This is a genomic window from Pseudanabaena cinerea FACHB-1277 (genome assembly GCF_014696345.1).
GTDB classification, from domain to species: domain Bacteria; phylum Cyanobacteriota; class Cyanobacteriia; order Pseudanabaenales; family Pseudanabaenaceae; genus Pseudanabaena; species Pseudanabaena cinerea.
The window spans coordinates 1-41,342 of record NZ_JACJPY010000035.1 but is presented as its reverse complement, the minus strand read 5'-3'; the positions used below and the strand labels follow the sequence as shown (position 1 = coordinate 41,342).

Here is a 41,342-nt window from a genome sequence, read left to right as displayed (position 1 = left end):
CAGGATTGACAGAAATTTCTGTTGTGCCTTGGTTGCTACTTTCGGTAATATGTCATTAATGCTATTCATTTGGTGCTTTGATTCATTACTTGCACCTTATCCGATGAATAGCTTTTTTGTTCCCCTTTTTTTATGTCCGAAGTATTGAAATAAAGAAATGGCTATGCCATTTCTTTATTTATGATAAAAGTATCAATTTACCTGTAATTTTTCAAGGATAAATATACAGAGTCCAGTTACAAGGATCTTGGAGGTTGGCAAACTTACCTGTGAGCCAATACCAAATCGATAGCCTTGTGGGAAAAAAACTAACCATCAAAAAATGCCCTTCAGGAGCTACCAATCTCATTCCCTTTGCATCAGCAATAGTCGCCTCCCAACCTTTTTTAGTGCCTTCCACCTGCATCAGCGAACGATAGTAAGTCTCGTAGTAAGTCAAAGGCACTGCAAAAACGGCATAAACATTATGCTCACCCCGCCAAGGCTCAACCACTAACCTTATGGGTTTAAATGCTAACCTTTGCCGATCTTGAGATTGATTTAGTGATTGATTGGGGAATTGATTGGAAGATAACTCTGGCATTGGCATTGAACATAGAGGTAAGTTTGCATGATCATGACCAGACCATAGGGCTTGCCATCGATTGACTGTGGCATTAGAGATGAAATAGGTAGCAATGCCACTTAGCAGCAATCCAATCAAAAACTGCATCCAATATCGGTTTACAAGGTTTTTTGTAATCTTCTTGAGCTTACGCTGTTGATCGGTTTGAGGCATCAGGGCTGTGCTTAGTTGCAAGAATTTAGTTGCAAGAATGGAGTCGAGTTAATAGCGTAGCGATCGCATCGATATCTTGCTGAATTTTACGATTAGGCAAGTGAGCATTATTGACCATGATACTAAAAATAACTTCGCCGTACTTTGGTGATTGAGCGTATCCCGATAGGGCGATCGCCCCTGTAAGAGTTCCTGTTTTTGCTTGCAATAGACCTTTAGCATCACTATTGCTAAATCTGCGGGTCAATGTGCCATCAACCCCAGCGATGGGCAATGACTGGCGAAAATATTTACCCACCATTTTGTCATTAGCAATAACGTGCAGCAGCTTAGCGATCGCCCTAGGCGTAGCGAGATTATGCCGCGACAGACCAGAACCATCGGCAAGGGCTATATCATCAGGGTCAATATTTTGGGATTGCAAATATTGCTGCATGGCGATCATGCCATTACTATCGCTATCCTCTTCATGGTGTTTATCTTTACTAATGGTGATGTAATTATTGTTAGCAGTATTTAATGTTTGGCGATAGCGATCGCCCACCGCCCGCAGCAGCAATTCGGCATATAAATTGTTACTGCTTTTGTTAGTGGCAATCACCAGTTCTAAAAGGGGAGCCGATTGATGAACAGCTAGGTCTTGATTGGCAGGAGTTGACGCTAAAACAGAGTTGTTCTTCGATCTTGACAATTCAGCAGGGATGGCAATGCCTTGGGCAATTAGCTCTTGGCGCAGTAATTCTAAAAACCGAACTTCAGGATTAGGAATTGCAACCGCACCTAGTTCGGGGGGAGCATCTTCAGGAATCTGCCCCGTGATCGTAATTTTCTTTTTGCCGTAAGGACGAATTACTTGCAGATCAAATGCCGCATCAGCTTGAACAGTAATTGATTGATTCTCAACCTGCCATTCTTTTGCTAATTCAGGATCTTGCCAAGTAAAGATTGCAGGTTTGCCCACCTGCTGATTTGGCGAAATTTGCCAATCTAGGGAGTTTTCATTAATCGTAAAAGGGGATGCGATCGCCGCATAATATTCCTGTAAATCCTGCCATTCCCAACTACCTGCGATTTCGCCGCCGCGCCGCGAGGTCGTTGCCCAGATTCCAGATTGAATCCGCTTTACACCTTGATCTTTAAGCTGTTTGACCAAATTTTGTAAGTCCGATTGCTTGAAGCTAGGATCACCCTTTGCCTCAATCCATAAACCATCGACGAGTTCACCCTGCGCGTTAGGGCGACTAGCTGAACGCAATTTGGTCGTAAATCGATAATTTGCGCCGAGGGTATGTAGGGCGATCGCAGTGGTAAAAAGTTTAGTATTTGAGGCAATCATAAATAGGCGATCACCGTCAAAGTCAGCTAACACCCTGGGCTGAGGCTGATTGGTCTGCACGAATACGCCAATGCGAGAGCGTTGATAGGCAGGAGTTTTCACAATTTGAGCAATTGCTTTGGGTAACTGCTCCGTGCAAATGGCTTGATTAGCGACTTGATTAATATTGTCCTTTTGGGTTAGGGACGCATTGTTTGCATAAGCATCCTTAGGATTTGCTGCACAAATTGTCAGCAAAGAAATTGCAGTGAATATCAGTTTTTTCAAGGCAAAACCCGACATGAACAAGATAAACCATAGATTATCACAGGCAAAATAAAAATTTGCGATCGCCCTTGTGCAATCGCGAATTTTTACTTAGCTAAACCTATTTGTTGCAAAACCGCCGTCTGTGCTTCGGGCTGTTGGCTATAGGCAAAACCCCAAGGGATATCCGACGGCAAAATCGCCAAAAAGTGATCGAGACAGTAGGGGCTGCCATAAACAACTACGGCTTCAAGTTTTTGTAAGGCGATCGCCTGTTCAATTATTTGTCCAAGCTGTTCATGAAAATCAGTATTACCGCGAAAAGGATTACCACGGCTGAAGATCTGGATCAAAACTTGGGTAAAGCGATCGCCCTGCCAGCAATCTAGATTTGCCATAGTTAGCCCATCGGTGACAATGCGATGATAGCCTTGGGCTTTGGGCAGAACCACCGCAGGCGATCTCGCCGTCAAAAACTCGCTACAGGTCAAGGTGTCATCGACAATCAATAAATTAAGCTTACGCAAATCGACATTCTCGGCAGTATGACAAATTTGTGAATGTACGGTAATTGCGCGGCTGGCAATCTCTTGGGCAACTTGCAAATTTTCAGGATTGCCCAGCCTATGCAAATTTGGCACTAAATCTGGCATTACTCCACAAACCTTTTGTTTGGCTTGCCAAATTCTTTGGACAGACTCACGAATGCGATCGCGGCTAATTTGTCCCGACTCCACCGCCGCCGCTAATGCCTCAATTGTGGCGATCGCATCTGTTGGCATCAATAAAATATCCGCCCCCGCTAAGACTGCCTTGATCGCAATTTCCCCCGCATTCCCCAGATTTGCCACCCCCGCCATCATCAGCGCATCGGTGGTAATCAACCCCTCAAAACCCATCTCACCGCGCAAAATATCCGTCAAGATCGGGGGTGAGAGGGTGGCGATATTTTGCGGATCTAGCTGCGGCGCAAAAATATGGGCGCTCATTACCGCATCTACCCCTGCGGCGATCGCATTGCGAAAAGGGGGGAATTCAATATTTTCAAAGCGATCGTGATCGTGGGGCAGCATTGGCGTTTGTAAATGGGAATCCACCGCCGTATCACCATGTCCTGGGAAATGCTTCGCTGTTGTCAAAATCGGAAATTGCTGAGCGCCTGCAATAAACGCCCTAGTTGCCCCCATCACCTCCCCCACCGTAATCCCAAAGGCACGCACATTAATTACAGGATTTTCAGGGTTATTATTCACATCCACAATCGGCGCAAGCATCCAATTAATGCCGATCGCCAGAGACTCCGCCGCCGTAATCCGCCCCATCGCCTCCGCATATTTGACCGACACATCCTGCAAAGCCATCGGTGGTGGAAACCATGTCGCGCCGCTAAAGCGCTGTCCTACACCTTCCTCCACATCCGCCGCCACCAACAGGGGAATCTTTGCCCAAGACTGCATCTCTTGCACCTTGAGCGCCACTTCCGCCGCACTGCCCCCCATCACAATCACGCCGCCCACGCCAAATTCCCCAATCAACCTTTGCAAGTCGGGGCGGGTTAATTCCCATCGCGGATATTGGATTTGATGGTCATAGAGCATTCCGCAGGTACGCACTACCAGCATCTGCGAAATTTGTTCAACCAAACTCAGTCGGTCAAGATCAGGCAGTTTGATCGAATTCAGGATCGGCAGCATGATTTTTTTAAAGTGGTGTTTTGAGCAGATGACTTTAAAACTCTAGCGCAAAATCTTTGCGTGTCATTGGCTGTGGTACTTCCAAACCCTCACCGCCAATATATTTTAAAGATTTTCCTTCAACCGATAAATACACCTTGGCATCGGGTTGAAGGCTAGTCGCACTATATAAAACTTGAATAATTCTTCCCTGCATTGAAGCAGAGCCACCACCTTGAGTAAATTCACGGGATAAATCAATGCGGATGTCTTGATTCTCAACACTTACATTCAAAACTTTGGTTTTAGCAGGGATCGCGCTATGAAGTTCTGATTCGGGTGGCTTTTCGGTAATCAGGCTATTCACCACCTGACTAATTGCTTCATCATTGTTTTTGGCTTTGATGGCGATCGGTACAGCCACAAGTTTGTTGCGTTTTGACTCAATCCAATATGCAGACAATTCTCCATCTACGGCTCTAGCCGCAGGAGGCGACTGCGTAACTTGATTGATGGAGGTAGGATTGGCGATCGGTGAGTTGGTTTGACCATTGGGGCTATTATTTAGCAGGATTGCAGTTGCTGACCCTCCGATGACTGCCGCAGCTAGCAGGCTAACCCAAGTGGCTTTATTAAAGGTTTTATTGACAGCAGGGCGTTTCATAGTACTTACTCAAAATATTTCAATGAATGATAGCTATGGATATAAAGGCTCTACATATCCACAGCCTCTACACAGATTAAGACGTAAAAGCACATAAATTAGATCCTGAAATTAGATCCTGAAATTAATTCTTCACTTTGCCCTGTAGCACCTGCATGAGCATTTGATCGGCTTTTTTGGCAAGGGGATGCTCACCTAGATTAATTTGTTCCAAAATGCTGACAACTAATTCTAGCGATCGCAGGGACTTACCTTGATACTGATAATAAAAATGTGAGCCGCTACTCAACTGATACAAACAGGCGAGGTCATATAGGGTTTTGGCATAGTCCAAAAGCATTCCCATTTGCTCAAAACTAAAAGCTGCATCAAGCAATGAATCCGCCGCCGTTTCGATCGCATCTTCATCAACGACATCTAGCCCTTCTAGCATTCGGCGGGTATAGATACGTCCACGCAACTGGCGGGCGATTGCCATACCCCTTTGATCATTAAATTCACGAAAGCGCGGCAATACATGAATCCGTATACAGATCAGGCTTTCCTCAACCTTGTCCAGCCCCAATAGTGCCTTCGATAGGTCGCAGTACCAATAGCCTAAGTCAATGGCATCAATTGGTTCTTGAAATTGGGGAATCACATCCTCAATAATCGCGATCGCATCGCCATAACGGGACTCAGCGATCGCCACCTTTACTAAGCCCCTCAAAGCTTGCAGACGCAAATTGTAATCCTCCACTGCTAGAGCCAGATCCAACGCATTTTGAAATAGTTGCCCCGCCTGACCAACTTCCGCAACGTTTAGATACCATTCACCCAAATTGACATAACTTTTACCAATTGCTGCACTTTGGTTGATCTGCTTTCTCTCTTTAAGCGATCTTTCAAAATTAAAAAGCGCTCCATCGAAATTATTAATACTTAAATAATAATGACCGAAAGTATCATATACCGCACTAACATCCAAGCCACAGCTTAGATAACCTTGCAAAGCTAATTCTAATCGTGGTAATACATCCTGATTTTTGCCAGTCTCTAGGGCCAGTACTGCCTGAACATAATGCCAATGGGCGGTTAACTGCTCAAATACAGATGTATTGGCATCCCCCATATTTGCTTGCAAGGTGATCGCCACAGTCTGGATCAGTTCGTTAGCCCGATTTGAGAGCCGAGGCTGTCGTGTTGCGATTAGCACCAAGGCAAGACTGAGATTCAGATTGACATATTCAAAAAACTGCTCAATTGAACTATGAACTGATGCTGTTTCTGTTGCTCTCTTGAGAGAAGCTTCAAGGTTAGCGATCGCTTTAGTTCGATCCTGTTGCAGCCTTGGCTGATACTGCTCTTGAATCAAGGCTTCAGTTAAATTCATTGACATCCTCCAATCTAGTTTGTCCAGTCTGCAATTTATTGACAATTTTCATACTGGTTAGGACTTACACAAGAGACATTTAAACCCTGATTCTAGCGTAGGGGCAAATTCATGAGTCGCCCCTAATTTTGGTCGTTTTGCGTAAGTCCTAACTGGTGATCTAACAGCACAAAGGGCTTAATCCCCTTGTCAAATCTCTTGCTGCGAAAAATTTACCACTAGCAAGCCCCTTAATTAAACTTATAGCGCTCTGCGCTCCAACCCAAACCAAGAAATTTTTTACTCATTAATGCTTTTGCACCAACAAGTAAAGAATTTCCCATGGTTTGTATGCTCGGTATCCTGTGTATATTATCAACATGGAGCGTACATAGCGATCGCCTATTTAGGCGAACTATTGCAAACAGTCCAAACTTATAAATAATTAGTGAGTCATAACTAAATTCTGTCTTAATAAAAGTGAATTCCAAAAGGAACGAATCTGATTGCTGACCATCTGTGATTGTGAATGGTGAAAAAAGTGCTTACCCTGACTGCTCATCCATAGGCGATCGCTGTCCTTAAGATATGCTTCCCACTTGTGATAGGCATTTTCGCCACCATTAATTACATAGTCATCGATCGCACCACAGACCAAAATAGGCGTATCAATGCTGGTGAGAGGAATATGCATTGGGGCATAAAGGGAATGGGGAATAAGGGAATTGTCTAAGTCTTCTCTGAGTAAATTGGCTAGCCAATGCAGCATTTCGGTGTCACGATAGCCAAACAAATAAAAGGCGGTTCGCAATAGCATTGTTTCGCGACTACAACCTAATAATTGGCGCTGCTCGTAATAATGACTATGCCAACTAGTCGTCAGATTTACGCCCACCGATAGCAGGGTTAGCGATCGCAGTTTTTCAGGATATTGCTTAGCATAGAGCCACCCCACTAAGCCCGAAATGCCATGCCCGACCAAATGCACGGGCTGCTCACAGGTTTGCAGATAGTTGTGCAATCCCGCAACTGCTAAGTTTAGATCAACGGGTTCATCGGCAGCTTGGCAATATTCCCACCGCGCAATCGTATATTGCCGCGACAGCGATCGCAGTAGTTGCAGATCAAAACGTTGCAGAGATTGGCTAGTGGAAATGCCGACAACTTGAGGTGAGGCGGATTGTCTAAAGGTCATGGCAAGATTTATGGGAGCTAATATTATTGAGATTGATTACTATTTATATAAATAAGATAAAAAGAACTAGATGCGAAAAAGTCCTGCAAAATATTCCGCAACACTTACAGGGTTTAGGATCGACATCTAGTCCTATCAACGCATTTGAACTATGAATAATGAAACGATATTGATTCAAGCTAGAGTCAAGCCGTATCAAAACTTGACTAACACCTTAACCTTATTGATTATAATTGTCAATAGTTGTCATAAAAAAGTCCCTAGCCGCTATACCAAAACAAGAAATAGCTTAGCCATTTCTTGTTTTGAGAACCCTTGCTGGGTTTGGGTTTAACTCACAACTAGCTAAATTAGCAATGAACCTGCGGCATAAATCCCTGAGGCGATCGCCCGATTAACCGATGAATTTGCGCCAACCAAGGTTTGGGCAGCCACATGAGCCTTACTGCCAATAGCCACATTTTCGCCAAGATAGCAGGGAGCCTCTAATACCGCCCCCTCGGCAATGGTGACATTACGGCCTACCCAAACCCCCGATCGCAATTCCGTGAGGCGATCGCCATAATCAAAAGGAACCTTGCCCTCTAAAACATCAATCTGCGCCTGAAAATATTTCTCAGGCGTACCCATATCCATCCAATAGCCATCCCACACAAAACCCATCATCTTTAGCCCGCGCTCTAAAACGTCAGGAAATACGCGCCGCTCAAAACTCAGAGGTTCGCCACTGCCATAGATATCAAAAATCTTCGGCTCCAGCACATAGGTTCCCGCATTAATCGTATTAATACCCTGAGCTAAAAATTCTACCGCTTGGGCAGCATTGGGCTTTTCGCGAAAAGCTTGCACTTGATTAGAGCCATCAACTTCCACCAAGCCAAAAGGCGTAATGTCTGGAACTCTGGTGAGGGTAAGGGTTGCATCTGCTTGATGCTCTTGATGGAACTTTATCAACGCCCTTAAGTCTAAATTGGTCAGAACATCAGCATTAAAAACAATCAAAGACTCGCCCGTAAAGTATGGCTCCGCCAGCTTGAGCGCCCCTGCCGTATCCAATGGCGTAGTTTCCTCCACATAGCGGATTTTGACCCCAAAGCGATCGCCGTTACCAAAATAGTCAATAACTTGTCGTGCTTGATACTGCACGTTTAGCAGAATGTCGCACACACTAGCATTACGACAGCGATTAATCATCCATTCTAAAAATGGGCGATCGACTAGGGGCAACATGGGCTTTGGACAGCCATAGGTTAGAGGTCTGAGTCTAGTTCCCTTACCACCAGCGATAATTACAGCTTGCATAGAGTTGTTGACTTGCGGTATATGTTGTTTGTGAGCATTATAGAAGTATGGAGTGGTGTGTGACCAATAGACCGATTACTGCATCCAAGATTCGCTCTGCCGATAGCTCCTATCGGCGTAGTTTAACCAATATTTCTCCTGAACCAATGCAAATCGATCGGTCGCAGCCGCCCATTACGCCGCCCATTACTGAAAGTCGTACCCCGATACCCTATGCCAAAATTGGCGCAAGAATTGCCTTTACCCTATCACTGCTGGTTTCTGTGGGGGCTGGGGCTTTTTTAGGTCGGGTAATTCCGATCAATGCGATCGACTGGGCGGGCTTGGTGACAGGGCGCAAACCTACTGAAGTTTTGATGGAGGGGCTAGGTGGTAAATTAGAGCAGCCCTATCAAATTTTGGTAATGGGTGTGGATCGGGTTGCCGATGCGCCTGTTGGTTCTGCGGATTCCTTCAATGGGCGCAGTGACAGTATGTTTTTAGTACGTCTCGATCCTAGCGATCGCGCCATCAAGATTCTCTCAATTCCCCGTGATACCCAAGTGCCGATTCCTAACTATGGTGTCACCAAAATTAATGCTGCCAATGTCTATGGCGGTGCGAAGCTTGCCCAAGAAGTTGTTTCAGGAACCCTGAACGGGGTTGAGATCGATCGCTATGTGCGCGTGGATACCTCTGGACTCATTTCCCTTGTCGATGCCGTTGGTGGTATTGAGGTCGATGTGCCTAAGCGCATGAAATATACCGATCATACCCAAAAACTCTATATCGATCTTTACCCAGGCATACAGACCCTCAATGGTCTTCAGGCTGAAGGCTTTTCACGGTTTCGCTATGATGAAGATGGCGATATTGGCAGGATTAAGCGCCAGCAAATTGTCCTCAAAGCAATTAAGGATAAATTGGCGAATCCTTCAGTGGTCTTGCACCTGCCCTCTCTGCTCAATACTTTGCAAAGGCATATTGATTCTAGTTTAAGCTTTGACGAAATGATGGCGATCGCCACCTTTGCCATGTCGATCAAATCGGAAAATATCCAAGTATCAAAGCTCAGTGGGCGACCTAGCTACCCCAACGAGTTTCGCTATAGCTACTGGATCACTAGCCCCGAAGACATTGATGAGGCGATCGCTGGTAAGTTTCAGACTAAATAATCATACCAAATTGCCATTGCTCAGTCTGAAAGCGTGAGGATTGTTGGATTCGCTATATATCAGCAAAAAGGCATCACCAAGGTGATGCCTTTTTGTGTTATTTTGGACGGGCCAGGAGGGATTCGAACCCCCGACACCGTGGTCCGTAGCCACGTGCTCTAGTCCACTGAGCTACAAGCCCTTAACTCGCGAACCTTATCATAACATAATGTGCAGTTTTGACAAGCAAAAAAATAAAAATGTTGCTGCAAGGTTGCTGCAAAGTGAAAGCATCGATGATCATAGTCGGTTTCAAAGAGCGCACATTCCACAAAAAGCCGCCTGTTGGCGGCTTTTTGTTATTAACCTTCTTTTAGTTGACTAGAGGGCGAATCTAGGTCAAAGAGAACTTGCAACATATGCATAGCACGGCGGCGCGTCTCGATGTCCTGTTGGGCGCGAAGCTGCACCATCGGATCGTGGAGGATCTTGTTGATGATGCCGCGAGTCATGCTCTCGATCACATCCTGATGTTTGTCCGCAAAGTCATTGCCGAGACGGGATAGGGCTTTTTCCATTTCTTGCTCACGGATGATTTCCATCTTCTGCCGCAGTTTGCTAATCGTGGGGACAGTCTCTAGCGATCGCCACCAAAGATCAAAACCACCCACACAGCCTTCTAATAAAGTCTCTGCCTGCATTGCCATTTGACGGCGACTTTCTTGGTTCTCGGCGACCACAGCTTGCAAGTCGTCAACGTTATAGGCTCGCGTATTGGGCAACTCATTGACATCGGAGCCAATATTGCGGGGGACAGAAATATCAATAAGGGTCAAGCCCGTATGCTTTGAGGAAATCTCTAGTAAATGTTGTTTACTAATAATCACCTCAGTCGAAGCCGTACTAGTAAATACCAAGTCAGAAATTGCCACGCAATCAAACATGTGATCTAGGGGGCGAATATCAAATTCTGCATTACTAGTTTCAAATTCTTTGATCAAGTCTTCGGCACGTTTGCGCGATCGGTTGACGATCGCAATTTTCTGTGCACCCTTAGAAATTAAATGCTTCACCAATAGGCGCGACATTTTGCCAGCGCCAATAATTGTGGTGTGTTTATCCGATAGATCTTGCAGCTTAATCTGGGCAAGCTCAACTGCCGCCGAACTGATCGAGACTGCGCCCGTACCAATTTCGGTCTCGGTGCGTACCCGCTTACCTGCGGATAGGGCATCTTTAAATAGCTGATTGAGGATACGCCCCGCGCCATTGTGTTGCTGTGCTAGGCGGTGGGTATGCTTGACTTGGGCGAGGATCTGACCTTCACCCAAAACAAGGCTGTCTAAGCCTGAAGCCACGCGCATCAAGTGCATAACCGCATCTTGGCGCAACAAAATAAATAGATAGCGACGGAGAAACTGTAGAGGTAGTTGGCTAAATTCCGATAAGAACTGCATAATTTCGCGAATACCACTTTCGGCTTCGCTAGTAACCACATACAATTCAAGGCGGTTACAGGTACTCAAAATCGCAGCTTCTTCAATACTCGGATAGCTCATTAGTTGAGCGATCGCCGCTTCCATGCGATCTTCAGGAATGCTCAACTTTTCGCGTACTTCCACAGTCGCCGTTTTGTGACTCAAGCCAACAACTGCAATATTCATATCGTAAATGCGTTTCTTATAAGAATTGGACTGGAAATGATTATGTTATTGGTAGAGCTTATCAGGATATCGCGATCGCTGTTGTAGGTACTTATTACTCCTTAACGTTCTGTAACAGAACAGCGCTTTGACTGCTAAACATCGTTACCTAGCCAAAAACGCATCCCCCACATCAGAATAATTGCAACTAGTAAACCCAAATCGAGGGGCAGCATTTTTAAAGGATGCCAACGCACAAGGTGGGTATTGGGGCTGGTGAAACCGCGTACTTGCATGGCGCTGGCGGTCTGTTCTGCGCGAATGAACAGATTGTCGATTAACCTTTCGGCAAGGATCAACCAAATTTGGGTACTGCGTTTAAACCCTAGCCGCTTCCAACTGATGGAACGGGTGCGGATAGCGCGACCGAGGTTCTGCACTTCTTCGAGGACTAATGGCACAAACCGCAGGGCGAGGGTGAGGGTGAGGACGATCTCGACAGTGGGGATTTTGAAAAACTGTAAGGGTGAAAATAAGGCGGCGATCGCTGCCGTAATTTCTTCGGGGGCAGTTACTAATAAAAATAGGGTCGGTGCATAGAGATAGGTGAAGATTAAGGTGCAGACGCGCAGACCCAAATCTAGGGATTTGCGGGTAACGGTGATACTGCCCGCCTTTAGCAAAACATATTTGTAAGGGGTGGGCTGGGGCAGATTTAGGGTTAGGCTAGGGGAATTAGGAGCCGTGGCGGTTTGAATTTCAGGAATGGGACGGCGCGGCTGAATGCTGACGTTAAATCCATCGGGGGAAATCGTGGCGATCGCAAAGGTCATAAACGCCAGCAATAGCAAAATCCCCATTTGTTGCTTCCAAGCGCGGGCGGGAATTTTGGCGGTAATAGTCAAGACGACTAATATTAGGGCGATCGCCACGCGCCAAAGATCGTTAGCTTGAATTGGCGACAGTAAAAACGTCAGCAATGCCAACAGCTTAATGCGTGGATCTAATCGATGCAGCCATGTGGCAGGTTGCTCAAGATATAGTCCAATGGGGAGCGATCGCAGAATGTCCACTTATAATATTTACTGATTACTTATTTTGTTAATTATAGGCAACTGTGCAAAGCGCAACTTTCTATAGGGCAACCGCGATCAAAACCGCGATCGCTGCGCCAATGGTGGTATTGATGCCATTGACCAATTCATTAGTTAGCCAATCATAGCGCCCCTGCAAGGTCGCGCCGATCAAGCTCTCGATATTTGTTGCCACAAAAGCGGCGATCGCACAAAAGAGCAAGTCCCAAGCATTAGTCAATAGTCCCACAGTTAAACCTATGCTGGCGATCGCCAATGCGCCAAATATGCCAGCGATCGTCCCTTCTAGGCTCACCGCGCCTTCAGTTCCCGCAGGCACAGGGCGCAAGGTAGTAATCAAAAATGTACTTTTGCCATATGCCTTACCGATTTCACTAGCAGCCGTGTCCGCCAACTTCGTACTAAGACTAGCGACATAGGCTAATGTCCAAAGTGGATGGGGGGCGAGCGCCTCACCAATGGCACAGATCGCCCCCGTTGCGGCAGAACCCCAGAGATTTTCAGGACCTCTCGCCCCATCCCGTTTTTCGGCAATGCCCTTAGCCTCTTTAATGTCTTTGCCAATGCGGGTCACACCCGAACCAATGACTAAATAACTAACAATTACAACATAGCCTTGCCATCCCAAACAGCCCCAAACCAAAATCCCTAAGATCCATGCGTGCCAAATACCTGCGGTCGTCAAGACCTTACGTGGCAATAGCAGGGCGATCGCCCCTAAAACCGTATTTAAGGCGATCGCGATTAACCAGATTGAGGGAATGGGATTGTTCTCAAACATTGCGGCAAACATAAGCTTACATATCAAGTTTAGTAAATTCTCACAGAAGCTGATTATTGCTAAGGAGTGATTGTATTAGTAACATTTCTTAAAGTAAACTTTCCTAATATAGTTTAAAAAACTTTTATCAAAAACTTTCATTAGAAACTTTTACGAAAAGTTCTAATCAAAAATTCCTATCAAAAATTAAATTAGCAGCAGCAGGTAAAACAATGAGTGCAACTAAAGCAGTGGGATTTGCAGGTGGGTCGGGTCAAAAGAAAAAGCCCAAAGCCCCCAACAAACATCAGGTGGCGGCAAACAAATACGATGAAATGAAGTCTAAGGGACTGCCTGAATTCAATATTTACATTCGCATCAAGGGCAAGGAATGGGTTCCCGCAGGTTCAATGGCTGTGGAACGCAGCAATCAAATTAGCCGTGCCATTTTCCAACAGGAAGCTGAACTTCTCAAAGGGGCGGTGCGCCTGTATCCCATTCTTCGCCAGTACAAGGAAAATCTGGAATATGGCTATCGTCTAAAGGAATTTCCCGATGAAGAAATTACCGTAGCCGTAATGCCAGAGCCAACCCTTGGGGACAAGTTTCAATATGCTTTTTCCAAAGCTAAGGAATATTTTAAAGCAACCGTCCAAAGGGGTAACAAAAATTAAAGATCGGAAAATTGTATATAAACTACTGGCTAGTAAAATTCGCACCCTGTCACAGAGCTAGCGCCTATACCAAAGATGTACCGATCGCTAAGCGCATTCCATTTACAAAATCCCAACCTGATTGTAGCTTTTTGCCTGCGGGTTGCAATTCTTTCAAGAGCAGCAAGCCATTGCCAGTTTGTAATGCGAATCCCTTGCCCCTATAGATTTCAACAATCTTGCCAATGCTATCTAGATTTTTGTTTTCAGGTATGACTTCTGTTTGCGTAATCTTTAAACGCTGACCGTGGAAATCGGTATAGCAATTAGGGTGAAAGGCGCGAATACGATTATGCAAAGCGATCGCCTCTTGTGTCCAATCTAAGACATAATCCTCTGCTGCAATCATTGGTGCATAAGAAGATTGGCGATCGTCTTGCGCTTCGGGGCGAATGTCAGATAGGTGGCGCAATGTCTCAATCAATAAATCTGCTCCCAAATTCGCTAATTTGGTACTGAGGCTATGGATATTATCTTCAGGCAAAATAGGCAACTCTCGCTTGAGTAGCATTGCGCCCGTGTCAATGCCTATGTCCATTTGCATTGTGGTAATACCTGTGGTGCTTTCTCCATTGGCGATCGCCCATTGGATGGGTGCAGCACCGCGATATCGGGGCAGTAGTGACCCATGTACATTGATACAGCCATATTTAGGCATTTTCAGGATCTTGCGAGAAAGAATTTGTCCATAGGCAACCACCACAAATACATCGGCAGCTAGGTCGTTTAGTTCCGTGAGTATTTGTTGATCTTTTTTGAGGCGTTCGCTTTGCCAGATTTTGAGATCTAGATTAGCGGCGATCGCTGCTGCCTTGACTGGAGGCGGGCTGACTTGACTGCCGCGCCCACGCCTTGTGTCGGGTTGGGAAATCACTCCCACCACTTCAAAATCTGGCTCATTTAATAATCTATTTAAAGAGGGAACCGCAAAGTCTGGAGTTCCAAAAAAGACAACACGCATAAAATCTTGCTGCTACATAGGATCTATCTATAGCCTACCTCATGCGATCGCCGCCAAACTGATTACCGTTTGACGGTACAAGCAGCGACCATATCGAAAGCGTTGCTTGGCAATTACCTTCGACTTTTGGGTTAGTTTGACTGGCTGTGCCTATAAAGCCTATGGCGGCTTGACAACGCTTTGCGCTCAAACCTCAAGCCAGATAAATTTTGAGAACATTGCTTAGCAACACTTTCAAGAGTTTTGCTTGTAGCTGGGTTGAGCGCAAAGCACTGTACTTAGTTAAAGTACTTAGTTAAAACTTGCGGAAATCTTTACCACAGCTTGACAACTGCTGTGGGGTTCTAAAACTGTGAGATTTTCCTTGGTATTCATGGCATTGCGGTTGGCACTCCAAGGCTCTAGACAGTAAAAGTCCTTGCCCTTGACTGTCCAGAAAACAAGGCAAGTATAAAAATCATCATAGTCAATGACGATATCTAGATTGCGACTGCGATCGCTTACGCCAGTGGTATGACTGGAGAGATTCCCAAATACTGCATCAATTTCTTCTTGATCAAAATCAAATTTACCGTCAAAATCGAAGTTCTGTTTGGTGCGATTGTCATTGAAGCTAGTGGATGGAATTTGCACTTCTAATTGCGCTTTGTCGCCACAGAGAAAGTAAGGATGGAAGCCAGAGTAAAAAGGCATGGGTGATGCCGATAGATTTTGATAATCCTGTTGAATTTCGAGGGTGTTGCCACGCAAAACATAGGTATAGACTACGCGGAAATCAAAGGGATAAACCGCTTTAGTTGCTTCATTGCTAGTCAACTCAACACTCAGGCTTGCCCCTTCGCGATCGCTCTCAGCCGTAACCGTCCAAGGCAATTCCCTTGCAAATCCATGTTGCTTAATTTTATATTCTTGACCATCGACATTGTAGGTATCGTTGGGCAGATTGCCGCAGAGTGGAAATAGAATCGGATTACCGCCTCTAACACTTAAATCGGGATGGGTAAAACGTTCGGCATCCAGATAAAAAACTTCCTGACCATCAATTTGCCAACTAACAACAATACCGCCACGTTCAGGCACAACTTCCACTTGCGATTTGGTCGATGGGTCAGCGAGAGTATAGGTGAGATATTGCTTTTGTTCGGAGGATACTTTGTACACAAATTTTGTCCAGTGACATCTCAGAGATTATAGCGGTCAGTTGTCAGATCTCGCAGTATTGCCAAGACTAAGAGGCATTTCTAAGGAATGTGCTAGCAGAAATTCTCGATCGCCCATGATCTCTATGGTTTTGCCGTCATAAACGATCGCCCCATCACTGAGTACTACTGTGCGATCGCATAGCTCTAAAACTAGATCGAGATCATGGGTGGCGATTAACTGAGTTTCGGGCAGGGTTTGCAACAGTTGGATTAATTGTCGCCGCGATCGCGGGTCGAGTTGGGCTGAGGGCTCATCGAATACTAAAATCTGGGGCTGCATTGCCAAAACCCCAGCGATCGCCACCCGTTTTTTCTCACCACCCGATAAATTTTGGGAATGACGCTGACGATATTTCGCCAAATCTAAACCCACTGCCACCATCGCTTCCGCAATCCGCACTTCCAAATCCTTGCCCTGCAAACCCTGATTCATGGGACCAAAGGCAACATCTTCCCAAACTGTGGGCATAAATAGCTGATCGTCAGGATTTTGAAATACTAAGCCCACAAAGTTACGAATTGCCATCAGGTTTCGGGGTAGCATCGGGCTTTCACCAATTACGATTTCACCTTGCTGAGGCATGATGATCCCATTGAGATGCAGTAGCAAGGTTGATTTACCTGAACCATTTGCACCCACGATCGCCACTCGCTCTGTCGCCGCAATTTCCAAACTAATATGATCTAAAGCTTGAATGCCATCGGGATAGGTGTAACTGAGATTATGGATAGAAATGGGGTTATGGTGCATTGCTCGCTAAACTGTTGCGTGTTTGGCAAAGTGATTGGTTTTAGATAGTACATGATCAACCAATGGCGGCTACTCTCCTGTCATCAAGTCTTTGTTAGTTTGGATTTTTCGTCAATATTTTTGAGATGTTGCAGTTTTGCCTTGCTTTGAAGAATTTTGTGAGATTCAAGTTAGCGCCAATTAGCGCAAAGTTATGTAAATAATCTGCTCTAAAGTTTGCCCTAATAGAATGATAAATATAACGCCGCCCAAAGTGAGGCGATCGCGCCAGCCCATTGCCACTGATTTCACAGTCATCGGTATCCCCTGATAGCCCCTTGCGATCATGGCTTGATGGATGCGATCGCCGCGATTGTAAGTGCGGATAAATAGCATTCCTAGCATATTGCCCAAAACTTGACGCTGCCAAGGGCGATCGCGGCGGTGCAGTGCATAGAGATTTTGGGGTGCGAAGTTGCGCGATTGGGCAGCAAGGCGCATAGATTGAAACTCTTGGGTGAGAACCCCAATATAGCGATACATTGCCGCCATAATGCTCACTAGTAATGGCGGCATTTTGAGGATGACTAGGGCTTGCAATAGTAAAGGGATAGAAGTGCTGAGGGTGAGGATATTCAGAAGTAATAGCGATAGAAAGGCTTTGATGCTGACACTCCCTAAGACAATCAAGCCATTAGTGCTAATCTGCAACCAATGCCATTGCCACAGCAATTCCCCCCCCTGCCGAAATAATGTTCCTAAGAGGGCAACACTGGCAAAGCCTAACTCGATCGCCATTCTTTGCGCGAGTAATTTAAGATTAACTTGACTCCAATAGAGAATTGGCATTGCGGCTATTCCATAGATCAGCCAAGTCAACCAGCGTCCATTGGGGGTGAGGGCGATCGCAAAGACTAATAGAAAAATACATAGTAGCCTTGTATGGACAGCCAGTTGATGCCAAATATTTAAGCGATCGCGATTGCTAAGTTCGGGGCGATGGAGGGGATGGATATGTAGCAGCACAAATATCGGAGATGGCAAGGGGAGCAGAACCATCGGTTTTACTCATTTTGGCATAACCCCAAGTAATTACTGCACTTTGGAGTTGGCGATAAGCCCTAATTTCAGCCCTAATTATTTTTATCTCTGAAGCGCTTTTGACAAAACCCATCTGCCCAAGGCTTTATTGTGGGCAAGCTATTAAATTACTATTAAGTTACAGTTTGTTTATTTGCTATGCGTTTGGAACAGTTACAGGCATTTTTGGCGATCGTGGAGGCGGGGAATTTTCAGCAAGCAGCCCAAAAGTGCGGGGTAAGCCAATCAACCATCAGTCGTCAAGTCCAGTCCTTGGAAACAGCTTTGGGAACGTCGCTATTTCATCGTCATGGCAATGCCAAACTTACCTTGGGTGGCGATCGCTTTTTACCCCATGCCAAAAAAATCTGCCAAGTTTGGGCGATCGCTGAGCAGGAATTACAGGAATTGCAGACAGGTAAACAAACAGAGCTTTGTGTCGCAGGGATTCCCTCCGCCTGTGCCTACCAGCTACCACCAATCTTACAAGCGTTTTCTAAAGACTATCCCCATGTGCAGTTGCGGGTAACGACCCTCGGCAGCGATCGCGCCCTCAAGGTTTTAAAGGACGGCTTGATTGACATTGCTATTGTCATGAATAGCCCCTATTTGGCGACCAGTGCCGAAATGGTGGTGGAACCCTTATACGAAGAGATAATTCAATTGCTATTACCCGCTAAACATCCCCTTACCAAAAAAGAACGGCTAACATGGAAAGACCTGCACCATTGCCCACAGGTAGTTTTTAAAGATGGCTATGGTTTACAGAGGCTAGTGCAAGAGCAGTTTAACCGCCAAGGTTTGCATCTCAACTCCGCTTTAGAGCTCAACTCCCTTGATGCTTTTCGGGGAGTGGTCAAGCAGGGCAGTTTAGTGGCATTGCTGCCCGAAACTTTTTTGGCAGAGTTAAGCCACGATCGCGACCTTGTGGTGCGCTCCTTGCACGATCCTTGTCTCACCCGTGAAATTGTGCTAGTCACCACCAGCGATCGCATCCAAATTCCGCCAATCCAACATTTTTGTAAACTAGCAACAGCGATAATCAAAAATTATCGCGCTAATTATCACGATTCATCCGCCCCCAAAAACTAGCCCTAAGATCATGAGTAAAGAATTTCGAGAATTTTTGCGTAAGGTGGGCAGTGGAACCCATACCAGTAAAAGCCTCACGCGCCAAGAGGCAGAAATGGCGACAATCATGATGCTCAAGGGAGAGGCAACCCCTGCTCAAATTGGCGCTTTTATGATCGCCCATCGCATCAAACGCCCCACTAGTGAAGAATTGGCAGGAATGTTAGATGCTTACAAATTGTTAGGTGCAAGCATAGCGCCGATCGCCCATGAGCGACAGGTACTAGTATTCGGCTCCCCCTACGATGGCAGATCCAAAACTGCACCCGTTAGTCTTGCCACATCGCTCGTATTGGCGGCGGCAGGAATTCCTGTACTGCTGCATGGCGGCGATCGGATGCCCACCAAAGAAGGAATGCCACTAATTGACATTTGGCAAGCCTTGGGGATCAATTGGCGGGATCGGGCGATCACTGATTTACATAAAGCCTTAGAACAGCAGCATCTTAGTTTTGTCTATTTACCGCAGCATTTCCCACTAGCACAGTCCCTCGTTCCCTATCGCGAACAAATTGGCAAGCGCCCCCCTTTCGCCACCCTTGAGCTAATGTGGTCGCCTTACCAAGGCAACCAATGCATCATTTCGGGCTTTGTGCATCCCCCCACGGAGGTGCATATCCGAGAGGCTTTTGCCATGCACGGCATCAGCGAATTTGTTACCGTCAAGGGTTGGGAGGGCAGCGTTGATCTAGCGCGATCGCGCACTAATATCATTGGCATCAATCACGGGGATCATTTTGAGCGCGTAATTCTCGCGGCATCAAAATATGGCTTTAGTAATCAAGATCCTGCGATCGCCGATGCTGATACCATCGCCAATTACATCACCACAGCCCTCAAGGGTGAGCCATCGGAATACCTCAACTCTATACTTTGGAATTGCGGTTTTTATTTCTGGATTGCGGGATTAGCAACAGATATCAGTCAGGCGATTATTTATGCTCAAGAAATCATTGACAATGGCTTAGCCATGCAGAAATTGCAGGATCTTCAGCGATCGTAAGCGAGTAACCAAATCAAGGTAACAGAAAGATTCTTAAGTAAGTGTCAAGCGCTGTAATTACAGCGTTAAAACTGATAGCGCAGGTTTTTCTAGATTTAATAGATGATCATTGGTGCTAGGCAAATCACAGCGATCTTTGTAAACGCTCAGATCAAACCAGAAGGTACTGCCGATTCCTATTTCACTCTTGATATGGATCGTACTTTGATGCTTTTCGATAATGTTGCGGACGATCGATAAGCCTAAGCCCGTCCCTTCAAGGGTATGCACCTTATCTTCGACCCGATAAAACCGATCAAAAATGCGATCACAGTCTTCCACAGGAATGCCACAACCTGTATCTTCGACTTCAACCCTTACATAGTTGACGATGCGTTGAGGGTGGGTCATGGTTTGATCTTGCCAAGGATAAATGCGGATTGTGACCTTGCCACCTGGTTCCGTAAATTTCAAAGCATTGCCCACCAGATTGGATAGTACCTGCAAGATCAAATCATAGTTGCCCCAGATTCTCTCTAAATCAGGGGTGATCTCATAGCTAAGCTCAATATTTTTAGAAGAAGCATTGAGCTTATAGGTACGCACAGTTTGCTCCACGGTTTCCGATAGATCGATCGCCGTGAAATGATATTGTCGCCCCGACTCTAGACGCGATAGATCTAACACATCATTTACTAAGCGGGTGAGGCGATCGGTTTCATTATTGGCAGTACCCAAAAATTCTTTCTTTTGTTCATCACTGAGATCATCGCCATATTCATGCAAAGTCTCAATAAATGACTTGATATTGAAGAGTGGCGTGCGTAATTCATGGCTGACATTGCTAATAAATCGACTTTGAGCCGCATTTAGCTCCACTTCGCGGGTGATGTCTTGAACTGTGATCGCGATTCCCTTAACGGCATTGCTAGAACTCAAAACGCTAGTAATCCAAATCCGAAAAGCATGGGCAAGCATGGTATCGCCTTTTTCTCCTGTTGCCATGACCCGAAATTCGCCCCCCTCCCGATCGCCCGTGGCAATTTGGGTCAGCGATCGCCCTAGCTCATCGGTGAGGCGATCGGGCAGAATATTGAGAATACTTTTGCCTTTCCAATCATTCTTGACTGGCTCTTGATCCCAGCCCATAATCTTGATCGCCGCAGGATTTGCCAATACAATCCGCAGATCCGAATCGAGCAAGAGCGCCCCATCAGCGATCGTGGAAACCAATGTTTCTAGCTTTGCCTTTTGCGCGGTCAGTTCCTCAATATTCTGCTCATCATAGGTTTTCAGTCGCTCTGCCATCTCATTAAAACTACGAATCAATTCCCCCAATTCTCCGCCAAAGGGCAGATCAATCCTTTGCTTGAAATTACCACTAGCAATATTTTGTACCCCAGCAACTAGTTCGCGCAAAGGTCGTGTAATTGTTACCGAGTTCGACGCGGCTCCTAAAATCACCATTGCCCAGATCGACACAAATACAGCCGTTGTCACATCTAAGGTCAGACTAGAAGAGGCAACAGCCGTGGGGTTAGGATTAATGCCGATCGCAATGATCCCCAACGCCTGTCCGTTGTTTTGTAAATTCACAAAGATATCGGTAACTTCACCCTGCGGCGTGAGGTGCTGACGCACGAGGGGGCGATCAGGGCGCGACATCGGATCTTCAGGTAACTGGATTCGCCGCCTGATGCTGAGGGAATTTTGCACCTCATTGGCAGTAAAAGGAATCCCGTAAAAAATCTCACCGTCAGTATCAGCGTAGAGAATGTAGCGAATACTGGAACTACTATCGTAAAATTCTTTAGATAGACGTGTTAATTCATTGAGATCGTTTTTTGCCACTAATGGGGCAACATTAGCCGCAAGTAGCAAACCCAAATCTTTGCCGAAGCGCGTATCATTGAGGCGAGCATCGGTTTGAATATCGTTGACTGCCCAAAAGGTGACAGCACTCATCAGCAAAGAAACTAACAGCGTGATTAATGCCATTAACTTAGTTTGTACCGAAAACTCCATCCACCATCGTCTAGGTGCTGAGTAAATTTGCAACCAAAAGTTCATCTTTTTTTTACTTTTTTAGTCGTTAGCTATAGTCTTTTTTGAGGCTTTTTCTTAGTTTATTTATAGGCATTGGTGAGACTTTTCGTTTAATATGTGCGATCAAAACGCAAGGATGGGAATCTGAAAATGGATGAGTCAAGCATTGTCAGTGTCTTGCAAGAAGACCTGCAAAACTATAAGGTAAAAACCCAACTTCGCCGCAAGGAATCTCAGCTTCATGTGCTGATTACGCGAGCCGAGGGGGATGACCTCGACTACGGCGCTATCTATGATATTGTCAAGCGCCGCTTTGACACCTTGACAATTGAGGGGGTCGACAGCCTTATTGTATATGGCAGATTAGCAGGTGCAAGGAATCCTGAATGGCAAAAAACAGGAGAAATAAAGCCACCATTACCATTAATTGAGCTAGATCTAGACGATCTAGAGGACATAGGCGATATAGGTAATATTACATTCCCGATCGCTGCTAGTGACTTAGAAATCTCTGCGAGCAAAAATCTTAACCTTGAGCCAGTCAGTCACCAGATTGGCGATCGGGTCGAGGAGCAAGTTAGTGACTTTGGTAATATCGATATTAGCGATCGCGATGATGAATACCATAACTTTAAAAATACAATCACCAAGGATTTAGAAATCGCCGCCAATCTTGATATTTCTGATCTAGATGCCCCATATCCTTCGCCGATCACTACAATTAACCCCAGCTTGCCTAATCCCGATGAGGTTAAGAATAAAACTGCCAATGGTAATTTTGACTTAGCGGCTTTGCAAATTGGAGAGATGGAGCTTAGCAATGCCAACGCCCCATTAGCACTAGATCTCGACTCATCAAAAATTGATTTACCTGAAATTGATAATGACATCACCCTTGGTCAAGATCCTACCAATATAGAGTTAAATGCTGACTTTAATTTTGAAGCCACTACAGTGGCAATGCCTCGTCCACTGCCACCGCCACCCACCAAACACAAAAAAGCTGAGGAGTATGACAAGCACCAAAAAATAGAGTCTGAGCGTCTTACCAAACCACTAGCGAATTTGCCGCTCGTATCGATCGCTTTTGCGACTGGGGCGATCGCTATTTTAGGGATTTGCGGATGGCTGATTTGGGATCGTTCGGTACAGCAGAGTTATCTAGAGGCTGCCCGAAGTCTGGAAAATCAAAATCTCAACCCTGACACAATCAATCAAGTTGATCAACTAATTGCATCGCGCAACCAAATTCAAACAGCGATCGCCCAATTACAGACAATCCCTGATCGCCCTGTCTCGCTCTATGCCACTGCTCAATCAGAAATCGCCAATCTCCAGCCCAGATTGCAAGCCTTTGATCGCAGAGTAGACCTAGAGCAAACCGCCAATAAAAATCTAGAACTTGGCAAAAGTACCACCCTAGAGGCTGCAAAACTAGTATTAAATCCGCCCCACCATTCCAAGGTGTGGAAAGCAGCACAAGTAAAACGCCAAGAAGCGTTAAAAATATTGGCGCAGATCCCGCCAGATTCCCTAATTTATGCCGATGTGCAAGCAAGAATCAAAACCTATCGCAACGAACTCAACCAAATCAGCAAATGGGCTAACATTCAACAACGTGCCGAGTCCCTAGCAGCTAATGTATCCCCCGAAGTGGTCAATCAACTGACACAAATCAAAACCAAAGCCGCCGATAAGTCCCAATTTTTAAATCAATGTCGCCCCTTGTTACAGCGCCAAGTTACGGCATCCGATGCTCAACGCTTGGGAATGTCTTTAGATAATCTCAATGGCTATCTATGTGCGTATTTTTGGGACTAAACTCGAAAGTGAGAATCTGTACGAAGCGGCACTTCTCCTTTTTGATAAAAATCGATAGAAATAATTTTGTGGTGATTAACTTTGATGGCAGATTGGTTGCAACGCACTGAATTATTGATTGGCACAGAGGGTTTGCAGCAACTCCAACAGGGCAATGTGCTGGTGGTGGGCTTGGGGGGAGTGGGTAGCTTTGCTGCTGAGTTTCTTTGCCGCGCTGGTATTGGTAGCATGACGATCGTTGATGGTGATCGAGTTGATCCATCTAATAAAAATCGCCAACTTGTTGCCCTTGATAGTACGGTCGATTTGCCCAAAGCTGACATCATGGCGGCGCGGATGCGGGATATTAATCCCGCATTGAACCTGACAGTAATTAAGGAGTTTTTGACCCCCGATCTAATGATGGACTTGGCAACACCAAGATTTGACTGGGTACTAGACTGCATTGATAGCCTGCAACCAAAGCTTTACTTTTTGGGAGCCGCAGTGACCAATGGCGTGAAGGTGGCAAGTAGTATGGGGGCAGGGGGCAGGGTTGATCCCCAAAAAATTAAGATCGCGCCCATTTTTGAGACGGACTGCTGCCGATTTGCCTATAAAGTCCGTAAGGGTCTGCGTCGGAAGGGGTTCGGCGATGCAAATATTATGGCGGTATATTCTGAGGAGCTTGTCAATCGTGACTCATTACAGTTGACCGATGGTAGTAATTTTAAGCGATCATATTACGGCACAATTTCCTATTTACCCGCATTGTTTGGTATCAACCTCGCCAGTATTGTGATCCGTGACCTAATAAAATAACCAAGTAGGTAAAGCCAACTTGGTTATTTTTAGTTTATTAAGCGAATGGCGGGAATCGAACCCGCAACATCTGCTTGGAAGGCAGGGGTTTTACCACTAAACTACATTCGCATTTGCAGTTACTAATTGTAGCAGCAATTTGCGTAATGTCAAAAAAATATTTTGGCGATCGCAGACTTACTGATTTGTTTAATGATTCCCCTTTGTATTGGCATATACAGAAACTTGCATTTCTCTGAACTTAAATGAACTCGTAACTATGTATTCTGTATACACTCCGAATATGTAGCGATCGCTATGTAGGTAACGATTACTACAAAGTTCCATAGATTTTAGGCAAACTTAAGACTTCAAAGGGCAACAATGCGTCATATTTTTCAAAAAACTTTCCAAAAGCAAGTGGGTAAAATCCTTTTAGCGTTAGCTTCAGCAACAATTGTTGCTGCTTGTAATTCTGCTCCACCGACGAGCGAAACCCCAGCCACTGGAGACAAACCTGCAACTACAGCAACTTCAACTCAGCCAGCCAGTACTGACAAGAAAGAGAAGAAGGATATTCGCGTTCAGTTGCCCTTCTTGAAACAGAGTCTTGACGCTCCGCTAATTTGGGCGATCGAGAAGGGTTACTTTGCCGAAGAGGGCTTGAACGTCAGCTACGAACGTGGCTTTGGTAATGCTGACACCATCAGCAAGTTGGGAACAGGCAAATATGATATAGCTTTTAGCGATATCTACAATGCCATGGAATTTAACGATAAAAATCCCAATGACAAGATTATTGGCGTGGCGATGTACCAAAACAAGGCCCCATTCTCGATTGTCACCTTCAAGGCCAATGGCATCAAGACTCCTGCCGAGCTAGTTGGCAAAAAATTAGGCGCTCCCGCAGGGGATGGTCCGCGTAAACTCTTCCCTCTGTTTGCTAAAGAAGTCAAAATTGCGCCAGACTCTGTGACATGGGAAACAATGGAGCCGAAACTACGCGAAACTTTCCTTTTGCAAGGCAAAGTGGATGCAGTGAGTGGGTTTTATACTTCTATTATTCCTTCTTTGATTAAAGGCGGTAAAACTATGGATGACATCCAAATCTTCTTCTATGATGAATTTGGTATGGATTTCTATGGTAATGGTATTTTGGTTAAAGCAGATTTTGCCGATAAGAATCCTGAAGTAATCAAGGCATTCCTTAAGGCTTATTTCCGTGGTATGCAGGAAGTGGTCAAAGATCCCAATGCTGGACTGGATCTAGTTATTTCTACCGACCAAAGCAAGCTGATGGATCGCGAAGCGGAGAAGTTGCGCCTCAAGTTGGCGATCGAGAGAATGTATGTGACTCCTGAAGTGGAAGCGTCGGGATTTGGTGGCGTAGATATGGCACGCCTAGAGAAGAGCATCACTCAAACAGTTGAGGGTTTCGGTCTGAAGCCCATCAAGGCTGCTGATATCTTCACTGATAAGTTCTTACCTGAAAAGGATAAGCGTTTGGTTCCCCCTGCGGCTGATCGCAAGCCTCTGATGTAAAACTAGCAACTTGATCCCATGTATTGTGGGCGGCGCTCTACGCCGCCCACAATGGCTTTTAGAATACTTTAACATTTCCCCTAAGAATACAAATGGTACAACCTGTAGCTACTGCTTCTGCGGAAGGGACACAACCTTCAAGACCATTGTTAGAATTTGATCGCATCGGTTTAGAATATCCTTTCGGCGATACGATGCGGACGATTATTCAGGAAGTAAGCCTTGATATCCAAGCAGGGGAATTTGTATCCTTTGTTGGTCCTAGCGGCTGCGGCAAAACTTCGATTCTTCGCATGGTTTCGGGACTAAGCCCCACCAAGATTGGTGAATTGCGTTGTCATGGTCAGCCAGTGGTTAAGCCCCTCAAAAATGTGGGTATCGCTTTCCAAAATCCTGTTTTGCTACCTTGGCGGCGCACTATCGATAATGTGCTGTTACCATTGGAAGTCGTGCATCCTTATAAACGCGATTTTAAGGTAAATCACCAGCATTACGTGGAGATGGCACAAAAGCTATTGAGTGCCGTTGGACTAAAGGATTTTCAGCAACAATTTCCCTGGCAACTTTCGGGAGGAATGCGTCAGAGAGCATCCCTATGTCGTTCTTTGATCCATAAGCCCGAAATTCTATTGCTAGATGAGCCTTTTGGCGCTTTGGATGCGTTCACCCGTGAAGAGATGTGGGTGATGTTACAAAACTTGTGGATGGAGGCTCAGTGTATTGGCATTTTAATCACCCATGATTTGCGTGAGTCGGTGTTTCTCTCTGATACGGTATATGTGATGAGTCCGCGTCCTAGTGAAATTGCCTTTAAGTTGCATATTGACTTGCCACGCCCACGCACTTTGGAGATGTGCTTGAGTGATGATTTTGCCCATTTGGCGGCTGAGTTGCGTCGTCATATTCATAAGAATTAATTTGAGTAGTCCAGAAATTTTTTAAAAGCGTTGCAAAGCAGCGCCTTTAAAAAATTTCTGGGTTTTAAGTCAGAGCTTTGCGCTTTATGTAATATCCAAAAATTAATTGAGAGAAAAATTATGCAGGGTGCTGTTGATGGTGTAAGGCGATCGCCTAAGAAATTCGACTTTAATGAATTTCTCAATACAAAGGCGGCAACGATTATTCTCCCCGCGATCGCGACGGTGTTGATGTTTGTAATTTGGGAAGTGGCGGTTTGGGCTTTTAAGATTCAAACTTTCAACTTACCTGCCCCTTCTAAAATTTGGGAAGCAGCTAGGGAATTTGCCCCACAGTTAGCAGAGAATTCGCTGAGAACTGTATGGACTACTTTTGCAGGATTTGCGATCGCTAGTGTAGTGGGTATAGTTCTCGGATTTTTAATTGGCTATTCCCGCTTTATCTATCTCGCTTTTTATCCTTTGCTAGTTGCCTTTAATACGATTCCCAAATCGGCACTCGTGCCACTTTTGGCGGTGTGGTTTGGGGCAAATGCAATTCCTGCGATCGTCACTGCCTTTTTACTAGCATTTTTCCCAATCGCGGTGAATGTTGCCCTTGGCTTAGAAACGATCGAGCCTGAGATGAAGGATGTGATGTATGCTTTAGGAGCTTCCAATTTTGAAATCTTCCTTAAGGTTGGCTGGCCTCACACCCTCCCCTATGTATTCGCCTCTCTCAAAATTGCCGTATCCTTTTCCTTTATCGGTGCGGTAATTGCGGAGTCGATCGCTTCTAATGCGGGGTTAGGTTACTTGATCGTACAGGCGGCTTCTGACTTTAGGGTTGCCCTTGCCTTTGCCGCGCTGATTGCCTTGGCAATTTTGGGGGTGATTCTTTACTCGTTGTTTGTAGTGATCGAGAAAAAGGTGATCTACTGGGCTAGATAAGTATTTAAAGCTAAAAGAAAGGGGAGTCGCGCTATGTGCGACTCCCCTTTCTTTTAAGAACAATATATACCTAATAAAGAAATTAGGGCTTATGCAAATCAGGCAGAACTCGTGGCAATTCATGAATTGTCACAACGTTGTAATAACGGTTTCAAGCTACAGCGTAAGTTAAACAGCTATAAATTCCTGCTGCCATTGTTGAGCAACTTTATCCCAGCCAAACGAATCTTTAAGGGCAAAGGCTTCCTGTGTTAAAGATTCTTGTTTATCAGAACTTATCAACAAGTCTATCAAACCTTCAATAAAAGCATTATTTGTTTGTTCATTGCCAGCAGGTCCTTTGATTCTGACACCTGATTTCACAGTTTCGTCTAAACCCGCATATGTTGTTACTACAGGAATACAACCAGCAGCTTGTGCTTTCCACGCACTAATGCAGAAAATCTCGGCATCTGTATGACAAGGGTAAACCCAGATGCCAGATCTGAATAATTCTTCAACTAGCTGTTTATGACCAACTCTGCCATGTTCATAGACATTTTTTTGATCAAAAAGTTGTAAAAGCCTTTTCTTCTTGTCTGGCAATTGGGGAAACTGATTGATATATGGGGAATTAATTAAAGCATCAATTCCTTGCCAACCATAAAAAATATGCAATTCAACATTTGGGACTTTTTTGAGAACCTGATGCCATTGAGTAAGTAAATTTTCAATACCCCTTGTATAGTCGCTAATTGAAATTAGTCTCGTAGGGTTTCTAACAATTCCTTCTAGATTAAAGTCTCCTAGATTGATACCATTCGTTGTTAACAGTATTTTGTTTTCAGGAATCCAATCTGGGAGAAGTGATTTATGAAATTTAGACAACATAAAAAGCTTGTCAAAGCTTGATAAAAATTCTAAACGCTGAGATTCTTCTATGGGAGGAAATAACTTAGGGTTATCATGCATCCAAACAGCAGTTTTTTTGGCTTTGATCTTCATTTGCATAGGCTGTCGCCAAGCGCGATGACAGATGAATATATTAAAGTTGTCTTGGGGATTAAATTTGTCAACAGATCGGTAAACTACACCGCCATACTCCCCCTCCATGTCACCACATCTATTAAAAACAGTAATCTGGTATCCTAGCTTAACTAGTTCTTGACTTAAGTAAATTACTGCCTCTTCACTGCCCCCAATACCTTTATCTAAAGACAAAGGCGACCAATCTTCCACATAGAAAGGGAAGTTGGAATAAATTACGATTGAATTATTGTCCCAGTTCATTAATCTGCCTTTGAATCACAATTACCTTAAGTTTGATCAAATATATTGCCAGAGGGAAAGATCACACTTCTTCTAGCAGTCTATTGTTTAGCGGTCTAACGGTTTAGTCGAGCCGCACCATCTTAGAAATTAAGCCTATTTTCTCTGATTAGGAACCTAGTGAAAAGCTATTGGGCAACTATTTAACTATTTTATTATATGATGCCGATTTTTACTATAGCTTTCATTGTGCAATCAGCCATGTGCCGCGCCCCTAATTCTTGGGTGAAAAGGGAGTAGCTATCAGTGCGGACTCAAAGGATTAAGATGGTTGGGGGATAATCAGTTAGAGGGTATGGGGCGATCGCTTTGCTATAATCAACAACAGTCAGCCAAAAGTAATCTGTCAAAAGCAATGGTGACAATACCTGTTGAATATCGTCAGTTATTTTTGCACCTTAACGGGGGTAATCAATCCTATGTTCTTATAAAGTGAGTATTGGATAAAAAACAATCGGTCTACAAGCTTGACACGAAAAAAAAAACGATGTAGCTTATCTACTAGTAAGCCTAATTTTTTACATAAATGCAACTATCGAGGAAGAATATCATTATTGCTGTATGTGTGATTGTTCCCGTAATCATGTTAGCCAGCAATCCTTCACGACGACGTTACATGGATTCCAAATTGGACAACGATACATTTGTTCAAGAGATTGCTAAAAGTGTCTGTAGAACCAATTCAATCAGAAGTTCCTCTAGTTATTCAAGGGATTCTATTGAGTCATGTGCATTGGAAGTAGCCAGAGATAGATCAACAATTGAAAGATTCGCAAATCAAAACTATAAGAGAGCCGATGCCCTAGGTGGTTTATTTAGCATTCATGAATTGAGCTTGCGTCAAACTGAAGCCATCACCACAGAGATAACAGATATTGGTGTTTTAGGATTATTCATAAACTTGGGGTTTATTTATCTTCTAGGCATATTTATGGTATTCGCTTTTATTGCAGTTTTAATTGTCATATCGTTTCGTCCTAAAGCGTGGCACAGTACCGAAGAAGATAACATTAAATAAACCTAGTAGATTTACCCATAGAACACATTTGGTATCTTAGGAAGCTTTAGCAATGCACTTAAGCATAAGCTTGATAGGGGTTTAAGCCCCTTGCTTTCCTTACAAATGATTTAGAATTGCTATAGTTGTGATTCGATCGCCGCCAATAACTGCTCCTGAGTCCAATCTTGATATAAATGGGAAGCGATCGCTGCGCCACCTGCACCCACCCCTTCCTTCACAAAGCCCTGTTCGTAGGCACGTAATTGGGGGAATTGGGAATGCTCAAAACTGAGGGCAGTTGCTAACAGGGGAACGTCACCAATGGTTAAAGCAAGATCTACTGTGCTGCCTGTGGGATCTTCCGCCACCCATCGGGTTGTACCGATCGCGATCGCTTCAGGTCGCCAGTCTAAATTTTGCGATAAACTTGGCGGCAAATGCTGCCCAAGGGCGATCGCCCTAGCCAGTGCATAGACCGCTAACATCTGCGTTCCCCCTGCCAATAGCACACCAGCCTCACGACTCGCGGCGATCGCCATGCCTGCGATCACAATTTGCATCGGATCGCCCACTGCCGCCACAACTTCTAAAGGATGAGCATCAGGGCGCAAATTCTGTAACCCTTGCTGCACGATTTCCCGCTTTTGAGCATGGTTGCAGGTGGGATGGGAGCTATTGACCTTCCCTGCGGCATCAATTCCCAATGCGGTGAGAACTGCTAGGGCGGTAGTTGTTCCTCCAACCACGCATTCACTAAGAATCACATACGCCCCCAACCTTGCCAATTTAGTTCCCCATGCCAAGCCATTTTTGAATAATTTTTCTACTATGGGCAGGGGTAAGGCGGCTCCTGTGCTGACACATTGGGCGAGGCTGCCATCTAGGTCGATCGCCTCAATCGTGGGTGCGATCGGTAAACCTGCATTAAAAATCCATAGGGGAATATTTTGGGCGGCAATGACAGCACGGGAAATTAAAACAGGTGAAGCCCCTGCCATTAGGGGCGGTAAGGGAAAGTTAATATTCCGCCCCGTAGCCAGATATTCCGCATCGGCGATCGCCGTAAATTTGCGATCTTCAGGAGTTGCCCCTGCGGCGGAAATATGGGGAATCAAGCCCGTCTCTGTAAAACCTAAAACACAGGCAAAAACTGGCGCTTGATGGCGATAGGTTGCCAACCATTCCTCAGCTTGGCTTAGTTGCGTATAAATCTTGATCATGAAGTTGAGTTTATCGCGCTTGGTATTACGGCTTAGCCTTGCGACAGCGATCGCTACAATACTTCACTTCATCCCAGCACTTTTCCCATTTTTTGCGCCATGTAAAGGGTTTACCGCAAACGATGCAATCTTTACTCGGTAAAAATGATTTATTGCCTTTATGGTTGTTTGGCTGTTTCATAATTAATATTGTAATGCTTTTGAGAAGTCAACAAAAAATAGGCATAAAAGCGTTGCCCTTCAACACTTTTATGCCCTTTCTTGGTTTTAAACTTAAGGTTTAATTGAGATTTTGGAAAGCGGCGAAGGGCAGCACGGCAGCGATCGCCTTGGGAACGGCTCCTGAAACTGCTCCCGTCAAGGCATTAACAGCCATATTCCACAATTTAGCTGGTTCCATATCCACACTGAGCATATTCCAAATTCGCATCACCTCCTCCGTGTGCAGACGATTATCTTCCGTCAGCGCCAAGAGAATGCGGCGGCGAATATACTCACCATCCTTAGAAGTCAAAAACTTGATCCCCATACTCGCGGTGGGAATAAGATCGAATTCACCATCGGACTTAGCGATCGCCAGCAAATTCTCTAGGCGTGACCATTGGAACTTATCATCTTTAAAAAGAACTTCCAAAAGTCTTTGGCGCAGGCTCTCCGACTCATCGGTTAAGAGGCGACGCGCCACATAAGGATAAGCTACCTGCACAATCCTAAATTCAGGATTGAGGCTCAGGGCAACCCCTTCTTGGGTAATTACCGAACGAATGATCAAGGCAAACTTGGCAGGCAAGCAGAAAGGATAATCGTACATTACCTTTGAGAAGCGATCGGTCACAACCTTGAAGTTAAAGTCTTTCACCTTCTCAGACATGATATCCCCTAGTACCGATTCCAAGGCATTGACAATTGGCTTCATTTCGATATTGGGCTGCAAAAAGCCCAGCCTTACATAGTCCTGCCCCAATTCGTCATAGTCCTTATTTAGCAAATGCACCACCGAATCCACCAACTGTTCCTTAGTTTGCAGATCCAATTGATCCATCATGCCAAAGTCAATGTAAGCCATCTTGCCATCGTAGGTGGCAAATAGATTTCCAGGATGCGGATCGGCATGGAAAAAGCCAAATTCTAGTAATTGACGCAAACCAGACATCACACCAATTCGCACCAAGCTATCGGTATCTAGTCCTGCCTCACGAATTTTATCCAACTCATTGAGCTTGATGCCATCGATCCATTCCAAAGTCAGTACCCGATGGCTGCTAAATTGCCGATAAATGCAGGGAACCTTGACATAGGGATCGTCTCGGAAATAACCAGCAAAGCGCTCGGCATTGGTCGCTTCATGGGCATAGTTGATCTCTTCAAATAGCTTTAGCCCAAATTCATCAACGATCGCCTCTAAGCTATTACCCAGATTAAGCGGCAAAATTGGTCCTAGCCAAGCGGCAATCCCGCGCAAGATATACAAATCAAGGGTCAACGTTGGGATTAAGTGGGGGCGTTGCACCTTTACCGCCACATCTTCACCACTGTAAAGGGTGGCACGATAGACCTGCCCTAAGCTTGCGGCTGCTACAGGGTCATCAGAAATATATTTGTAAACTGCACTTACAGGCTTGCCTAACTCTGCTTCAATAATTGCAAAAGCCTGCTCATTGTCAAAGGGCGGCAATTGATCCTGTAATTTGGTTAACTCTTCCAAAAAATCAACCCTTACCAAGTCAGGTCGCGTTGATAGCGCCTGGCCAACCTTGATATAAGTAGGCCCCAAAGCCGTGATCGTGCGCCGCAACTGTTCAGCTAGACGAGGTTGACTGGTGGTGTTGCCCAGTAGGGTATCCCATGCAAAAGCAAGGAAAAAACTAATAGCAAAATAAATTATTTTAAAAATGCGTCCGATCGCCAACCAAGGACGACGACCATAATAGGCGGCGTTGGCTTGTGCATCGTAGCGATTTAATTGCTCAAGAGGATGCTGACTCACGCTGTTAATTACCGTTTTTTAGATCCGATTAACCTATCAGTATACAAAACTACACACACATAATTGTGATTAGGACTCAAATTTATGCCTTGCTACTCTCTGCAAGTAAGTAGCGCTGTCAAAAAGATGTAATAATTTGTAACAGAAATAACCAACGATCGCCCACAACCTCGATCTAACGCTCAAATCTATGGAACCCGAATTAACTAATGCGGAACCCGTCAGTACCGTTGATAGCTCCCAACCTAATCTTGAAAGCAATCTTGAAACTGGCACAGCAACAGAGATCTCAGTAGAGTTACATCGCTATGAATGTGGCGTATGTGGCTATGTCTATGAGCCATCTATTGGTGATATCAAACGTAATATCCCTGCGGGTACGTCCTTTGAAGCGATCGCCCCTGATTGGCGCTGCCCCGTTTGCAACACCAAGAAAAAAGCCTTTGCTGATATTGGTGTTCCTGCTAAACCATCAGGATTTAGTGAAAATCTTGGCTATGGTTTTGGTGTTAACGTGCTGACTCCAGGGCAGAAGAACTTACTTATATTTGGCTCCCTAGCTTTAGCCGTCATCTTCTTTATTAGCCTATACGCATTAGATTAATGCCTTGGCTAGTGCGTATAGGATGTCAATCATTTAACTGCCTTCGCAAAAACCCCACCGAAGTCATTACCAAAATCATTGAAAATTTTTTTGCCCAATTAAACCAATTAATTCTGACCCATCAATTTAGCTAATTCATAAATGTATATGCCAAAAAACATAAAATACCTGCTTAATACTCAACATAATCCCATATTTCCTCAAAAATCCCACCAGTCTTTGGGCAAACTACTAACTAGTTTCTTCTTGAGCCTCTTAGTACTTTGCAGTGCTTGGTTTGGCAATATTCCCCAAGCCCTAGCAAGCGGAGGCAGTTGGCGCAAGATTGAATTGCCTGTGGCAATTACCCCCCTTGATTTGTGGTTTGACAAGGTAAATACCAATCATGGTTGGCTCGTTGGTACTGAAGCCACCCTCCTCGAATCCAATGATGGCGGTAATAGTTGGGAAGAGCGCAAACTTGATCTTGGTGATGGCATCTATCGCTTTTCATCCGTCAGTTTTTATGGTCAGGAAGGTTGGATTACGGGGCAGCCCGCCCTACTGCTCCATACTACCGATGATGGCAAGTCATGGTCACGCATTGGGCTTAGCTCAAAGTTACCTGGCGATCCCTTTGCGATCGTGGCAACAGGTCACAACTCGGCGGAGATGGTTACGGATCTAGGGGCAATCTATAGCACTCAAGACGAAGGGCAGAACTGGCGAGCGCTAGTCACCCAAGCCGTTGGTAATGCGCGTAACCTCAACCGCAGCGATGATGGCCGCTATGTTGCTATTTCTGCCAATGGTAATTTCTATTCAACTTGGAATCCTGGCGATGAGACATGGATTCAACATAATCGAAATAGCTCTAGAAGGGTACAGAATATGGGCTATACCCCCGACAATCGTCTATGGATGCTCAATCGTGGGGGGCAAGTCCAATTTAGTGAGGTTGGTGATTTTGAAACTTGGGGTAAAAAGCTGACTCCTAAGGCAAGCGGCGGTTTTGGTCTGCTAGATTTGAAGTATCAGGATGACAATAACGTATGGATTTCGGGTGGCGGTTCACGGTTGATCCATAGTGAGGATGGTGGTAAGACTTGGACGCGGGATCAGTCAGCAGCCAATGTGGGGGCAAATCTCTATCGGATTTATTTCTTTGCCCGCGATCGCGGTTTTGTTTTGGGACAAAATGGCACTTTGTTAGCCTATACTCCTGAGTAATTTCAGACTGAAAATTCAGACTAAAAAATAAAAAAGCAGTGCATCGCACTGCTTTTTTTCGGATATAGCGGTTTTCATTTTGCCTACGACAAAACGAAAACTCAAAATTCTTACTGGGATTGGCTTTTTGTTTTCACAAGAGTACACACTCATGTGAAAACCGCTATCTAGTGCAGAGGAAATTTGAATTAAGCGCAAGGCTTTGTCATGTTTGTATCATTTTGACTTTCCACTTTCAGACACTAAGGATAGATTAGAAGCAATGACGTTCTAGTTGGTGATATCTATGGCAATTCCGCAGCATTTAACCAAAATCGTTGCCACCATTGGACCCGCCAGCCGATCGCCTGAAGTATTTCGCAAAATGGTGGAGGCAGGTGTCACTGTCGCCCGACTGAATTTTTCCCACGGCAGCTATGCAGATCACGCGAAAACGATCGCCATGATTCGTGCTGTATCCGATGAATTAGATATTCCCATTACGATTTTGCAGGATCTGCAAGGTCCCAAAATTCGGGTGGGCGAACTGTCCGATCAAGGCATTCAACTAGTGGAAGGGCAAACAATTACGCTGCTGCCCATTGATCGCGCTCAAGCAACCGCAACTATTGCCAATGGGATTACCATTGACTATCCATATATTGCCGAAGAAGCCACGATTGGTACACCAATTCTTTTAGCTGATGGCATTTTTGAATTGCGGGTGACGGCGCTCCATGGAAATGCGGTAGATTGCGAAGTGATCAAGGGCGGCTGTCTCACCAGTCATAAAGGAGTAAACTTTCCCACGTTAAATTTGCGTCTTCCTTCGATGACAGATAAGGATCGTCAAGACTTGGCATTTGGATTAGAACATAATGTGGATTGGGTTTCTTTGAGCTTTGTGAGAGAGGCGGCGGATGTGCAAATGCTCAAGTCGCTAATTAATGATTATGGTAAGTCGGTCTCGATCATTGCCAAAATTGAGAAGCCCCAAGCGATCGCTAATTTTGAAGAAATTCTGGCAATTGTTGATGGTGTGATGGTGGCGCGGGGTGATTTGGGTGTGGAGATGCCCCCTGAGAAAGTGCCGATCATTCAAAAACATATCATTCGGCGTTGTAATGAGAACGGCATCCCTGTAATCACCGCTACGCAAATGCTAGAAAGCATGATTCAAAATCCACGCCCCACCAGAGCCGAGGCTAGTGATGTCGCCAATGCGATTTTAGATGGTACTGATGCGGTGATGCTATCAGGGGAGTCGGCGGTGGGTGCATATCCTGTACAAGCGGTGACGATGATGACCAGAATTGCGGCGGAGGTGGAAAAGGATGCCAAGTTTATGAACTATCCAGCCTCTCGCACCGATGAAGTCCATGCCATTAGTGAGGCACTCCATGTGATTGCCGATGTGATTGATTTTCGTTGCATTGTTGCCTTTACTGCCAGTGGTTACACCGCAATTCTTGCCTCTAAGGAACGCTTAAAAACGCCAATTATCGCCCTCTCACCCAATATCCATGTTTACCATCGCCTCAATTTGGTATGGGGGGTCAAGCCGCTATTGTTAGATCAAGAGGTTAGCTCCTTTGAAATGGTAATCGAGCAGGTGGAGGCTTGTCTGTTGGGGCGCAACTTGGCAAGTAGGGGCGATCGCATCCTGATTGTTGGCGGTATTCCCATGAGCATTCAGGGCGGCACAAATTTCATTAAAATTCATGTTCTCTAAAACCCAAAGACTGGTAGCGGCGCTCTGCGCCGCCGCCAGTCTTTGGGGCTAAAAAGCCGACAGCTATAGTAATCAACGCCCAAGGGCATGGAGAGCATTGATCGCATCGGCGCATTTTTGGCTATAAGCCTCAAGGGTGGCGCGATCGCTGCTAGGTGGCGGTGCAATTAAATCACCGATTCTCACGGTCACAGGCTGAAATAATTTAGGAAACCTTGCCCCCTTGGGCAAAATTTTCTCAGTTCCCCAAATACTCACAGGCAAAAATGGCGCTTGGGTTTTGGCAGCAATCATTGCTGCACCTAATTTTGGCTCAGTCACACGCCCATCAAGGGTGCGCGTACCTTGCAAAAATATCCCCGTTGCCCAGCCTTGGTTAATCGAGGCGATCGCCGATCTGATGGCAGCGCGATCGCCTGCCCCCCGTTTGACGGGATAAGCACCAAAAGCAGTAATAGCCTGACTCAACACAGGGATTTTAAACAGTTCTTCCTTTGCCATAAATGCCACAGGGCGACCCATACAACTGCCCACAATCAAAGGATCAAAGTCACTTGCATGATTACTCACCACGATCAAATTGTCTGTCAGTGAGACATTTTCTGCACCATAGATGCGCTCTTGATAAAACAAGTACAAAATTGGTCTGACAACTAACCACTTAAACATCCAATACAAAATCGGGTTGCCATGCTGATCATTGCCCTGTTGCAGCTTGCTAAGAGCATTGGGCTTGTCCGCTTGGTTGTCTAGGTTAGTGTCGAGGCTGTTGTCTTTGTCCATAGGTCTGGCGTATAGGTTTTGATGGAGAGGGCATGGATCGTGGTTTGCATTTGATCGCTGAGGGCGTTGTAAACCATGCGATGTTGCTGCATTATCGTTGTGTCAGCAAAACATTCTGACACAATAATTAGGTCATAATGACCACTGCCCTCAGGCGCATTTTTTCGCCCTTGATGATGCTTATGTTGATCACTGCGATCGGTGATCTCCACAATGGTTGCGCCCAATTTATCTTGCAAGATGGCTTTGATATTGTTGATGGCATCCATATTTTGATTGGTATTGCGACAGTTCTAATTAATTATGCTAAAGACGTAATAAATATAACAATATGAGGAAATCTGTGAATTTGTCGACAAACTTGATTGAGGATAATGTCAAAACTAAGACGATGGTGACATTGGGCGTATTGGCTTCGGGCAGTGGCAGTAACTTAGAGGCGATCGCTGTGGCGATCACCAATGGTGATTTACTAGCACAAATTGCTGTGGTGATTTATAACGAACCCAATGCTTTTGTGCGTCAACGAGCTGAAAAATTCGGTATTCCTGCAATCTTGATTAATCATCGTGATTACAAATCACGTCAAGATCTAGACCGTAAAATCATTGAGGTGCTGCAACAATATCAAGTGGAATTGGTGATCATGGCGGGATGGATGCGAATTGTGACCCAAGTTCTCATTGATGCCTTCCCCGATCGCATCTTGAATATTCATCCCAGTTTACTGCCTAGCTTTAAAGGCAATCATGCTATTGAGCAAGCCTATAACTACGGGGTCAAAATTACTGGCTGCACTGTGCATCTGCTCAGCGTTGAAGTTGACAGTGGGAAAATCCTTAAGCAAGCTGCCGTTCCTGTGCTTGATAGCGATCGCCTAGAAGACTTGCAGACACGAATTCAGGTACAGGAGCATATCATCTATCCACAGGCGATCGCGGAATATATGCGGACTATTTCAAAATAAACTAGAATTGATGCCAGCCCATTCTTGACCTAGATCTGTAGTCATGGGTGCAACTACAACTAGTGGAAAACGCATTTTCCCTAATCGGCTGGGGATTCCTACAACAATTGCAGGTCTGTAGCCTTCTTGCTCTCTACCACTAGGATTTGGGCTAGGAAATTTGGCTGTGACGACATCACCGATTTGTAAAATATGCTCTGTCATGCGCCGATCTCAATTTTCCCTGTTTCGGCGATAAATTTAACGGGTAGCCCTTCTTGCAGTTCTCCTTCTTGCCATTCATAGGGTTCATAATTACCTAAACCTGACAGGTCGCTCTCTAGCCAGTCTGTGTCTTCTTGAGTATGTGAGTTTTCAGTTTGCCATACCAGATAGTTTAAGAAGCTAAGAACTTCTCGCAATTTATCATCAGAGATAATTTCTAAGCGTTGTACTATCTCGCTTTTAATAGTGTTCATACTAAGTTCTTGGATTCACGCTCAAGTTAGTTTTAGTTTAGCAAAACTTAGTAATCAAGCGGATCTCCTTTTGTCATCATCAAGCGCGATCAAGAAATTTCTACTAATTTGCCTTCAATAAATTTATGTAAAATGCTGGAGATAAATAATGGATAGGGAATTCCTTCTGCTAAAGCACGTTTTTGGAGCGATCGCAGGTCTTTCTCCGAAACAGAGATGTTGATTGTACTGTTTTGGGCAAAGGTTGCGGAGGCAATTTGTTTATGCTGCTCTAGTTCTTCCTGCCAGTTGGCTGTTCGAGTGAGGCGATCGCTGTCAAATGCTTCTAGAATTTCTATTTCTTCGGGGTCAAGGTTAATCATGGGTTTCACCTAGATATTTTTTGGTAGCTTTACGACTGGGGATAAATTTTACTCCTTTAGGGGCGATTGCCTTTTGTCATCATCATGCGCGATCGCTAAATATCCCTTAGTATTCACGAATGATAAATGCTGGTGTGCTGGACTTGGGCTGATTTTGCTTTTGGATACGGATTAGGCGATCGCTAAGTTCTGTTGTTTGAGATTGCAAAAAGTCATTGATAAATTTGGCTTGTCCCTGATAGTCGCGATCATCTTTACAAATAATGATGCCACTATGATTCATTCCGCTACGATGTAAATCGATAAAATCATCACGATTAAAAGTAATTAGAATTCGATTTTGATTTGTGGCAAATTTTAGAACTTCAGGATCGGGAATTCCTTGATTTGCTTGTCTTGCTTCGTAGGAGGTGAGTACATCATGACCGTAATCGCGCAGGATTTGCACGATGTCGATCGCAAAGTTTTCGTTGGAATAAAGTCTAGCCAATGATCGCTTCCTCTTGCTCGTATTGATGAGAGGCGATCGCGCGATCGATTTCTTCTTGATGTGTAGTGTAATAGAATCGGGCGTTGCTCAAATCATCTGTTGTCAATGATGGGAAGTTGCGTAAAAGCTCTGGGGTATCGGCTCCTTGTTGTTGGAGTGAGATGATCGTCCAAACGGGGATACGGGTATTGCGGATTCTTGCATGACCTCCACATACGCCGATGGTTTTCTGGATTGCGCGAGATTTTAGTTTTTCTTGCAATAGGGCATATTCGTCTGGTGCAAGGGATTCAATGACTTGGGCTAATGATTCTACTAGTTTTGTATTCATAGCTTGAAATCTATGCTCTCAGATTGATCTCATGTGTTAGTTTAGCTGATGATCGCCTTTTATCATCATCAAGCGTGATCGCTAACAGAGCCTTGCAAACAAAAATAATCGCCTCAAAAGTCAGAATGTAAGTAAGGTAAAGATAGGCGATCGCACCAATAATCTCTACAAATAGAAATCTCTAATTCATCGAAGCCTCGCAAGCAACAAAAATTTCAAAATTATCCCAAATCGGCAAGATAAAGTTAAAATAGTACATGAATTTTAGTAAAAAAGACTAATAGCATATAATGCGAAATCGTAGTCTCATAAAAAAATATTTTTGGATCTTTCCATTACTAATTGCAAGTTTTGCCCTAGTATTGTGGATTATATCTTGGGGTGTTCAAGTTACTAATAACTATGTGAATCTCCAAAATGGGAAAGAAAAATTTGAAGCATCACTAGAAATTAGTAAGGCAATTGTAGGTGGAGTCGGAACATTAGCAACAATTGTAGGTGGAGTTGTTCTATTCCTAAATTTCAGGGTAGCCAATCAAAATTTGAAACTTGCAGAAAGAAAAGCTCAATTAGATGCAGAAAAATCTAAAAAGGATATAGAAATTGCAGAATCACGATTGGCTACTGATCGTTTTTCTAAAGCTGTCGAACAGTTAATAACGTCTAACAATATAACAGTCGTACTATCAGGTATCTATACTTTGTCAACAATAGCGAGAGATTCTCCTGAATATCATTGGCTAGTGATGAAAGTTTTAGCTTCTTTTATTAGAATAAGGCTTCCTGACTATAGCTCCAATCCAGAAGTGTTGAACGATAGAAAATAATCAGAAAAAAGCGCTCCTAATTTGTTAAACTAGAAGCCATAAATTAAAAAAATAATATCTATGATGTTATCCAAC

At 44.8% G+C, this 41,342-nt stretch carries 41 protein-coding genes and 2 tRNA genes; 15 read left to right on the top strand and 28 right to left on the bottom strand.

What is annotated here, in order from left to right; genetic code table 11:
- Positions 1–211: 211 nt before the first annotated feature.
- The 7 genes from H6F44_RS12275 to H6F44_RS12245 form a co-directional block, all read right to left on the bottom strand.
- Positions 212–799 carry a hypothetical protein gene (locus tag H6F44_RS12275; RefSeq protein ID WP_190351253.1) on the bottom strand — a complete coding sequence of 196 codons (588 nt, stop codon included), beginning with the start codon at positions 797–799 and terminating at the stop codon, positions 212–214.
- 4 nt (positions 800–803) lie between these two features.
- Positions 804–2,396, bottom strand: coding sequence for a D-alanyl-D-alanine carboxypeptidase/D-alanyl-D-alanine endopeptidase (gene dacB, locus H6F44_RS12270; protein ID WP_190351252.1), 1,593 nt, complete (start codon positions 2,394–2,396; stop codon positions 804–806).
- 71 nt (positions 2,397–2,467) lie between these two features.
- On the bottom strand, positions 2,468–4,054 hold the full coding sequence (locus H6F44_RS12265) for a glycoside hydrolase family 3 N-terminal domain-containing protein (protein WP_190351251.1): 1,587 nt from the start codon (positions 4,052–4,054) through the stop codon (positions 2,468–2,470).
- Between the two features lie 34 nt (positions 4,055–4,088).
- Positions 4,089–4,697 (bottom strand): GerMN domain-containing protein, encoded by a 609-nt coding sequence (locus H6F44_RS12260; protein ID WP_190351250.1) that lies wholly within the window; start codon positions 4,695–4,697, stop codon positions 4,089–4,091.
- 124 nt (positions 4,698–4,821) lie between these two features.
- Positions 4,822–6,069: a hypothetical protein gene (locus H6F44_RS12255; RefSeq protein WP_190351249.1), complete on the bottom strand. Its 1,248-nt coding sequence runs from the start codon at positions 6,067–6,069 to the stop codon at positions 4,822–4,824.
- A gap of 424 nt (positions 6,070–6,493) precedes the next feature.
- Complete coding sequence (locus tag H6F44_RS12250; RefSeq protein WP_190351248.1) at positions 6,494–7,243, bottom strand: alpha/beta fold hydrolase; 750 nt, start codon at positions 7,241–7,243, stop codon at positions 6,494–6,496.
- Positions 7,244–7,588: 345 nt separating this feature from the next.
- Positions 7,589–8,545, bottom strand: coding sequence for a sugar phosphate nucleotidyltransferase (locus H6F44_RS12245; protein ID WP_190351247.1), 957 nt, complete (start codon positions 8,543–8,545; stop codon positions 7,589–7,591).
- A gap of 59 nt (positions 8,546–8,604) precedes the next feature.
- Here H6F44_RS12245 and H6F44_RS12240 point away from each other — a divergent pair, with 59 nt between their 5' ends.
- Positions 8,605–9,699 carry an LCP family protein gene (locus H6F44_RS12240; protein ID WP_322096214.1) on the top strand — a complete coding sequence of 365 codons (1,095 nt, stop codon included), beginning with the start codon at positions 8,605–8,607 and terminating at the stop codon, positions 9,697–9,699.
- A gap of 107 nt (positions 9,700–9,806) precedes the next feature.
- On the opposite strand, the gene H6F44_RS12235 is transcribed toward H6F44_RS12240, so the two are convergent.
- The 4 genes from H6F44_RS12235 to H6F44_RS12220 form a co-directional block, all read right to left on the bottom strand.
- Positions 9,807–9,880, bottom strand: a tRNA-Arg gene (locus tag H6F44_RS12235).
- Positions 9,881–10,040: 160 nt separating this feature from the next.
- Positions 10,041–11,342: a glutamyl-tRNA reductase gene (locus H6F44_RS12230; RefSeq protein WP_190351245.1), complete on the bottom strand. Its 1,302-nt coding sequence runs from the start codon at positions 11,340–11,342 to the stop codon at positions 10,041–10,043.
- Positions 11,343–11,476: 134 nt separating this feature from the next.
- Positions 11,477–12,394, bottom strand: a complete 918-nt coding sequence (locus H6F44_RS12225; protein WP_190351244.1) for an energy-coupling factor transporter transmembrane component T family protein — start codon at positions 12,392–12,394, stop codon at positions 11,477–11,479.
- 61 nt (positions 12,395–12,455) lie between these two features.
- Positions 12,456–13,196, bottom strand: coding sequence for a TIGR00297 family protein (locus H6F44_RS12220; RefSeq protein ID WP_242016547.1), 741 nt, complete (start codon positions 13,194–13,196; stop codon positions 12,456–12,458).
- A 212-nt stretch (positions 13,197–13,408) separates the two neighbouring features.
- Here H6F44_RS12220 and H6F44_RS12215 point away from each other — a divergent pair, with 212 nt between their 5' ends.
- On the top strand, positions 13,409–13,849 hold the full coding sequence (locus H6F44_RS12215) for an HHL1-like protein (protein ID WP_190351242.1): 441 nt from the start codon (positions 13,409–13,411) through the stop codon (positions 13,847–13,849).
- A gap of 64 nt (positions 13,850–13,913) precedes the next feature.
- Here the strand turns inward: H6F44_RS12215 and fmt are convergent, their stop codons facing one another.
- The 4 genes from fmt to cbiQ all read right to left on the bottom strand — a co-directional run bounded on the left by fmt (position 13,914) and on the right by cbiQ (position 17,840).
- Complete coding sequence (gene fmt / locus H6F44_RS12210) at positions 13,914–14,849, bottom strand: methionyl-tRNA formyltransferase (RefSeq protein ID WP_190351241.1); 936 nt, start codon at positions 14,847–14,849, stop codon at positions 13,914–13,916.
- A gap of 291 nt (positions 14,850–15,140) precedes the next feature.
- Positions 15,141–16,010 carry an aldose epimerase family protein gene (locus tag H6F44_RS12205; protein ID WP_190351240.1) on the bottom strand — a complete coding sequence of 290 codons (870 nt, stop codon included), beginning with the start codon at positions 16,008–16,010 and terminating at the stop codon, positions 15,141–15,143.
- A gap of 36 nt (positions 16,011–16,046) precedes the next feature.
- On the bottom strand, positions 16,047–16,802 hold the full coding sequence (locus H6F44_RS12200) for an energy-coupling factor ABC transporter ATP-binding protein (protein ID WP_190351239.1): 756 nt from the start codon (positions 16,800–16,802) through the stop codon (positions 16,047–16,049).
- A gap of 180 nt (positions 16,803–16,982) precedes the next feature.
- Entirely contained in the window at positions 16,983–17,840 is an 858-nt protein-coding gene (cbiQ, locus tag H6F44_RS12195) for a cobalt ECF transporter T component CbiQ (protein ID WP_190351238.1), read from the bottom strand.
- 180 nt (positions 17,841–18,020) lie between these two features.
- Here cbiQ and H6F44_RS12190 point away from each other — a divergent pair, with 180 nt between their 5' ends.
- Together H6F44_RS12190 and H6F44_RS12185 are read left to right on the top strand one after the other, a co-directional pair.
- The gene (locus H6F44_RS12190; protein WP_190351237.1) at positions 18,021–18,953 is read left to right on the top strand and encodes a LysR family transcriptional regulator; all 933 of its coding nucleotides are present in this window, start codon (positions 18,021–18,023) and stop codon (positions 18,951–18,953) included.
- 10 nt (positions 18,954–18,963) lie between these two features.
- A complete protein-coding gene (locus H6F44_RS12185; protein WP_190351236.1) occupies positions 18,964–19,995 on the top strand; it encodes an anthranilate phosphoribosyltransferase family protein in 1,032 nt (343 codons plus the stop codon).
- 57 nt (positions 19,996–20,052) lie between these two features.
- Here H6F44_RS12185 and nblS read toward each other — a convergent pair whose 3' ends face one another.
- Positions 20,053–22,044: a two-component system sensor histidine kinase NblS gene (nblS, locus tag H6F44_RS12180; RefSeq protein ID WP_190351235.1), complete on the bottom strand. Its 1,992-nt coding sequence runs from the start codon at positions 22,042–22,044 to the stop codon at positions 20,053–20,055.
- Between the two features lie 126 nt (positions 22,045–22,170).
- Between nblS and H6F44_RS12175 the strand changes: the two genes are divergently transcribed.
- Entirely contained in the window at positions 22,171–23,841 is a 1,671-nt protein-coding gene (locus H6F44_RS12175) for a hypothetical protein (protein WP_190351234.1), read from the top strand.
- An 84-nt stretch (positions 23,842–23,925) separates the two neighbouring features.
- Positions 23,926–24,642: a tRNA threonylcarbamoyladenosine dehydratase gene (locus H6F44_RS12170; protein WP_190351233.1), complete on the top strand. Its 717-nt coding sequence runs from the start codon at positions 23,926–23,928 to the stop codon at positions 24,640–24,642.
- 40 nt (positions 24,643–24,682) lie between these two features.
- On the opposite strand, the gene H6F44_RS12165 is transcribed toward H6F44_RS12170, so the two are convergent.
- A tRNA-Gly gene (locus H6F44_RS12165) sits at positions 24,683–24,753 on the bottom strand.
- Positions 24,754–25,005: 252 nt separating this feature from the next.
- Between H6F44_RS12165 and H6F44_RS12160 the strand changes: the two genes are divergently transcribed.
- The 3 genes from H6F44_RS12160 to H6F44_RS12150 all read left to right on the top strand — a co-directional run bounded on the left by H6F44_RS12160 (position 25,006) and on the right by H6F44_RS12150 (position 28,010).
- A complete protein-coding gene (locus H6F44_RS12160; RefSeq protein ID WP_190351232.1) occupies positions 25,006–26,163 on the top strand; it encodes an ABC transporter substrate-binding protein in 1,158 nt (385 codons plus the stop codon).
- A gap of 92 nt (positions 26,164–26,255) precedes the next feature.
- The gene (locus H6F44_RS12155) at positions 26,256–27,080 is read left to right on the top strand and encodes an ABC transporter ATP-binding protein (protein ID WP_190351231.1); all 825 of its coding nucleotides are present in this window, start codon (positions 26,256–26,258) and stop codon (positions 27,078–27,080) included.
- A gap of 120 nt (positions 27,081–27,200) precedes the next feature.
- Positions 27,201–28,010 carry an ABC transporter permease gene (locus H6F44_RS12150; protein WP_190351230.1) on the top strand — a complete coding sequence of 270 codons (810 nt, stop codon included), beginning with the start codon at positions 27,201–27,203 and terminating at the stop codon, positions 28,008–28,010.
- A gap of 168 nt (positions 28,011–28,178) precedes the next feature.
- Here the strand turns inward: H6F44_RS12150 and H6F44_RS12145 are convergent, their stop codons facing one another.
- Positions 28,179–29,279, bottom strand: coding sequence for a glycosyltransferase family 4 protein (locus H6F44_RS12145; RefSeq protein WP_190351229.1), 1,101 nt, complete (start codon positions 29,277–29,279; stop codon positions 28,179–28,181).
- A gap of 622 nt (positions 29,280–29,901) precedes the next feature.
- Between H6F44_RS12145 and H6F44_RS12140 the strand changes: the two genes are divergently transcribed.
- Positions 29,902–30,336 carry a DUF4359 domain-containing protein gene (locus tag H6F44_RS12140; RefSeq protein ID WP_190351228.1) on the top strand — a complete coding sequence of 145 codons (435 nt, stop codon included), beginning with the start codon at positions 29,902–29,904 and terminating at the stop codon, positions 30,334–30,336.
- A gap of 119 nt (positions 30,337–30,455) precedes the next feature.
- On the opposite strand, the gene cobT is transcribed toward H6F44_RS12140, so the two are convergent.
- From cobT to H6F44_RS12125, 3 genes are all read right to left on the bottom strand, one after another.
- Positions 30,456–31,538, bottom strand: coding sequence for a nicotinate mononucleotide-dependent phosphoribosyltransferase CobT (gene cobT / locus H6F44_RS12135; RefSeq protein ID WP_190351227.1), 1,083 nt, complete (start codon positions 31,536–31,538; stop codon positions 30,456–30,458).
- A 25-nt stretch (positions 31,539–31,563) separates the two neighbouring features.
- Positions 31,564–31,719 (bottom strand): DUF2256 domain-containing protein, encoded by a 156-nt coding sequence (locus tag H6F44_RS12130; RefSeq protein ID WP_190351226.1) that lies wholly within the window; start codon positions 31,717–31,719, stop codon positions 31,564–31,566.
- A gap of 99 nt (positions 31,720–31,818) precedes the next feature.
- A complete protein-coding gene (locus tag H6F44_RS12125; RefSeq protein ID WP_190351225.1) occupies positions 31,819–33,525 on the bottom strand; it encodes an ABC1 kinase family protein in 1,707 nt (568 codons plus the stop codon).
- Between the two features lie 190 nt (positions 33,526–33,715).
- On the opposite strand from H6F44_RS12125, the gene H6F44_RS12120 reads away from it, so the two are divergent.
- The 3 genes from H6F44_RS12120 (at position 33,716) to pyk (ending at position 37,049) form a co-directional block, all read left to right on the top strand.
- The gene (locus tag H6F44_RS12120; protein ID WP_190351224.1) at positions 33,716–34,129 is read left to right on the top strand and encodes a rubredoxin; all 414 of its coding nucleotides are present in this window, start codon (positions 33,716–33,718) and stop codon (positions 34,127–34,129) included.
- Positions 34,130–34,276: 147 nt separating this feature from the next.
- A complete protein-coding gene (locus H6F44_RS12115) occupies positions 34,277–35,338 on the top strand; it encodes a photosynthesis system II assembly factor Ycf48 (protein WP_190351223.1) in 1,062 nt (353 codons plus the stop codon).
- Positions 35,339–35,624: 286 nt separating this feature from the next.
- A complete protein-coding gene (pyk, locus tag H6F44_RS12110; protein ID WP_190351222.1) occupies positions 35,625–37,049 on the top strand; it encodes a pyruvate kinase in 1,425 nt (474 codons plus the stop codon).
- 72 nt (positions 37,050–37,121) lie between these two features.
- On the opposite strand, the gene H6F44_RS12105 is transcribed toward pyk, so the two are convergent.
- Complete coding sequence (locus H6F44_RS12105; RefSeq protein WP_242016549.1) at positions 37,122–37,718, bottom strand: lysophospholipid acyltransferase family protein; 597 nt, start codon at positions 37,716–37,718, stop codon at positions 37,122–37,124.
- Positions 37,719–37,798: 80 nt separating this feature from the next.
- Positions 37,799–38,101, bottom strand: a complete 303-nt coding sequence (locus H6F44_RS12100) for a BolA family protein (RefSeq protein WP_190351220.1) — start codon at positions 38,099–38,101, stop codon at positions 37,799–37,801.
- A gap of 122 nt (positions 38,102–38,223) precedes the next feature.
- On the opposite strand from H6F44_RS12100, the gene purN reads away from it, so the two are divergent.
- Positions 38,224–38,799 (top strand): phosphoribosylglycinamide formyltransferase, encoded by a 576-nt coding sequence (gene purN, locus H6F44_RS12095; protein ID WP_242016548.1) that lies wholly within the window; start codon positions 38,224–38,226, stop codon positions 38,797–38,799.
- On the opposite strand, the gene H6F44_RS12090 is transcribed toward purN, so the two are convergent.
- The 5 genes from H6F44_RS12090 to H6F44_RS12070 form a co-directional block, all read right to left on the bottom strand.
- Positions 38,791–39,003, bottom strand: a complete 213-nt coding sequence (locus H6F44_RS12090) for a type II toxin-antitoxin system PemK/MazF family toxin (RefSeq protein ID WP_190351218.1) — start codon at positions 39,001–39,003, stop codon at positions 38,791–38,793. The genes purN and H6F44_RS12090 overlap by 9 nt on opposite strands.
- Complete coding sequence (locus H6F44_RS12085) at positions 39,000–39,257, bottom strand: hypothetical protein (RefSeq protein WP_190351217.1); 258 nt, start codon at positions 39,255–39,257, stop codon at positions 39,000–39,002. Before H6F44_RS12085 ends, H6F44_RS12090 begins: the two co-directional genes overlap by 4 nt.
- 89 nt (positions 39,258–39,346) lie before the next feature.
- Entirely contained in the window at positions 39,347–39,619 is a 273-nt protein-coding gene (locus H6F44_RS12080) for an antitoxin (protein WP_190351216.1), read from the bottom strand.
- Positions 39,620–39,725: 106 nt separating this feature from the next.
- Positions 39,726–40,109, bottom strand: a complete 384-nt coding sequence (locus H6F44_RS12075) for a DUF5615 family PIN-like protein (RefSeq protein ID WP_190351215.1) — start codon at positions 40,107–40,109, stop codon at positions 39,726–39,728.
- Positions 40,102–40,440 (bottom strand): DUF433 domain-containing protein, encoded by a 339-nt coding sequence (locus tag H6F44_RS12070; protein ID WP_190351214.1) that lies wholly within the window; start codon positions 40,438–40,440, stop codon positions 40,102–40,104. The genes H6F44_RS12075 and H6F44_RS12070 overlap by 8 nt, the downstream gene beginning before the upstream one ends.
- A 290-nt stretch (positions 40,441–40,730) precedes the next feature.
- Between H6F44_RS12070 and H6F44_RS12065 the strand changes: the two genes are divergently transcribed.
- Positions 40,731–41,267: a hypothetical protein gene (locus H6F44_RS12065; protein WP_190351213.1), complete on the top strand. Its 537-nt coding sequence runs from the start codon at positions 40,731–40,733 to the stop codon at positions 41,265–41,267.
- Positions 41,268–41,342: the final 75 nt, after the last annotated feature.

Bases quoted from the DNA above. Each gene is read 5' to 3' on its own strand.
- dacB (WP_190351252.1), bottom strand. From the start codon at position 2,396: ATGTCGGGTTTTGCCTTGAAAAAACTGATATTCACTGCAATTTCTTTG.
- H6F44_RS12265 (WP_190351251.1), bottom strand. From the start codon at position 4,054: ATGCTGCCGATCCTGAATTCGATCAAACTGCCTGATCTTGACCGACTG.
- H6F44_RS12260 (WP_190351250.1), bottom strand. From the start codon at position 4,697: ATGAAACGCCCTGCTGTCAATAAAACCTTTAATAAAGCCACTTGGGTT.
- H6F44_RS12255 (WP_190351249.1), bottom strand. From the start codon at position 6,069: ATGAATTTAACTGAAGCCTTGATTCAAGAGCAGTATCAGCCAAGGCTG.
- H6F44_RS12250 (WP_190351248.1), bottom strand. From the start codon at position 7,243: ATGACCTTTAGACAATCCGCCTCACCTCAAGTTGTCGGCATTTCCACT.
- H6F44_RS12245 (WP_190351247.1), bottom strand. From the start codon at position 8,545: ATGCAAGCTGTAATTATCGCTGGTGGTAAGGGAACTAGACTCAGACCT.
- H6F44_RS12230 (WP_190351245.1), bottom strand. From the start codon at position 11,342: ATGAATATTGCAGTTGTTGGCTTGAGTCACAAAACGGCGACTGTGGAA.
- H6F44_RS12220 (WP_242016547.1), bottom strand. From the start codon at position 13,196: ATGTTTGAGAACAATCCCATTCCCTCAATCTGGTTAATCGCGATCGCC.
- H6F44_RS12215 (WP_190351242.1), top strand. From the start codon at position 13,409: ATGAGTGCAACTAAAGCAGTGGGATTTGCAGGTGGGTCGGGTCAAAAG.
- fmt (WP_190351241.1), bottom strand. From the start codon at position 14,849: ATGCGTGTTGTCTTTTTTGGAACTCCAGACTTTGCGGTTCCCTCTTTA.
- H6F44_RS12200 (WP_190351239.1), bottom strand. From the start codon at position 16,802: ATGCACCATAACCCCATTTCTATCCATAATCTCAGTTACACCTATCCC.
- cbiQ (WP_190351238.1), bottom strand. From the start codon at position 17,840: ATGGTTCTGCTCCCCTTGCCATCTCCGATATTTGTGCTGCTACATATC.
- H6F44_RS12190 (WP_190351237.1), top strand. From the start codon at position 18,021: ATGCGTTTGGAACAGTTACAGGCATTTTTGGCGATCGTGGAGGCGGGG.
- H6F44_RS12185 (WP_190351236.1), top strand. From the start codon at position 18,964: ATGAGTAAAGAATTTCGAGAATTTTTGCGTAAGGTGGGCAGTGGAACC.
- nblS (WP_190351235.1), bottom strand. From the start codon at position 22,044: ATGAACTTTTGGTTGCAAATTTACTCAGCACCTAGACGATGGTGGATG.
- H6F44_RS12175 (WP_190351234.1), top strand. From the start codon at position 22,171: ATGGATGAGTCAAGCATTGTCAGTGTCTTGCAAGAAGACCTGCAAAAC.
- H6F44_RS12170 (WP_190351233.1), top strand. From the start codon at position 23,926: ATGGCAGATTGGTTGCAACGCACTGAATTATTGATTGGCACAGAGGGT.
- H6F44_RS12160 (WP_190351232.1), top strand. From the start codon at position 25,006: ATGCGTCATATTTTTCAAAAAACTTTCCAAAAGCAAGTGGGTAAAATC.
- H6F44_RS12155 (WP_190351231.1), top strand. From the start codon at position 26,256: ATGGTACAACCTGTAGCTACTGCTTCTGCGGAAGGGACACAACCTTCA.
- H6F44_RS12150 (WP_190351230.1), top strand. From the start codon at position 27,201: ATGCAGGGTGCTGTTGATGGTGTAAGGCGATCGCCTAAGAAATTCGAC.
- H6F44_RS12145 (WP_190351229.1), bottom strand. From the start codon at position 29,279: ATGAACTGGGACAATAATTCAATCGTAATTTATTCCAACTTCCCTTTC.
- H6F44_RS12140 (WP_190351228.1), top strand. From the start codon at position 29,902: ATGTTAGCCAGCAATCCTTCACGACGACGTTACATGGATTCCAAATTG.
- cobT (WP_190351227.1), bottom strand. From the start codon at position 31,538: ATGATCAAGATTTATACGCAACTAAGCCAAGCTGAGGAATGGTTGGCA.
- H6F44_RS12130 (WP_190351226.1), bottom strand. From the start codon at position 31,719: ATGAAACAGCCAAACAACCATAAAGGCAATAAATCATTTTTACCGAGT.
- H6F44_RS12120 (WP_190351224.1), top strand. From the start codon at position 33,716: ATGGAACCCGAATTAACTAATGCGGAACCCGTCAGTACCGTTGATAGC.
- H6F44_RS12115 (WP_190351223.1), top strand. From the start codon at position 34,277: ATGCCAAAAAACATAAAATACCTGCTTAATACTCAACATAATCCCATA.
- pyk (WP_190351222.1), top strand. From the start codon at position 35,625: ATGGCAATTCCGCAGCATTTAACCAAAATCGTTGCCACCATTGGACCC.
- H6F44_RS12105 (WP_242016549.1), bottom strand. From the start codon at position 37,718: ATGTTTAAGTGGTTAGTTGTCAGACCAATTTTGTACTTGTTTTATCAA.
- H6F44_RS12100 (WP_190351220.1), bottom strand. From the start codon at position 38,101: ATGGATGCCATCAACAATATCAAAGCCATCTTGCAAGATAAATTGGGC.
- purN (WP_242016548.1), top strand. From the start codon at position 38,224: ATGGTGACATTGGGCGTATTGGCTTCGGGCAGTGGCAGTAACTTAGAG.
- H6F44_RS12090 (WP_190351218.1), bottom strand. From the start codon at position 39,003: ATGACAGAGCATATTTTACAAATCGGTGATGTCGTCACAGCCAAATTT.
- H6F44_RS12085 (WP_190351217.1), bottom strand. From the start codon at position 39,257: ATGAACACTATTAAAAGCGAGATAGTACAACGCTTAGAAATTATCTCT.
- H6F44_RS12080 (WP_190351216.1), bottom strand. From the start codon at position 39,619: ATGATTAACCTTGACCCCGAAGAAATAGAAATTCTAGAAGCATTTGAC.
- H6F44_RS12070 (WP_190351214.1), bottom strand. From the start codon at position 40,440: ATGAATACAAAACTAGTAGAATCATTAGCCCAAGTCATTGAATCCCTT.
- H6F44_RS12065 (WP_190351213.1), top strand. From the start codon at position 40,731: ATGCGAAATCGTAGTCTCATAAAAAAATATTTTTGGATCTTTCCATTA.